35 protein-coding genes (1 of these 35 running past the window's edge) are annotated in these 57671 nt (G+C 62.6%); 11 read left to right on the forward strand and 24 right to left on the reverse strand.

Going from position 1 to position 57671, the window contains the following annotated elements:
- Positions 1–357: 357 nt before the first annotated feature.
- From ACZ6WW_RS14635 to ACZ6WW_RS14735, 21 genes are all read right to left on the reverse strand, one after another.
- Positions 358–3360, reverse strand: a complete 3003-nt coding sequence (locus ACZ6WW_RS14635; RefSeq protein ID WP_465274857.1) for a TonB-dependent receptor plug domain-containing protein — start codon at positions 3358–3360, stop codon at positions 358–360.
- Positions 3361–3503: 143 nt separating this feature from the next.
- Entirely contained in the window at positions 3504–5213 is a 1710-nt protein-coding gene (locus ACZ6WW_RS14640; protein ID WP_465274858.1) for an alpha-L-fucosidase, read from the reverse strand.
- A gap of 556 nt (positions 5214–5769) precedes the next feature.
- Entirely contained in the window at positions 5770–6837 is a 1068-nt protein-coding gene (locus ACZ6WW_RS14645) for a hypothetical protein (protein WP_465274859.1), read from the reverse strand.
- Between the two features lie 153 nt (positions 6838–6990).
- Entirely contained in the window at positions 6991–7590 is a 600-nt protein-coding gene (locus ACZ6WW_RS14650) for a hypothetical protein (RefSeq protein ID WP_465274860.1), read from the reverse strand.
- 18 nt (positions 7591–7608) lie between these two features.
- A complete protein-coding gene (tssA, locus tag ACZ6WW_RS14655) occupies positions 7609–8784 on the reverse strand; it encodes a type VI secretion system protein TssA (protein ID WP_465274861.1) in 1176 nt (391 codons plus the stop codon).
- Positions 8785–8813: 29 nt separating this feature from the next.
- The gene (locus ACZ6WW_RS14660) at positions 8814–12755 is read right to left on the reverse strand and encodes a type VI secretion system protein (RefSeq protein WP_465274862.1); all 3942 of its coding nucleotides are present in this window, start codon (positions 12753–12755) and stop codon (positions 8814–8816) included.
- 52 nt (positions 12756–12807) lie between these two features.
- Complete coding sequence (locus tag ACZ6WW_RS14665; protein WP_281848942.1) at positions 12808–13578, reverse strand: DotU family type IV/VI secretion system protein; 771 nt, start codon at positions 13576–13578, stop codon at positions 12808–12810.
- A 3-nt stretch (positions 13579–13581) separates the two neighbouring features.
- A complete protein-coding gene (gene tssK / locus ACZ6WW_RS14670; RefSeq protein WP_465274863.1) occupies positions 13582–14979 on the reverse strand; it encodes a type VI secretion system baseplate subunit TssK in 1398 nt (465 codons plus the stop codon).
- A gap of 8 nt (positions 14980–14987) precedes the next feature.
- Positions 14988–15458: a hypothetical protein gene (locus ACZ6WW_RS14675; protein ID WP_465274864.1), complete on the reverse strand. Its 471-nt coding sequence runs from the start codon at positions 15456–15458 to the stop codon at positions 14988–14990.
- Complete coding sequence (locus ACZ6WW_RS14680; protein WP_281848945.1) at positions 15458–15856, reverse strand: DUF4150 domain-containing protein; 399 nt, start codon at positions 15854–15856, stop codon at positions 15458–15460. The genes ACZ6WW_RS14675 and ACZ6WW_RS14680 overlap by 1 nt, the downstream gene beginning before the upstream one ends.
- Before the next feature lie 3 nt (positions 15857–15859).
- The gene (locus tag ACZ6WW_RS14685) at positions 15860–16405 is read right to left on the reverse strand and encodes a DUF3540 domain-containing protein (RefSeq protein ID WP_465274865.1); all 546 of its coding nucleotides are present in this window, start codon (positions 16403–16405) and stop codon (positions 15860–15862) included.
- Positions 16405–17472, reverse strand: a complete 1068-nt coding sequence (locus tag ACZ6WW_RS14690) for a pentapeptide repeat-containing protein (protein ID WP_465274866.1) — start codon at positions 17470–17472, stop codon at positions 16405–16407. The genes ACZ6WW_RS14685 and ACZ6WW_RS14690 overlap by 1 nt, the downstream gene beginning before the upstream one ends.
- A complete protein-coding gene (locus ACZ6WW_RS14695; RefSeq protein ID WP_465274867.1) occupies positions 17469–20057 on the reverse strand; it encodes a DUF2169 family type VI secretion system accessory protein in 2589 nt (862 codons plus the stop codon). Before ACZ6WW_RS14695 ends, ACZ6WW_RS14690 begins: the two co-directional genes overlap by 4 nt.
- Positions 20058–20064: 7 nt before the next feature.
- Positions 20065–22650 carry a contractile injection system protein, VgrG/Pvc8 family gene (locus ACZ6WW_RS14700; protein WP_465274868.1) on the reverse strand — a complete coding sequence of 862 codons (2586 nt, stop codon included), beginning with the start codon at positions 22648–22650 and terminating at the stop codon, positions 20065–20067.
- Entirely contained in the window at positions 22647–23774 is a 1128-nt protein-coding gene (tssG, locus tag ACZ6WW_RS14705; protein WP_465274869.1) for a type VI secretion system baseplate subunit TssG, read from the reverse strand. The genes ACZ6WW_RS14700 and tssG overlap by 4 nt, the downstream gene beginning before the upstream one ends.
- Positions 23738–25561, reverse strand: a complete 1824-nt coding sequence (gene tssF / locus ACZ6WW_RS14710; protein WP_465274870.1) for a type VI secretion system baseplate subunit TssF — start codon at positions 25559–25561, stop codon at positions 23738–23740. Before tssF ends, tssG begins: the two co-directional genes overlap by 37 nt.
- Entirely contained in the window at positions 25558–25950 is a 393-nt protein-coding gene (locus tag ACZ6WW_RS14715) for a hypothetical protein (RefSeq protein WP_465274871.1), read from the reverse strand. Before ACZ6WW_RS14715 ends, tssF begins: the two co-directional genes overlap by 4 nt.
- Positions 25951–25990: 40 nt before the next feature.
- The gene (locus tag ACZ6WW_RS14720; RefSeq protein WP_281848953.1) at positions 25991–26557 is read right to left on the reverse strand and encodes an Hcp family type VI secretion system effector; all 567 of its coding nucleotides are present in this window, start codon (positions 26555–26557) and stop codon (positions 25991–25993) included.
- Between the two features lie 42 nt (positions 26558–26599).
- A complete protein-coding gene (gene tssC, locus ACZ6WW_RS14725) occupies positions 26600–28960 on the reverse strand; it encodes a type VI secretion system contractile sheath large subunit (protein ID WP_465274872.1) in 2361 nt (786 codons plus the stop codon).
- A 374-nt stretch (positions 28961–29334) separates the two neighbouring features.
- Entirely contained in the window at positions 29335–29568 is a 234-nt protein-coding gene (locus ACZ6WW_RS14730) for a hypothetical protein (protein ID WP_465274873.1), read from the reverse strand.
- A 22-nt stretch (positions 29569–29590) separates the two neighbouring features.
- The gene (locus tag ACZ6WW_RS14735; protein WP_465274874.1) at positions 29591–30586 is read right to left on the reverse strand and encodes a sigma-54 interaction domain-containing protein; all 996 of its coding nucleotides are present in this window, start codon (positions 30584–30586) and stop codon (positions 29591–29593) included.
- A gap of 245 nt (positions 30587–30831) precedes the next feature.
- Between ACZ6WW_RS14735 and ACZ6WW_RS14740 the strand changes: the two genes are divergently transcribed.
- Entirely contained in the window at positions 30832–31368 is a 537-nt protein-coding gene (locus ACZ6WW_RS14740) for an SPOR domain-containing protein (RefSeq protein WP_465274875.1), read from the forward strand.
- On the opposite strand, the gene ACZ6WW_RS14745 is transcribed toward ACZ6WW_RS14740, so the two are convergent.
- Both ACZ6WW_RS14745 and ACZ6WW_RS14750 read right to left on the reverse strand, forming a co-directional pair.
- A complete protein-coding gene (locus tag ACZ6WW_RS14745) occupies positions 31357–31644 on the reverse strand; it encodes a 7(1) septoil knot domain-containing protein (RefSeq protein ID WP_465274876.1) in 288 nt (95 codons plus the stop codon). The genes ACZ6WW_RS14740 and ACZ6WW_RS14745 overlap by 12 nt on opposite strands.
- Before the next feature lie 285 nt (positions 31645–31929).
- The gene (locus ACZ6WW_RS14750) at positions 31930–33615 is read right to left on the reverse strand and encodes an FAD-dependent oxidoreductase (RefSeq protein ID WP_465274877.1); all 1686 of its coding nucleotides are present in this window, start codon (positions 33613–33615) and stop codon (positions 31930–31932) included.
- A 476-nt stretch (positions 33616–34091) separates the two neighbouring features.
- On the opposite strand from ACZ6WW_RS14750, the gene tviB reads away from it, so the two are divergent.
- From tviB to ACZ6WW_RS14775, 5 genes are all read left to right on the forward strand, one after another.
- Positions 34092–35369, forward strand: coding sequence for a Vi polysaccharide biosynthesis UDP-N-acetylglucosamine C-6 dehydrogenase TviB (tviB, locus tag ACZ6WW_RS14755; protein ID WP_465274878.1), 1278 nt, complete (start codon positions 34092–34094; stop codon positions 35367–35369).
- A gap of 28 nt (positions 35370–35397) precedes the next feature.
- A complete protein-coding gene (locus ACZ6WW_RS14760; protein WP_465274879.1) occupies positions 35398–36429 on the forward strand; it encodes an NAD-dependent epimerase in 1032 nt (343 codons plus the stop codon).
- A gap of 45 nt (positions 36430–36474) precedes the next feature.
- Positions 36475–38154 (forward strand): GMC oxidoreductase, encoded by a 1680-nt coding sequence (locus ACZ6WW_RS14765; RefSeq protein WP_465274880.1) that lies wholly within the window; start codon positions 36475–36477, stop codon positions 38152–38154.
- 7 nt (positions 38155–38161) lie between these two features.
- Positions 38162–38932: a 4'-phosphopantetheinyl transferase family protein gene (locus ACZ6WW_RS14770; protein WP_465274881.1), complete on the forward strand. Its 771-nt coding sequence runs from the start codon at positions 38162–38164 to the stop codon at positions 38930–38932.
- A gap of 334 nt (positions 38933–39266) precedes the next feature.
- Complete coding sequence (locus tag ACZ6WW_RS14775; RefSeq protein WP_465274882.1) at positions 39267–40667, forward strand: TIGR03013 family XrtA/PEP-CTERM system glycosyltransferase; 1401 nt, start codon at positions 39267–39269, stop codon at positions 40665–40667.
- A gap of 138 nt (positions 40668–40805) precedes the next feature.
- Here the strand turns inward: ACZ6WW_RS14775 and ACZ6WW_RS14780 are convergent, their stop codons facing one another.
- Positions 40806–41453: a hypothetical protein gene (locus tag ACZ6WW_RS14780; RefSeq protein ID WP_465274883.1), complete on the reverse strand. Its 648-nt coding sequence runs from the start codon at positions 41451–41453 to the stop codon at positions 40806–40808.
- A gap of 321 nt (positions 41454–41774) precedes the next feature.
- Here ACZ6WW_RS14780 and ACZ6WW_RS14785 point away from each other — a divergent pair, with 321 nt between their 5' ends.
- The 5 genes from ACZ6WW_RS14785 to ACZ6WW_RS14805 form a co-directional block, all read left to right on the forward strand.
- Complete coding sequence (locus ACZ6WW_RS14785; protein WP_465274884.1) at positions 41775–42452, forward strand: hypothetical protein; 678 nt, start codon at positions 41775–41777, stop codon at positions 42450–42452.
- Between the two features lie 35 nt (positions 42453–42487).
- Positions 42488–43414, forward strand: a complete 927-nt coding sequence (locus ACZ6WW_RS14790) for a cupin-like domain-containing protein (RefSeq protein WP_281848967.1) — start codon at positions 42488–42490, stop codon at positions 43412–43414.
- A 242-nt stretch (positions 43415–43656) separates the two neighbouring features.
- The gene (locus ACZ6WW_RS14795; protein ID WP_465274885.1) at positions 43657–44574 is read left to right on the forward strand and encodes a cupin-like domain-containing protein; all 918 of its coding nucleotides are present in this window, start codon (positions 43657–43659) and stop codon (positions 44572–44574) included.
- An 88-nt stretch (positions 44575–44662) separates the two neighbouring features.
- Positions 44663–51922, forward strand: a complete 7260-nt coding sequence (locus ACZ6WW_RS14800) for an amino acid adenylation domain-containing protein (protein ID WP_465274886.1) — start codon at positions 44663–44665, stop codon at positions 51920–51922.
- A gap of 14 nt (positions 51923–51936) precedes the next feature.
- Positions 51937–57671: the 5' portion of an amino acid adenylation domain-containing protein gene (locus tag ACZ6WW_RS14805; protein ID WP_465274887.1), read on the forward strand. Its footprint extends 655 nt past the window's final position; the window shows 5735 of its 6390 coding nt (coding positions 1–5735); the start codon lies at positions 51937–51939; its stop codon lies off the right edge, out of view.

A 57671-nucleotide genomic window follows, 5' to 3' on the forward strand; every position in this document is an offset into this window, starting at 1 on the left:
ATCAGGTTGCCGCTGGCCGTGTTGACGTACGCCCCACCGCCCGCCTGCCCCAGGCTCGCCGCGCCGCCTTGCGACTGGCCCAGCTGCGTCAACGAGGTATTGCCCAGACCCAGCCCGTTACCCGATACCACTGCGACCATGAGACGCTCTCCGCAAACTTATGCGGGGGGCGCCCCTGTGACGCCCCCTATAAGAGACTTATCCCGGGATCGACGAAATAGTTTAGGGGTCGGCAAAAATATTTTTTGCTTGACAGGCGCACCGTACTCTGTCGCCAAAACAGAAAGGGGCTGCACTCAGGCAGCCCCTTTCTCCACGCAGGCAGGCTTCCATCAAGCCTGCTCAGTCAAACCAGCCTCAATCGAGTTTGTAATCGAACGTCAGGAACATCTCGCGACCGTTGTATTCGCTGGCGGTCTGGCCCGTCGTGACGAACTCGAAACCACCGGCGTAGTACGGGATCGTAGAGACCTTGTCGAAGATGTTGGACACGGTGAACTTCAGCGTGGTCTCCTTGTTGATCTGCCAGCCGACCGCGGTATTCCAGGTGATCCACACCGGCGTCCTGCCCTTGTACATGGTGTCGGCAACGTTGACCTGGTTGCCATCCTGAGTCACCTGGCAAATACCGGTACTGACCGATTCGCCGCCATTGGGCACCGTCACCATGCCCGGCTGGATGCCATTGGGTAGCACATCGCAACCGCCGTAGTTCGGAGCGCGCATGCTGCCGTCGCGTACGCCGGAGACGGACACGTTCCAGTCGCCCTTGTTCCAGTCGGCGATCCACGTGACCCTGCTCGCCACGTTGTTATAACGGGTGTTCTGCAACGGATCTGACGCCAGCACGCGCTGCTTGTACGAGAGGTTGTTGGTGTAGTTGATGTTGGCGCGGAAATCACCGGCATTGTCGGTGTGGAACTTGTAGTCCAGCGACGCATCCACACCGCTCACATACAACGATGCCTCGTTGATCGGGCCGGACTGTACCGAAACGATCTGGCCAGACGCATTGCGCTGAACCATCTGGGTCACCATCGCGCAATACGCCGAACCCGGCACGTGTGCCGTGTAAGGCGACAGACCGGAGGTGCCATTCGGCTTCACGCCGGTAAGACAGCCGGCTTCGTCGTTCAGCACGGTGTTCTGGTCGAGGTACTGGATGGCGTTGTCCACGCCCATGTGCCAGTAGTCGGCGGAGAACGACAGACCCTGCACGCCCGGAACCTGCCACACGAAACCGTAGGTCCAGGAGTGACCGGTCTGCGGCAACAGCAGGCGGCTACCGTTGGTGTACAAGGTGTAGTACTGCGAGGGTGGGCGCTGCACCTGGCTGCACCAGGTGTTGTTGTTCTGGCCTTGTTTAATGGCGTTGATACATTGCAGGGGATCGATGAAATCACCGATCGGCGAGGTGGAGCCGGTCAGGTAGATGGCCTGCATGTCCGGCGCCTTGAAGTTGGTGCCGTAACTGCCGCGCAGCAGCAGACCGTCATACGGACGGTATTCGAGGCCGGTACCCCAGGTGCGGGCAATGTCAGCCTTGCTGGCGTCGTTGTACTTGTCCAGGCGACCGGAGATGGTCCAGGTCAGCGAGTCGATCACCGGCACGCGGAACTCGGTGCCCAACGAATAACGCTGGCGAGTGCCGCCACCGGTGAGATTCGCCCCGAACGGGTTCTGGAACGTGTTCGGGTCGGTACCGCGCGAGTCGGGCGAGAGCAGGAACCCGTTGTGGGCAGCTTCTAGTACCGCTGCCCAACCTACCGATTCGTCCACCCACGGGAACTTGAACAGGTCGCCGTTGATGCGGAACTGCGCCTGGTCCAGCCACGACGACGACGTGTTCTCGCCGTTGACGGCGAACTGGCTGTACTGCTGTGGCGTGATCGGGTTCCACCACTGCTGCCAGTTCATGTTGTAAATAGGCAAGCCATCGGCAGTGGTACCCAGCTGCTTGCCGAGGAAAAAGTTCTGCATGCCCTGGCTGTTGTACGCAGTGTAATCCTCGCGCACGATGTACTTCTGAGTGTTGAGATTCAAATCCCAGTTGAACTTGCCGTCGAATATCGTGCCGCGCACGCCCGCCTGCAGATTCCAGTTCAACTCGCGATCGTGGGTATTGGCCGACGTACCCATTTCCTGCGCGGTCAACTGGCGGATCGCCTGGTTGATCACCTGCCCCGTCGCCTGGTCGTAGAACTGGCCGGTACCGAAGACGTTCAACTGGGTATTGGAGATACCCACCGTCTGATACAGGGCCGCCGAACCATAAAGCTGCAAGCCGTTCTTGAGGTCATACTCGCCGGCGATGAAACCGTTGTTGCTGCGGCTACCGGGAGTCAGCACCCAGTTCTGGAACAGCGCGGGCTGCGAACAGTAGAAGCCGTTGTCGGTCACGCTGGCGATCTGCGTGCCGTTGGCGGTAACGCTATGCGACTGGCTCAACTGCGAGTTGGTGAACTTGCCGCAGGTGCCCGTCGGCGGCGTGATGTACTGGCCGTTGCCGTTCATCGCGGAGAGGGCGACGGCGCCGGCCGCGTCATACTGGTAACCGAACATGCGGGAAGCCGGGCCCCAGGAGCCGTAGCCTGCATCGGACACCGAGTCCTGATACGGACGATCCATACCCCACAACGCCGTGCGGTTGGACTTCTCCAGGTTGTAGATGACGTGCCAGTTGTCGCCGGACTTGCCACCGAAGAAGTTGATGTCGCCATAGGCGCGGCCACCGCGCGTAGCACCGCCGCCAGTGACCTGCAGTTCGTCACCCTGATAGTTCTTCTTCAGGATCACGTTGACCACACCCGCCACCGCATCCGAACCGTAAATCGACGAAGCGCCGGAGGCCAGGATTTCGACATGGTCGATCATGCCGGTGGGGATATTGTTGTAGTTCTGGAAGTTGCTCTGCTTGTTCAACGGCTGCGGATAATCCACCACGCGATGACCGTCGATCATCAGCAGGCTGAAGCCTGGGCCCAGGCTACGCAGGTTGACCGAGCGCGCATTGACCGAGCTCGAACCCCAAGCGGCCGGGTCCGATGACTGTTGGCCCACCTGCGGCAGCGAATCGAGGAATTCCCACAGCGTGGTGAAGCCCTGCTGCTTGATCTGCTCGCCGGTGAGGCTGATCACGGGTGCCGGTCCCTCCACTTGCACGCGCGGGATCATCGAACCGGTGACCGTGACCTCCTTCAGCTCGACCGCCTTGTCCGGCTTGCTGGACGACTGCGCGTCCTGCTGTGTGGATGATTGATCGCTACCGGACGACGCCGACTGCGCGAACGCGTGCGGCGTGAAAAGCGCCAGCGCCAGAGAACTGGCCAGTACGCTGTGTCGCAAAAAGATTTTGTTCATGGTTACCTCTCCCCGTGAAACCTTCAATGTTGTGATTGCTTTTAAAATCGCGTTCGTTCACCTGCACCGATCCGTTGTTGCTCTCCCCTGCACGGAACAGACGCTTCAAGCTTTCCTACTCGTGACAAAGCGGCGTAACGGCTTTATCGGTTTTTCTCCATGCCATCCGCTAGCGATGTCATCCCTGTTGTTTTCGCTTCCTTCCCACGCGCATCCAGACCGATGCGATAGGCGTAGGCATGCACACCCGCCGGCTGTGCCGGCAGATCAAGATGAAGGCCATCGGGTTGCTGCTTGTAAGGCACCGGTTTGCCGGTTGCCAGCAAGGTCACCGCCGTCACTTTCAGCGTCGGCCCGATCGAACGAATCAACGCATGTCCGGCCGTTGGCCAGCCCAGCTCGATCGCGTAGAGCTGATCGCCCTTGCGCGTGAAGCGGAAATCTTGTGCGGTATACGGTTTGGTCTTGGTGTCCGCCATGGTGCCGGCGACGACCTGGGTCGGACCTTCGCCGAAACGTTGCCACGGCCGCGTCCCATAGATCGCTTCGCCGTTGGCATGCAGCCATTGGCCGATCGCCTGCAGGATGTTTCGCGCCGGCTCGGGAATGCTGCCGTCGGCCTTGGGCCCGATGTTCAACAGCAGATCGCCGTTCTTGCTGACGACATCGGCAAGCAGTTGCACGATTTCGTCCGGCGTCTTGTAGGTGTCGCCTTCGGCGTAGCCCCACGAGTCCGGACTGATCGACGTTTCGGTCTGCCAGGGTTGTTCACGGATCTCCGCCGCCTGCCCGCGCTCGATATTCAAGGTGCCGGTACCGGGACGCATGTCGTCCAGTTTGTAATCGAGCACCACGCCCTGCTGGCGGGCCGCGGCCTGGTTGTAATAGAACGCGGCGAAATCGGCCAACGCGCCACGGAAGCGCGGCTGCCCGATCCACCAGTCGAAATACATCAGGTCGGGGTGATAGTCCTGCACGATCTCGGCCGAGCGCGCCAGCCAATCGTCGAGGTAGGCATCGGACACGAACGTCCAGTCGACCTCCCGGCCGTCTTCGCCCTTGGTCGATTGCAGCGGGTGCGCCGGACCGTACAGCGCGGCATAGCGCGGATCGTTGACGTCCGAGTCGAAGCGACGACCGTATTCGTAGAACCAGTCGTGTTCGGCACGATGCGACGACAAGCCAAGCTTCATGCCCTGCGCACGAATGGCCTTGGCCAGTTCGCCGATCACGTCGCGCTTGGGTCCCATCTTCACCGCGGTCCAGTCCGACAGTTTCGAGTCGTACATGGCAAACCCATCGTGGTGCTCGGCGACCGGCACCACGAAACGCGCGCCCGCTTCGCGAAACAGGCTGGCCCAGGCTTGCGGATCGAAGTGTTCGGCCTTGAAGCGCGGAATCAGGTCCTTGTAGCCGACCTGCGGCATCGGGCCATACGTGTCCACTTGATGCTGGTGATAGTTGGCGTACTCGCCGTCGCGCTCATACATGTGGCGCGGATACCACTCGCCCTTGTAGGCCGCTACCGAATACACGCCCCAGTGGATGAAGATGCCGAACTTGGCATCCCGATACCATTCGGGCGTGCTGTAGGCGGTCAGACTTTGCCAATCCGGCTGCATCGGCCCTTGCCAGGCCGTCGTCTTTACCTGCGCAAGAATGCTCTTGCGCGCTTCGTCGTACGGGCGGTTCGCGGCGACCCATTGCCGTTCGATCGTGGCCGCATCGGGTGGAATAATCGTCTGTTGAGCAGCGGCCGCAGTCGCCGCGAGTCCGAGCGTGACGCCGACAATCAGTGCAGTCCGGACACAGGCCTTGCCGACTTCGCCCAAGCCACAGTCCGCGTCTTTCATGCGCACAACCGTCGTGCAGGCCACGTTGGCTGCACCGCTGTACCGCTACTTAGCTGTATCGAGCTCATGCTCTGCATACCCCGTCTTTCCCGGCCGCCGTGGTGCGCCCTTAGTTCGCTCGCCCCCGCGAGAGATCATTCATATACGAACTTAAAGTTCATATTTATCTTGAAAGGCACCTTATAGCCCGAATTTAAATCGATGCAAGTCGCATTGCAACAGGAATTCTGGAGAGGCCACGCATAATGTTGCGTTCATTTGTAAACTCATACTTTATATATAAACAATAGGTAGGCTGAGTGCCCGGCTCCAAAGGGTCGGGTATGTCCCCGGCAAAGGTTTCGCTGTAGCAGCCCCATCAGGCCAGCGTGCGCGGTTCGCTACCACATCGATCCAAAAGCTTAGAATTCCGGTTTAGATCGAGGCAAGTCGCGTCGCAGCAGACAGTTTCACGAAGGCTTGCATTCACGAAAGCGCCGGTAGGGCTTCCCTCGGGGCGTGATCGCCGCGCGCCCACACACCCAAAGCATCCTTCTCACATCCGTCGATGCATTGATCAGCCACGGCTATTGCCCGGCGCCACCGGCGGCAACATTCGCGCGTCGCTGAGCGCACGTTGCCGGCGACCGGTTTGCTGGGTCTTGGTCGCCATTTGATGCAGCGATTTGCTGTCGAGGTTTCGCGTATCCGAAGTCACCGACGTATTTACCGGAGGCGCAAACCAGGACCAACCGTGCACGTCCTGGCGAAAGCTTTCCATGGCCTTATGCGGATCATTGCCATGCGTGCCCAGGTAGCTGCGAATCACTGGCGGCACCAGAGGGCTGAGCCGATCGTCACCATGCATGACCGCACCCACTTCCCATTTCTTGCGCTCACGCTCTTCTTGAACATGCGCTACGAGGCTGTCGAAATGCTGCGGCTGGCGCAGATCGCCGGTGCCGGTCAACGCTGAATAGCGCGCGGTCGGCATCGCTGCCATATCGGCCTTGGCCAGATTCAGTTCGGTCGACGGGCTGGCCATATGCTTGATCGTTGCCAGTGAACTCATCACCGCAATATCCCGGAAGCGATTGGGCGACGTTGCATCGGCCACGGTCGTATCGATGGCATGCTCGCGATCGTGATCCCGCGTATTGTGCTCGGACGTGCGCGCGCCCGTCGTACCGCCGACAAGCTGATTCTTGATCGATGGCGTGTGCCCGGTGATGGGCTCCCAGCTACCGGGCGCGGCAGCACCACCGGGATGGGCAGTTCGCCATACGAGGTCGGAGGTACGCGAGCGCGAGCCAAAGATGTCCTCGGCCTGTGGCGCCGTTATACCCACCCAATTGGCACGCTGCTTCAGAAGGCGGGTGGCGACATTTTCATCCAGCCCTATTCCGACGAACGTCGGCGTGGCTCCCGGACGGCTGGTCAGCAGCGGTCTTGCCGTCACCCGAATCGCTGCGTTATAGGTAGCCGTCCCTGGATTTGTTACCCAATTAACCCAGGGCGCCTGAAGCTGCTTGAGTTGTTGCTTGACGATCGGATTCAAGCCCTTGCGGCTGAGACGGGCCATTCGCCGTTGCTGCTTTGGCGGCATTTTCCCCATCACGTAACGCACGCTGTTGCGCGCGCTCATGAAAACGCTTCTGGCCGAAAGTGGGTCCTTCGTTGACTTTGGCATGATGCACCGCTCGCAGGGGATGGGAGATCAAATCCGGTTGAAAGTGAACTGTGATGCGACCGCGTGTTGCCGGCTCGATTCGCGATGCTCTCGAACCCTTTCCAGCGGTTACAAGTGCTTGACGGTGAACTTGTCGAACCGCTCCGCTACGCCGTTACCGGCATCGGTGTGAACGTGGTAGTCGCGCTGTGTGGGTGCGCCAGTAGCCGGGTGGAACGAGTCGACAATCACGATACTGCCGCGGCGCTTCAGCGGGTGTCTGTCGCCCGGCGCCGTTGCAGCAGCAATGAATTTTCCAATTCGATTTTCCACCGGCTTATGCGCGCTGAGATTGACGGTACGGTCCTCGTTGATCAAATTGTGTTGAACGCTCGGCCCACCATAGACATCTGGCAACAAATGCGATTTGTTATTGATCGCCGGCGCATGAAGCGGATTGAGCACATTCACGTTGGTCAACGCATCACGCTTGGCGCCCTTTGTTCGACGGCGCAACGTACCCGAAACAAGCGCTCGCTGGATATTGCCGGCGAGATTTTCCTGCCGATGACCAAAACCACGCGCGCGCACCACGTTCGCCGCTGCCTTGAATGCCTGGTATGCATTGCTGTCGCTGGCCGAGTGCGTTACGCGCGCTTTTTTTACGCCTGTGCGTTTGTCCTTGACCTCGAAACGACTCCAGTCGCTTTTTCGCTTTGGCCTAGGCATGTTCCCCCCCTGGTTGATTCACGATGGATCGGCGTCACCGGCAAGCAGGTCGAAGACATCGATCCGACCGCCGGACTTTTGAAATACTTCCTGATACAGCTCGGCCGCATTGAGTTGCCCCCACGCGACGGCGCGGCGAATCAGATACGGCACCGGGCTATGCGGTTCCACTTGCATGAGGTAGTCGCCTATCTCGGCCAGCACGCGATAGGCGTGCTCGCGATCGCCAAGCAACTGGGCCAGCGAATTCGTGGCCTCGCCGGTGTCGTCGGCGTCATCGATATCATCCTCATGCATCGATTCGTCGTTGCCCTCCGCATGCATGGCCGCTGCTGCAGGCATGCGCTCCATGCCCTCGCCTCGCCTGGCCATTTCGCCACGCAGCGGCGCCTGGACCTTGGCGAGCATGTCGTCCAGCTTGTTCAGCGAAGGTGCGTCGTGACCGAGCCGCTCGCGCAGAAAACGTTCGAACGCAGCGATCGCCTCACGCCCCTGCTGAAGTTCCGCATGCCGTTCGCGCAACGCCTCCGCGTTGCTTGCCGCCAGCAACTCATGCAGATCGTCCAGCGTCGCTGCGTCCCGCGCTTCGTCCGGCAGATCGCCATGCACGGCGCGCAGGCGCTCGTAGTAATGCGCCAGCTCCCAATGCGACCAACTAGCTGCCCGGTCGCCGTCGTCGACCAGCGGCAGCAGCGACAAGGTGGTCAGCAGCTTTTCGTTGAGCCAACGCACGATATTGCAACGCGCGTCGAAGTCGCCGTTGTCGCCCTGCGGATGCAGCTCGTTCCACCATGTCTCGCACAGGCCGCGCAACAAGATGAAGCAGGGAGCGATAGCGGCGAAGCCACGCTGGTTCAACTCGGCCTCGAACAGCCATGAGGCAAATTGCAGGTCCTTGCCAACCCCATCGAGAGCATTGACGATCAGTGACGATGTTTTCGGCCAGTTGGCGCGCTTGAGCTCGACTGCCCAGGAGCCCATCGGCAAGGTGGCGTCGTCGCTATGGCGCGCCTGCTCCACCATGCGGTAACTCATCGTGCCGCGCATCGGCAGGCCGGTCGGAAACGTGCCTTCCAATGGCGCCAACAGACGCGCCAACGGGACGCCGTGGTAACGCTGGAAATACCCGCCGTCGTCCGGCAAGACCGTCGTATCGTCGGGTGCCATCGGCATCGCGAGGGCATGCAGGCTCATGGTTTCGATTCCTTCTCTGGCAGCGAGAGTCACCACAGGACGGGCGCCTCCCGCGGAAATGTGGGCGGTTCGAGCGATACGGGTGCCTTGGTGGCCGGGTCGACACCGGAAAACTTCACCGTGAGGTAGAAGTCGGCATTGCTGGTCGATGCCGCTCCCTTGCCTGTACCCGCTGGCGCGGTGTTGTCCAGTACCGGCACCTGGAATCGCAGCAGGCGCTGATTCGGATCCAAGGGGCTGATCGACGCCGGCGCGGCATGGGTATCGAGCCAACGCAATACGGCCCACGCGCCACCGGCCTGGAACACTGCGTGATAGCCGCTCACGCTCAAGTCGCCTTGCGTACCATCGGGCAACGGCGTGTAGTGCGAGCGGTCGGCCCATTGCAGATCCAGCGTGGCCGGATCACCGAAGCTCCAACTGAGTGTCGTACTCGACCCTGGCCAGGTAACGGTCTGGTTGTCACCGGCTCGTACCGTCCAGCCGATCAGCTGGTTGCTTACCGGCGAATCGCCAGGCAACGCGCGAAAGCCGATATCCAGGTTGATCGGCGCGCTCTGCGGCGTCGCCGAAAGATTGCCAGCGAAAAACGCCTGCACGCCATCGAGCTGGGTGATGAACGCCTTCATCTGTGCGGCCTTGCTGCCTTTGGCGTTCGTCAGCCAGGTTTCGAGTTCCGGTTTTTCCTTGGCGTAATAGGCAAAGAACGCTTTGACGACCGCCGGCGAAACCTCGCGCGAATCGGCAGGCCCGAACGGATATCGCCCCGCGACCTGGCTGTTGAACAGCATGCCAATCCGCATGTAATGCAGATCCGAACCGGATTGGCCGTGCCCGACGCACGCGGCATGCGCGATTTTTTCCATCGCGGTACGGCGCATCGAAAACAGATCGTTTCCGGTCGCGGCCGATGCATAGCCGTTGAGCGTGGCATCGCAATTGGCGTAACTCAGCGCGCCCAGCTGCTTGAGGAAAAAGTCGTTCAAGTGCGCCGTCTGCCCGGCCGGGTCGGCAAACTGCACCGCGCGATTGAGCTCGCTGATCGTATTGCCCCAGTATGTATCCGTCTGGGCGTTGACGCGCTGGCTGTTATTGACGCCCTGGGTCTGCTTGAGCAGGGTGACGAACGGCGCCGCATAACGCGACAGCACCTGCACCCGCTGGAGTTGCCGGTCGAGATACCCTTGCAGTACCGGCGTCGCGCCCAGATCGAACAAGGGAGCCGCGTCGTCCTCTCCGGGCTGTATCGCCGGATCGTAGAGATGGCTGGACGATGCCAGCGCCGACACGTCGAGCAACATGCTCGATCCATAGTTTTGCGCGCACTGCCCCACCTCGTCGGCCACCGTGCCCAGTCCCAGCTGACGCATGCGCTGCTGCGATTGCAGCAGTGGATCGAGCGCGGCAGCCAGGTTGGCGCTTTCGTCGGAAAGTTCGCGATCGAGCTGCGAACTGGCATCCAGGCCGGTATCGATCGGCTCTACTTGCGCACGCTGGTTGCGCGCCAGGCTGTCCTGCAGGGCAAGCTGCAGTTGAATGCGCGCGAGCCGGTCGTACAAGGGCTGCTTGGCCGCCGGGGTCAGCTGGCTGATCTTTTCCTGGCTCGCGAAAACCTGGTACTCGCGAAGCTGTGCCAGCAGCTGATCGAACGTACTGGGATTCCAGCCACCGGCAGCACCGTTGCAACTGTACGACTCGGGCGACTTGAGTTGCATGAAACCCACCTGGGCCAGCGCACGCAGGCCACTGGCCTCGCCACTGAGTCCCGGGCTGATGCCCTCCAACTCATGATTGGTCGGATTGACCAGGAACAGCGCGCCGTACGGCGGCAGCGTTGCGCTGCGCAGTTCGTCGACCGCCGGTTGATAGCACGAGGTGCTGTCGAAGCGTGCCAGTGTGTTGCGCAGACTCGGATCGTAGTGATGATCGCGAATCAAGTCCTCGATACCCGGTGCAATTTCCGCGCCCATGCGGGTGCACGGATTGTCGGTGGGCGTACTGTGCAGCCAGGCAAGGTGGACCCAGTCGAGCCAGCCATTAAAACTGCGCAAGGTATCGAGCAGCGGCGGCTTGCCCTCCTGCAATGAGGAAAGCAGCGGTACGCCCGCACCGGTACGCCCTAACAGATCACCCTGCGCCTGTGCCGCCATGCTGTCGAACTGCTTCACCATGTGCTGGCGTATTTCAGGTGTGACCGCGGGCGCATTGGCATAGGTGGCCTCGAGCAGCGCATCGGCCAGGGGGCTGTCGTGCTTGAGCGTCTCCTCGGGCAACGGCTTGCCATACACGTAATCGGTCAGCGTGCCGAAATCCAGCAGCAGACGGCGCTCATCGATCATGCCCGGCTGCGCGATATTGGAAAAGCGCTGCAGGTTCTCCTCCAATATAGCCAGTTCACTGAGCTGATGCTTCAGCTGCTTCTGGTCGTTGGCGTAAGCCGCATCCGGTGTCGACAAGGATTCGGATATCTGCAGCGATGCCGCCGAAAGCGCGTCGATTTTCTGCTGCAACTTGCAAGCGAGCGACGGCATCACGACTTGCTGCAAGGCGTTGCCCGACAGCACGTCGGTCACGCCGTGATTGATGCGCCGGTCGACCCACGACAGCGGGATGGCGGTGTACCGCGTGCGCTCGTTCAGCGACGAAATCTGCCCGACCAGCTTGTAGATGCGCTCCTGATCCAGGCAGCTGTGCTGGCTCAACGATTTGCTGTTGACGGAAATATTGAGCAACGTATCGCGCAAGGTCTGCGCATGGTGATTGACTTGAGCTGCGCTCCACGGCAAGGCAATCGCCAGTGCGATCGCGATGCCGATCAGGCTCAATTGCAGTCGGCGGATCAGACGGTTGCGCGCAAGCAGGCCTTTCTGCGTACGTTGGGCCAGACGCTGTTCGGCCAGCGCCTTGTCCTCGATCAGCCCGGCAGCGAAAGCGATGTCCTTGCGCGGCAAGGCGCTCTTGGCTCCCACACTCGCACCGATGGCGCCGGTAAAGTAGACGCCACGGCAGAACGAACGGGTTTCGTAGACGTTGGGCTTGAACAATGCCTCGAGAAAACTCAAAAGCGGCTTTTCCAAGCTGCGCATGTGCTGCGGGAACAGGAAAAAGTCGTCGACATCCTTGATCTCGTCCTTGCTGGTCGCCGTCGCCAGCACCAGCGCGCGCATGCTCTCGATCAGCTTGTTAAAGACCTTCGGCACCCACTCGGCCGGCAGGCCGTTATCGTCGATGCTGGGACTGGACCAGCCAACGATTTCATTGCGCAGCCTTGCATCCTGCGCCTGCCAGAACGCATCGAATCCGACCAGGCTGTCGCACTGGCTGACGACCACATACACCGGCAAGGCATAGGCGAATGCATCCTGCAGCTCATGCACACGCGCATAGGCATAGCGCCCCAATGCCTGGCGTTCGGCCTCGGTCGCCGCCTGAAGACGCGCCGCGGAAATCACCCAGACGATGCCGTCGATCGCACGGTCCGGACGCAGGCTGTCGAGATCGGCAATGATCGCCGGCCAGCGCGGATCGGTCGCCGAGGTGGCGGGCGGTTCGCCCATCACGCGATCGGGATCGATCAGGATGCCTTTTTCGAGAAAGCGCCACTGCGTGTTCGGCGCGGCGGCATTGAGATAGGCCTCCTGCCGGGCGTCTCTGCGCTGCGAGGCACGCAGCATGTTGTCGGGCATCGACGCGGCGATGCTGCTCTTGCCGTCACCAGGGAACCCCATCAGCAACAGCCATGAGCTGCTATAACGCCAGTCGCGACGCGCGGTGACATATCGGAATGCGCGATCGATCACGGCATAACGCCGGCGCAGGTTGTCGCGCAGCAGGACCCAGCGACTCTGGCCGGCGCGATTCTGCGGCGGTCGTGCCGCGATCGGTTTCGAACGGGCACGCCACATCAGCCACGCAATCAGCACGAAGGCGATCGCAGCCAGCACTACCGCAGCGGTAAACAGTGACGTCATCGCCACCCCCGCTTTAGCGGCGGCGCATTGGCGCAGAACATCGCAACACCGCTCATTTCGCACCACCGATCGCGTCGAGCAGCGACCAGGTCAGCAGCAGCCAGACGAGCGAGGACAACACCAGGTATCCGATCGCGCCATACGCAGCGCCGCGCAGCCAGGGTGCCAACGCGATGCGCGTGTTGTCGCGATCGGACACGACGGTGTACTCATAAGCTTGTGGAAACGCATGCGCCACCGCCGCGCCAAGTTTCTTGCCGCTCGCCAGCGGATAGAGTCGCGCACGGCATTCGCGCAGCTTCGGGTTCTGGCGCCCTTCGTGGCTGCGATACATGCCCTGAAAACCGAGCTGCAGGGCGAGCAGCAACACGGCGGCCAGATCGGCGTCCAGCGCGGTGCGTTCGCTCACGCCCATCAGGTCCTGGACGTAATCGAAAAAACGACGCCCGGCGATACGGGTCCGCTCGACGGCGTATTCCAGCAGGTATTCGGGCCAATGATCGGCACCCGGCCAGGACAGGTCCAGGATAAAGATCTCGTCGGCAAGCGCGACCATCACGTAGCGCGCGCGCCGATACGCCTGCAGTTCGGCTTCGGTCGCCGCCGCGACGACATCGCGCGATTGACGATCGAGCACCGCCAGCAGGCGACGCGATACGCGTTCGGCCAGCTGGTGCGGCTCGATCTGCTCATGCGGCTCGGCCGGTTGCAGCATCCGCGCGAGCTCTCCTTTTTGCGCGGCAAGCTTGATCCGCGCGACTTCCTCGTAGAAGGCGGAGAAGCGTGCCAGCAGGAAACTCGGGGCGGCATCGTTGGTGCTCATGGGTCAGCGCGTGGCCTCGCGCGGCAGATACAAGGTGATGGCCGCCGGCACGTTCTCGTCGGGTTCGCCCAGAATGACCAGCGTGTGGCCATCGGCAATCAACGGCCGCGTCACGCCGGTATCCACCTCGATGCTGCCGTTGCTTACTTCGTAGACAAAGGCGCCCGGGCGCAGGTTGAGCGCGGCGACCTGGGCCGGCGTCGCCGCACGTACCGTCGCACCGGGATAGCGACGGCGCACCAGCAGATAGATCAGCTCCTCTGTGGCGGTGCGTGCGCTGTCCAGCCATTGCGTGAGGCCTTGCACGTTCTGCCCTGCCCGCGGCCGCAGCTCGATCAGCAAGCTTGTCGTAGCGATGCCTTGCGGCAACACGCAGCGGAAACCCGAGGCGCCGACGCGCTGGAATTCGAGTACGCGATAGTCCGCATTGAGGCGGGCCAACTGGTCGCGCACGTAACCGATCGCCAGCTGGAACTGCGGCAGGCAGTCGCTGTGGTCATAGGCTTTCATGGCCGGCGGCTGCGGTGCGCCCGAGGTCGCCGCCACACACCCCACCAGTTGTGCCAACGCCTGATACATCTGGCTGGGGTGATTTGTGCCCGCCTGCAGCATGACATCGAACGCCGGCAGCGCCATCACCAGATACCGCGCCGCATGCACCTGAGCACCGGTTTCGGCGTCATAGCGCGCCTGCCCCTGGTCGTCCAGGCGCACGCCCAGAAGCTCACGGTATTTTTGCCAGAGCGCCTCCGACAGCGTCGCCAACTGCCGCTGCAGCCCCGCATCGCCCTGGAAGGCCGAGGCGTCGATACGCAACATCGGCGGGTGATAGCTGGTCAGATGCACGCCGCGCGCGTCGCCGAACAACTCCAGCAAGGGAAACGAGCAGTAGCTCTTGGCCACCGAGGCGCCCGCCGCCAGGGTCATCTTAGGGCGCATGCGATCGACGACGATATCGTCCTTGCCGGTGTTTTCGTCCGCCTCCATGCTGCCGCGCTCGATCGTATAGCGCTGCATGTCGCCGATGTCGCTCGCTGCCCCCTTGCCGCGCACGGGAACACGCAGGTGCACCATGACGCGTGGCTGAGTGGTCCAGTCGTTCTTGGACAGATCGATCGACAGATCGAGCGGGGCGAAGTGCCCCGGATACTCGATCAGCAGGCCATCGGGCATGACGCAGCGCAGGCGTTGCAGCACCACCCGCCCCTTCACCAGCTCGGTCGGGTCGAGCGCCATGTCCAGCACGCCCCAGCCAAACGGCTGGAGTATGGCCAGGCGCTGCTGCAGCAATTGATTCCAGTAGATATCGTTCTGCTGAAAGTGCTGCGGCGAAAGCAACATGCCTTCGGACCAGGAGACGGCCTCGGGCAGCGGTGGCAAGGTGTCGACGACGGCGTTCATGGCTTGCCCTATTGCTCGGTCACGGTGATTTGAGTTGCGGCCAGCCACACCACGGCGTGCCGATACGCGGTGATGTCGCTGCGCGCCTGCCCGTCCTTGGCCTGGTAATTGGCGAAGCCGTAGACGGCGATCGCCTTGCCGGCCTTGCTGGGCAAAGCCACCGGGTCGATCACCGTGGCCGGTGGAATCTGCAGCGACACGACATCGATGTTTTTACCCAGGCCGCTCAACAAGGCCGTCTTCTGCGCAAACCAGTCCGGACCGCTCTTGGGCAGCATGGCGACGCTGGTCGTGTCGTAGACAAAGACGATATCGAGCATCGTCGCCGAATTGAGATTGGCGCCCGGTGGCGCCGCCACACGCACGCTGCTAAGACTCGTCGTCTTCTGGTGCCCGGGCAGCAGACTGGCAATCGTGCTGCAGCCAGAAAGCGCGACCAGCGCCAGCACGATGCACGCGATGCGGGCAAGGCCACGCATCAGCTGAGCACCACCACGGTGACCTGCGCCGGCGTCAGCGACACGCCGACCATATTCGGCAACAGGCCGTTCTGCCCCACGACGCCCAGCATGTGGGTGCACGGGATGCAGCCCATGAACACCTTGAAGCTGCCGAGCAACGAACGGAACGGCCCCATGAACAGATGCGACACCACACCGCCTTCCGCACCGGGCTGGTCACCATTGCTGATCGCACCGACGGTGACGAGATTTTCAGCCAGGCCACCGCCGACGATCACCTCGAACTGCGCGGGAATATCGGCAAACGACAAAGCGATATTCGGGAACGGCATCGGCGTGGGAATGCCCAGCACCGGCACGAAGCAGACGTCCGGAAAAGCGAGGTTCAGCACGCCAAGGTTGGTGTTGACGAACATGGCTCAACCCAGGCTGATGCGTTCGGCATCGATCTTGGCATCCTGCCGCGCAGTGATCATCGTCTGCTCGCCATGCAGGCGCAGCAGCTGCTTGGCATTGAGCAGAAACTGCTCGACCTGACCGATGTAGCTGCGCGCGGTCTGTACCAACGACTCCGACGCGTTGGTAAAGATCTGCCGGGCATTGAGCGACAACGGCCCCTGCACCGCAGTCAGCTCGATCTCGTTACTGGCGCGCAAGGCAATGGTCTGGCTGGAGATATCCACGTTGGCCTGACGAATCGATACGCTGTCGGCGCCGGGCACCGCCAGAGTGGCGCGGCCGCCGTCCTCGCGCGATAGCACGTGCAGCACAAAATGCTCGCCGCCAGCGGCACTGATCAGCAGCACGCGATCGCCCGCCTGCGGTGTCACCAGACAGGACACGGCCTGACGAGCCGGCCGGCCGTCGTCCAGACGCCAGGAGTCGCCGCCAAGCGCTTCATGGATGACGGCTTCGAACCAGTACGGTGCATGACGTGAAGGTTTGGCGCGATGGGCAGCGAACATCAGTGCATCTCCAGAGAAAGTGAGCGCGCCTCGGCAACCAGGCGTGCAGGTGACGTGCTGCGCAGGCGCCGACTTTGGGCGCCATGCAGATCGACATCGACAAAACGAGTGTTGTGATGACTGCTATGGGCGAGGTTGGCGTGTTGCAGGCCGATGCCCTCGCCCTGGGCATGGTCGAAGCGCGCGTAGCGCAGGTCGGCACCGCCAAGCTCGACCTGTTGCAGATGACTGTGATCCCAGACACTGCCGCCCGCATGCGCCTTGCGTAGCGAAACACGTTGCATCGATGCGGACTGAAACAGACTGCCCTCGCACAGAGCGGCATCGGCGTCGACATCGATCCATGTCGATTCCAGCAGCAAGGCGTTGCCCAGGTTTGCACCACGCAGGTTGCAGCGCTCGAAGCGGGCCTGGCGGCAGTTGGCTTCGCGCAGGTCGGCGCCGTGCAGGTCGACATCGACAAAGCTTGCCGCTTCGAGCATGCAACGTTGCAAACATAGTCCGCTCAAATCCATGCCATCGAACCGTCCCGCGCGCAGCACCGACGCCTGCGCAACCAGGCCACTAAGCCGAAGACTGCGAAAGTCCACATCGGGCATCACCGTTTGCGACAAGACGGCGTGTTCGAATACCGCACCATCGAGCTGGCTTTGTGCGATCACGGCGCGATGCAGGTTGGCCTTGCTGAAGTCGATCCGGCGCATGTCCACCTGAGTGAATGCGCTCAAGGCGATACCACTCGCACCCCAGGCGCTATCGCATAGCGTTCCCTGGGTGATCGCCGTCTGATTCAGCGTGGCGCCTTCCCAGCGTGATTGGCCGAGTTGGCAACGGGTGAAGCTGCAGCTGTCGAGTGCGGCGCCGCGAAAATCCGCGCCACTCAAGTCGCAATCCACAAAAGCCACGCCGCTCAGGTGGCTCTGGCGCAGGCCGGCGCCGATCCAGGTGACCCGACTGGCAATAAGGTTGTCGATCTGTCGACCGCCACCATCCAACGCGCCCAGATCCACCGCATGCAGCGGCCGCCCCAGGCGTTGCAGATGCGCGATGTCGCTCCACTGGATCATCCGCGCAGACTCCGGCCCGGCTCGATGCGGACACCATCGAGACAGGCATGCTCGAACAAGGCTTCGGTGCATTCGGCTTGCACGAAGTTGGCGTCGCGCAGGTTGGCCAGGCGAAAATCCGCGCGCCGGCACATGGCCTGGAAGAAATCCGCCGATTCGGCGTGACACGAGGTGAGCACGCCACCCATGAACAACGAGCGGTAGAACAGCGTGTGCTCGAGCATGGCGTGATTGAGCCGCGTGCCGCTGAAATCGCATTCGCGGAACTCGCCTTCGCTCAGGTTGGCATCGACCAGCGTCGCGTCGCGCCAGCTGCTATGACCGGCATGCACACGCCGCAGATCGGCACGTGACCAGTCCGCGCCGCCGCCACCTTGGACACGGCTCAACTCGGCACCGGTCCACACGCTGTCGTTCAAACGGCATTCCATCAGCACGCTACGGCTGAGTGCTGCCTCCTGCCAGTCGCTATTGAGGAAACTCGACCCGAGCGCGACCGTGCGCTGCCAGACCGAATGCGCCCAGCGGCTGCCGTCGCCCTTGGCATGCAGCAATACGCAATCGCTCAAGGTCGCGTGCTCCAAGTTGGCGTCGTCGAGCACGATGTTCGGCGCCACCCATTGTTCGAAGCGTGCGCCGGCCAGATCCGCCCCACGCCAATCGGCTTCGGTGGCTTGCGTGCCAGTGAAGCGAGCGCCACGAAAAATCGCGCGGTGCGCCCGTGTGCGCGCCAGATTGGCGCCGTCGAAACACGCGGCCGCACAGTTGGCTTGATCCATGGTGGCGCCGGTCAAGGCGACGTCGCTGAGATCGGCACCGTCCAGCTGCGCACCACTCAGATCGGATGCCTCGAGTAAGGCCCCGCGCAAGTCCGCCCCCGAGAGCATGGCGCCGCGCAGGTTGGCGCCAGCCAGATCGCAGCCATGCAGCGAGCCGCCCTCGCGCAGCCGCAACAAGATCCACTGCCCGATCGCCGCAGCGGCTTCCGGTGTCAGCGGCAAACCCGGCGCGCTGGGCTGTGGTGCAGCCAGCCGGCCTCGTCGTTGCAGGTCCTGGACCTGCTCGATCGATATGCTCGGGACGCCGAACATCGCACCGAATTCGGCCAATGAAAGCCCTGGCTCGCCTTTGCCGTTCGCTCGTGCCAATGCCTGCTCGACCGTGGTGGCAGCCTGCGGTGCTACAGCCGGCAGTTCGGCTAACTGCTCGGCCGCTTCCTTGCGACGCGCCTGCGCTTGTTTGCTGGCTTGTGTACCCACCTGCTCGGCGGCATCGAGCAAGGCACCCAGGTCGAAATCCCCGCGCTTTATTGCCGCGTTGCTGGGCACGGGTAACGGCGGTACCAGGCTTGCGGCGGCCGGCGGTGCGGGCATGCCGCTGCTTGCCTCGAACTCGGCGGCAAGTCCGGCATCGCGCTCGGCCTGCGCAGCTTGCCGATGCGCGACTTCTTCAAGCTCCTCGGCCTGGCGCGTCGCGCGCACACCGGCATCGGGCTCCGGCGTCAGTTGGGCTTCATTGAAGACATGTCGTGCGGCGGTGTCGCGATTGAGGCGCAGGGCCAGCACCTGGCCGTAGTGCAAGAGCGAACGCGGCGGATCGCCGGCGTGCTCGTACGCCACCATCAACGCTTCCACGTCCAGCGCGAGACTGTCTTCGACGTCAATCTCGCCACGATGAATCGCTATCCCGAGCTCCGCATCCGGGAAGAACCACACCGTATCGAATGCAAGCGCCACCTCTTCGACCGCATCGGCGGGATGGCCGGCACGATGCGCGAAGGCGCGCGGACGAAACTCCGGTAGCTGCCCCTCGATGACCGGTAACGTCGGATGCATGCCTTCGAGACGATAGCTTTCGCCCCCTTCGAAAAAGCCGGCGACGCGCTGGTCCAGCGGTGCCGCATTGAAGAACTCGCGATGCGTATCGTCGGCCAGCCCGGGATAAGGTTCGCTCTGCCAGCGTCGCCCATAGGTACCGATCCATTGACGGCGCGGCAGCCAGCCGACGTCGAGCTGACCGAAACCGGCCGGCGCATAGCGGCGTCGATGCCCCCGCACGGGGCGATCGGGGCTCTCGATATTGGGCATGCGCCCCTGATTGCGACCGAACAGCGCGGCAAGCGGATTGGGATCGTAGCCGCAACCCTCGGGATTGGCCGGATGCCGTTGTCCGCCATACGCCCGGCTCCAGCTCAACGGCATCTGGGTGAACGGCGACGGCTCGGTGATCCGGAAAAACGGCAGCATGCCGTACATCCATTCGCGATCGCCCAGCACACGCAATGACTTGTCGATCTTGCCCAGTTTCAATCGCACCAGTTGCTCGGTCGTTGCCAGGCCATGCGCGGCGTATGCGCTCCCAGCAAGCAGCACCTCGCCGCGCGCCTTGGGCATCAACTCATCGAGCGGCCGGCCCGACGGCAGGGCCGCCATGACCTTGCGCCATTGCAGGTTGTCGCGCAGCAGGCTGTCGACACGACCGCCCAGCGTGAAGAAGCTCAAAGTCGCGACCAGTAGCCGGTGCCTGCCCTGCCAGCGGTAGGGGCGGTGCATCAGACCCAGCGTCATTGGTTTGACGATCTTCATGCGCGCCTCATACGTAGATATAGATGGTCGGAATCGAGACACTCAGGCCAACGATTTCCATCGACAGGCGGGCGCCCGCGATCGTCAGCGACGCACCCACGCCGGTAATGTCCACCGCGGTCGATGAGCCATGGATACCCACGCGCGTCTCGCTGCCGGTCACGCTGACATCGGTGGTATCGCCGGTAACCGAAATACTGCTGTTGCTGCCGGTCACGCTCAGCCGGGCGCTGCTGCCGACGACACTCAGGTCGTTGCTGCTGCCGGTAATGTTCATCTGCGACGACACCCCGGTGATCGACATGCCGGTACTCAAGCCCGTGAGATTGGTCTGGATACTGCTGCCGGTCGCCGATGTCATCTCGCTGCTGCCGGTGGCGGAGATCGACTGCGCGATACCGGTGACCGATGTGCTGTCGCTCATGCCGGTGATCGAGGTATCGGTGCGCGCACCGGTCAAGGCGATTTGCGCGGCCAGGCCCGTCGTGGCTGTACCCATGCTCAAGCCGGTCGACGACACCGAGGTCGTCATACCGATCGTATCGATCGAGCTGTTCATGCCGATCGTGTTGACGTTGCTTTGCTGATTGGTGGTCGAATGGCCGACCACGATGTTCTGCGTCGACAGACGCGTGGCCGTACCGGTGACGACGTCTTCGCCATAGGTGTCGCCATTGACCGTGGAATAACTGGTCGTTCCGCCCAGCGTGCTCTTGCTCCACACCTCCTTGGCTTCCTGCGTGCTGTAAGTGCTGCCGAACGAATCGGAGCGGCTGAGCAGGCCGTTGGCACCGTTTTCGGAGGTGGAATAGCTGTAACTGGCGCCTTGCGAGTAACTGGTATCCCGATACTGGCCGCTTTCGTAGGTCGAGTTGACGATACCGACAGCGCGGTCCAGATCGTAGGCGGAGGTACGGCCAAAGCGGATGCTCTGCCCATCGCCGTAGCTGGTCGAGTAATTGCTGCCCACATGCGTATTGGCGGTCCAGCCCGACGGTGTCACCACCAGGCTGCCGTTTGCCTGCACGATGTTCTGCACTTCAGGCAGCTCGGACTCGTCATTGGCGCGCGCCACCAGCACGGTCACGCCGATCTCGGGCACCGTCTGCATGCTCGCCGACAGCTTGATCCAGACCGGCGCGCTGGTGGCACCCGGGCTGGAAAACTGCACATACACGCCCTTGGCCATCAGGTTGGGCGGCGCCGCCTGCGTATCGCGCAGGCGACTCAGCTCCGGATCGAAATTGCTTGGTTCGTAAAAGCGCCAGTCCGTTGGGCCCTGCCCTGCGACGTCGACGACTTTGGCAAGAATCGCGCCCTGCTGGGTATCGGCCACCGAGAATGGCGTAAGCATCGCGGCCGCATCGGTGGACTCGAAACTGTTGGTATAGCCACCGTCGGCGCTGGCCTTGTGCTGCACCTTGTTCAACACAAAGGCCTTGCCTTCGAGCGACGGCCGCACCGGCGAAGGATGCATGCCCTGCGCCACCTCGCCATTGAGCGTGAACTGGTAACCGACGCGAAATCCCGAGCAGGTGCTGCCGCCGGAGAGCTGCCGCGCGGAACCGGCCATGCTCGAAGCAGTCGTGCGCACATACTCGCGCACGGTCGAACTGCTCATGCCGTACTGGTAGCTGCGATATTGATTGAACGGCAGTTCGCCCGTATCGGCGGGGGTATACGAAGCGAAGGTCTGAAAGGTCGGCACCGGATCCTGGTCGGCGGCATTTTCCTGATGCGCGAACCGCCCGTTGACGCCGCTGCTGGTCAATGACTGCTGGTAGCTGTACTGGAACACCACATCGTTCTGCTGCATACCCAACTCGTCGAGCGAGGTGTGCGTGTAGCGCAAGGGCCGGTCGCCGAACGCCTTGGGATAGGCGGGTCGATTGGCGAACACCACGGTATGGCTGTTGCCTGTGTGCTTGAAGTAGTAATAGATGTGCGCCTTGGACATCATGCGGCGCAGGAATTCGAAATCGCTCTCGCCGGCCTGCAGCCAGTCCTGCACGCGCGCAATGGCGATATTGTCTTCGCCGGATACCGCGTCCAGCGAGTAATCCAGATAATGCAGGCGCATCAGTTTGGCGATGACATCGTGCACATTCATCTGCGCATGCACGCAATACCGGTTGGTGAGCGTCATCTTCCACAACGCGGGCTTCATGCCGATGCGATAGACGCCGGGCTCGTCCATCGCGAACGAGGTGACCAGCCCGTTGTAGAAGGTCATGTCGGGTGCCGAACCGTTGCGCAGTGCCTGCACGAACCGCGCCGAGGCATCCGGAGCGCCGCCGTCATTGGGCAGATTCAAGCCCACCGTGACCGGCCGCCCGATGATGGCGTCGAAGTTGAGCGACCGCCCTTGCCGTGGCGAGGTGTTGCCGCGTAGCTGCAACTGGTAGTCGAAAGGTTCGGAGATCGTCTCCTGCCCTTCGAACGACACCAGCCGAAACGTTTCATCGCCCAGCCACTGATTGCCGGCAAGCGCCACGGCGCAGTGCAGGTAGAGCAACGGCGAGTCGGCATTGCCCGCTTGCCCGATCGGCTTGATCGCGGTACGACCAACACTGTCGGTCGGCAAGGCGCTCATGCGACCTCCTGCATGGCGTCGGCGCGGATGGTGAAACGCACATGGCGCGCCTGCGCCTGTTTTCCATCGAGCCAGGCGGTCTGTCCCAGCCGCAGACCATGGCTACCGCCAAAGCCGGCCAGACGACGCGGTCGACCCAGCCATGCCGCAGGAACGTCATCGTCCTGCACCGTGATGTCGACGACGACGTCCACATGCCGGTCGAACAGGTAGTGCACCATCGCCGCGAGGCCACGATAGCCATGACCGAAGCCGTTCTCGCGGGCGCCATCGTCAAGATGCGCGCGGTCGTCCAGCAACACGCACAGGCGGGCATACGATACCGGCCCGATGTGCAGCCCCACCGCGGCATGATTGACCCATACGCGCTGACCAAGCGGCGCGGTGTCCTTGAGGGTACGCTGGCCTAATCGTGTTTGATCCCGCGGCTCGATATCGCGCCACGCGCCCAGCCACTCTTCGACCCGTACCTCTGCCTGCAGATAAATGCCGAGCACGATCTGCGCCTGCACCGCGCTCTTGCGACCATTGCCGACCAGGCCGGCCAATGCCAGCAACGCACGCTTCGGAATCGGTATGCGACGCGCGAGGATCGCCGCGCCTTCCCCTTCGAAGGCGGTCAATCCCATCAGCGCCCCTACCGCATCGGCATAACCCGTGTACTCGGGGCGCGACGCGTCAAAGGCCGGCACACTGGCGGCCTTCAACTCATAACGCAGCGTGCTCAGGCGATGGTTGAAGATATCCAGGAACTCGGCCATCGCCGGATCGCGCTCGGCCAGGCGCTGCCTTATCCATTCGGCAAAGCTGTCCGGTAGCGGTCCCAGCACGCCTGACAACACGAAGTTCGACACGAACAGTTCGGTGCGATGGTCGGTGGCCGCACGGCGTCGCTCCATCCGCAGCCGTCCGCCGGAGATCTCGCTGCCCGGAAATACCGACGACATCTCGCTGCGGAAACGCAGCTGTGCGGATACCTGGCGTGCACCGCGCCGACGCCCGGCCGCATCCGTGAGCGCTGGCCACGATTGCAGGCGCACCCACTGGAAGAAGTCGAAACTGGCCGGACGCGTACGCAGCCGGTTGTCTAGAGGTTCACCTGTGCGCCAGTCAGGGGTTGCCATGACTTGAGCTCTCCTCGGCGGTCGGAAGATTCGAGTATCAGTTCGACGACGGTATTGACCTCCGCATAAAGCGCCAGGAAGTGATGCAGCACGCTGCCGAACAACACCGCGCTGCCACCTTCGAAATGCCCAAGATCCACTTGCGCCCGCACTTGCAGGCAATCGACAAACCCACGCCACACTTCACGTCGCGGCATGCGCTTTTGAATGCGCCGGCTGCTGAGCGCACGCAGCCCGTCGATCTGCCGGTAACCGGTGAGACTGGCCGGCCCCACATGCAGACGCAGCATGTTCTTGAGCACCGGCGGACCACGATGCCCGTCGACCAGCGACAGATGATTCAGGCAAAGCTGCGACGCCAACGCCCAGGGACGTTCGCCGACCATCTGGGGTGGCTGATTGGGTGTGGGCTTGCTGGCGACCTTGAGCGAGGTGACCGGGCCGGCACCCTCCAGGTACAGCACGCTGCCTACCAGGAGTTGCGACGGCAGGCGGCGATTGGTGCACAACGCGGTGCCGCCGATCATTTCCTCGGCCGGCTGTTGCACGTTGAATTCCGGATCGAGGAAGGACACATAGGTTTCCGTGCCGTGCACCGCACCGGTCTGATTGACCTCGCGCCGGGTGGCATAGAAGTAATCCAGCTTGTCCATCTGCTGCAGATCGTCCAGCGAAAAATACGGCGCGATCGGACGGGGGCTGCGATCCGGTCGAATCGACACCAGCTGTTCGAGGCTGTAGATCTCGCAATAACGATGGTTCTGCTCGTCGCCGATCAGGCGATACTCGTAGTGGCGCTGATCCAGCGCGAACGGCTCGATGCGCTGCGGGAACAGATTGATCAAGGGCAGACAGTTGAGCCGCAGCAAGTGATGATCGTAGGCATTTTCCTTGGACGGCGGCACATCCAGCAGGAACAGCAGTTCGAACTGCGTGTCCAGGCCGGTCAGGTCGAGCCCGGCCACCTCGAAGAACAGAAACTTCTGCGGAAACGCAAAATACTCCTGCAGCAAACGATAGCCAGGGTGCGTCAAGGGATTGGTGCCCAGCACCGCCTCGTCCTGGCCGAAGCCGCACCATTGCAGCTGATCCGCGTCCAGATAACGCAGCTCGCCCGTATCGGGGATGCGCACCGCCATGCGCACCAGGTGCAGCGCGAGCGCGTCGTAGAGCGAATAGGCCTGCTTGTTCTCCGCGTTGATGCAGAACCGCAGCATCGGCATCTTCATCGCATGGATCGGCTCCTTGCCCAGCCGGGTCACGGTGGCGCGCACGATCGATGCGGTACGGGTGTCGGACGGATCCAGCGGATAGGCGTTCGCCGCCATCACATCGAGATGCGTCACTTTCAGCGGCCACAGAGGGGTGGCATAGCAGGTACGGAACCTGCACCGCACCTGCTGGCCCAGGTCGTTGCTGGCGAGCGCGTACACGTAACGACCGCGTTCCAAGGTCGCCCCATGCGCGAAGTTGGCGCCATCCGGGCGCACCTCGACTTCACCGATCATCATCGACGGCAACGGTGCTTCAAGATGCGGATACAGCAAACCCAGCAGCGCATTGGGCAGCACCGCCTGATCGGTCTCCAGCTGATAGCGCAAACGCCCGGCCAACCAGGCGAACGACTGCATCAGCATTTCCACGTGCGGATCGCTGCTGCGCCCGCCGCTGAGTTCCAGCGCCTTGGCGATCGCCGGATACGACCCGCCAAAGTCGACGGCCTCGTTTCGCAGCGATGTCAGCTCCTGTTCGAACCAGATTTTCAGGCGCGGCGAGTCGGCGTTCATGCCAGGTCGTCCGGACAAGGCAGCTCGAAGCGGAACACGATCGGCTCCTCGTCTTGCACCAGACCGCCATGAACAACCAGCGCATAGGGGCGCAATGCCTTGCCGGTCGACAGCCATTCCAATCGCGGCGTGTGCAGGCGCGGTTCGTAGCGTGCGATGGCGTCGAGCAGGCGTGCGCCGTAGCGCTCGTGATCGGACATGCCGATGCTGGTGTCGACAATGGGCGGCATGCCGAAATCGCAGATACGCGCACCACGTGGGCCGACATAGGGCCGGCACTCCACGATGCGCTGTATCTGCGCTGCCACTGCCGAGGCGAGATCGAACGGCGGCGCCAGTCCCATGCTGGTTTCCGTTCGATTGACCAGCCGCTCCATCAAGAACTGCACGTCACGCCCTCCCCATCGGAGCCGCCTTGGCTTGTTGCGATCAGCTGGTGAACTGTCCGATCGGACGATTGCGCGCAATACTCCAGCCGGACGCGAGGTTGCCGGAGGTGTTCATATCGGCTTCCTGCACGGTGTAGGTCCACAGCACTTCAGTGAAGTTGAGCTTGAACTGCTCGGTGGGCATATCGTCCGGATTGGACTGGAACTGGATTTCGCTGATGATCGCGTCGCGCAATTCGATGGTGAGAATATTGGCGGTCTTTTCGCCGGAGTTGCGTGCGATATAGATCTTGGTCGGATTCTTGTCGCCCTTGCCCAGCGGCTGCGCGCGCAGGCAGTACTCGTAGAACTTCACCGAGGTCTTGTCCACGTACTTTACGCAGGTGAATTCGGTGATGATCGGGCGGCCGGACGTACGCGCCGAGTTGCTGACATCGGTCGTAATCTGCTGCTTCATGCCCTGATGCACGGAGACCAGCTCAAGGCACTGGCCGAGCTTGAGCACTTCGTCGCGCCATACGTCGTCGATCAGGCTGCCGCCGCCTTTCCAGCCGTTGGGTCCGCCGAAAATCGATGAATCGCCGGGTTGCAAGAGAATCAGGTCCATGTTCGCTCCTGGGTGTGATCTATGGGCTGCGCGTCGAGCGCATCAGCCCGCAGGCAGATCCGCCACCAGGCGAATCGAAGTGGTCAGTTCTTCCAACTGGAAGTGCGGCTTGATGAACACGGTCGCTTTATACGAACCGGGCGATCCGGGTACGTCGGTCACATTGATCTGCGCGGCGCGCAACGGATAGCTGGCCTTCACCTCTTGCGAGGCGTTGTCATCCAGCAGGACGTATTGTGCGATCCAGGTATTGAGGTAGGCCTCGATATTGCCGCGGGTGAGGAAGGCGCCGATCTTCTTGCGCATGATCACCTTGATGTAATGCGCAAAGCGCGAGGCGGCCAGGATGTACGGCAGCATCGCCGACAACTTGGCGTTCGCATTGGCCTCGTCGCTGATGTACTGGCGCGGCAAGTTGGTGGTCTGGCCGCCGAAGAACGCCGCCTGACCGGTGCCCTTGCAATTGCACAGCGCGATAAAGCCGAGATCGTTCAGTTCTTTTTCGCGGCGATCGGTGATCGACACTTCGGTCGGGCAGATCATGTTCACCAGATCGGCATCGTCGCGGTACGTGAATACCGGCAGGCCATCGACCAAGCCACCGCCTTCCACGCCGCGAATCGCCGCTGTCCAGTGATACAGGGCAAACGAATGCGTGATGCGCTCGGCCAGCGCATACGCCGCATTGCCCCACAGGAACGCATTGTGATCGGGCCCCTGCTCGCCGTTGACGGTTTCTTCGTAACGCAGGCCTTCGGCCGGTCGCGAGTCCTTGCCGTACGGCAGGCGCAGCAGGATATGCGGCAACGCCAGCGCGACATAGCGCGAATCCTCGCTATTGCGAAACTCCACCCACTGCGCCATTTCGGGCGACTCGAACAACTGCCCCAGATCGCGCGGCTTGGCCAGCTTGTCGAAACTGTCCAGACCGAACAGGCCCGGCGCCGCCGCCGCGATAAACGGTGCATGCGCGGATGCGGCCACCTTGGTCAGGTTGTTGAGCAAGGACATATGGTTGGGCGAGTGATCGAATTCATAACCACCCAGCAGCAGGCTGTACGGCGAGCCGCCGTAGGTGCCGAATTCGGCCTCGTAGATCATCTTGAAGATGCAGCTCTGATCGAAATCCGCCGCCTTCTCCAGTTCCTTGCGCAGCTCGTCCATGCCGGCATTGAACACACGCAGTTTCAACAGCCGGCCGCTTTCGGTGCGCGACACCACATAGAACAGGCCGCGCCAGGTCGCCTCGAGCTCCTGGAACGCGCGGGCATGCAGGATGGCATCGAGCTGAAAGCCGATCTGGGTATCGATCGCGAGTGCGCGTTCGTCGATCAGGCCACTGGAGCCCAATGCCACCTGGGTCAGTTCCTTGTTGCCCATCGGCACGATGATCTCGTTGGCAAAGCGGCCGCTCAGCCGGCGCGCCTTGGACAGCGGATCGATCGACAGGAAAGCCTGCTGGCGATCGGTGGCAAGCTGCGCCTGACGGGTATTGAGCTCGTCGGCCGCCGAAGCCTGTGCCTGCGTGGTGAGCGCGGCGGCATCGGCATCGTCCTTGGTTTTTTGCGCCGCAACCAGGGCGGTATTGGCCGCGGCAATATCCTGGTCGGTTTTCGCCTTGGCGGCAGCGTCCTTGGCTTTGGCCAGCGCCGCTGCGGCATCCGTCGCGGCTTTCTGCGCGTTGTCCCTGGCCGTGGCGGCTGTTGCCGCGGCTGTCTTGGCGTTATCTGCCGCGGTAGCCGCAGCATCCGCCGCCTGCTTGGCCGCAGTGGCGGCCTGTGCGTTGCCTGCCATCTGTGCCGCGAGCAGGCTTACCAGGATGGTGGGCACATCGGCGCCCGTGGGCGATGCCGGCAGCGGATCGACCGGGCTGATGGCGACATTGACCCAGTCGCCAGGTGCTGTCGTCGAAAACTTGGTTTTCAGTGCACCCATCGCATCCGCGTCGAGCGTGGAGCGATCCAGCGCTGCGGCCAATGCGTCATTGCATTCGGCCATCGACTGCAGGGCGCGCAAGTCTGCCCGCGCGTCGTAGCGCTGCTTCAAGCTGGGCACGGCATTGACTACCGCCAGGGGCTCGAAGTCGGCCAGGCAGGAGAAACCCAACGTCCCGGTAAGGTTTCTGCCGCCGGTAATCGTATCGGGGATACCGTTCAAGTTGATCATCGGCGTACTGTCCGCCAGGATCTTGTCGAACGATTCTGCATCGATATCGCGCATGCGCCGATCTTTTAGGGCGGGCAACTCGCTCGCACTGAGCTCGCCGGACAGGTTGGCGAACATGCCGACGATAAATGCCAGCTCTACCTTTTCGCTCGAACCGCCGGTCTCGACGTCGTAGGTAATGCGTACGCGCGGCGGCCGCACACGCAATAGCTTTTGTTGAATGCTCTCGACAGTCATGAACGGGCCTCGTTAAGTAGGCGGCTGCAAGATTCTGCAATTCGAACGCTGCCGCTCGCGTTACGAAGCAGCAGAATCAAGAGTCGTGCCAACCGGCAAAAACGCGGCAGCTGCAACGATTTCCCTGTTTTTCATCGCATCGGCGCATGGCGCACCGTGTATTTTTTCTCACGGCGACAACCGTGGCATGGCATCGAGATGCATCGCATAAATGATTGACGATGCATCGGATGATCGCGACACCGCCTGCTTCAATCGCACTGTGTGGATTTTTTCACGCTGTGTAGAAAACAACGCAGCACACGCAAAAGACGCACGCATGCTTCCAGCCATGCCGGAACGATGATTGAAAAAAAAGCAGGCCGGACTATCGGCTAAGGGTTGCGCCGCAGGCGCCAGATTTCGCGCGTACCTATCCGGCGGCGTTCGATGTGCTGCTCCATTTCCAGCAGCTCGAGCGCACTGGCAATGACATCGCGAGGCGCGTCGATACCCGATGGCCGCAGCCACCATTGCTGTATGCCTTCGATCGTATCGGCACAGGCGGGTTGCGCAGCCAGGAAGCGCGCAATGGCGTCGGCGACGTCACGCACGGAGTAGCCGTTCACGGCAATGGCTCGCTTCGATGCTTCATTCCGCCGAATCTTGCTCCTGCTCGGCGGTAGAAGCGACCCTGTATTTACTTACCAGTTTGCTGAAAGCGCTGCGATCCTGTCCCGCGATGCGGGCGGCATGGGAAATATTGCCCCGCGCACGGGCCATGGCCGAGGTGACATAGCTGCGCTCGAAATCGGCGATCACCCGGGCTTTTGCCTGTTTGAAGGCTGCGTTGTATCGATCGATCGAGGCGTTGGGCATCTGACCGTCCTGCGGCAGTGCCGCATGAATCACCTCGCCTTCGCACATCAGGTATTCGCGCTGGATGAAATGCTCCAGCTCGCGGATATTACCGGGCCAGCTATAGCGCGTAAGGGCCGCGGACAGCTCGGGATGGAAGCGCTTGGGCGCGGTCTGGCCCTGATACTCGCGGTTGAGGCGATCGAGAAATATCCTGGCCAGTTCGACTACATCGCTGCCACGCTCGCGCAACGGCGGCATGATCAGCGGCATCACCTTGAGCCGGTACAGCAGGTCGCGACGAAACTGCCGCGCCTTGACCAGTTCGTCCAGGTTGGCATTGCTTGCCGCAATCAGCCGCACATTGGTCTGCCGGGTCTGGGTGCCACCGACGCGGCGATAGGTGCGGTCCTGCAAAAAGCGTAAAAGTGCCGCCTGGGCCTTGGCCGACAAGGTGTCGATTTCATCCAGGAATAGCGTTCCGCCTTCGGCTTCGCTGATTAAACCCGGCGCCGCCTGGCGCGCATCGGTAAATGCCCCGCGCTCATGCCCGAATAACTCGCTTTCCACCAGCGATTCGGCCAGGGCGCCGCAATTGACCGGAATAAACGGTTGTGCCGCCCGAGCGCTGAGATAATGCACTGCTCTTGCGCCCAGCTCTTTGCCGGTACCGGTTTCTCCGCCGATAAGCACCGTGACGTCGAATTTTGCAATTCGGCGAATCTGCGCTACTACATGAGCAAATTGTGGGGAGGAGCCAAGCAAGTTGGACTCCAACATATCGACCATGACGACCCCCTGAAAATGGGGGTGTTCGCCTCGACCGGACAACGGCATCCATTTGCCGCATATCCGAATCTATGGCATTGGCTTCCCCCAGGGGGGCGAATGTAGCGTTCACCGCATCGTTATCGCAATATGCCAGGACCAAGTAAATTCATACGAAGCAGATAAGCATTTGAAAATGTGCGCAAGAGCTATTCGGTGTCATGATTATGACGCCGACACTCGTTTTCTTTGCGGGACGTCAAATTATGTTCGCCAAGTTCGGATTTACCCTGCTGGTTTTGCTGTTCGGGGCGCTGGCATTTACCGGCGGCATGATGGCGCCCGATAATTGGCGAGCACCGGTAACGGCCTTCGGCAACAAGCTGTTATCGATTAAGCCCACAACTGCCCCACCCGGTCCCGCCGCCAAGGCGCCACCGGCAAGCCATGCCTCCATTGCTGCAACTGCAGCAGCGCCACTGAAGATCGATTCCCTGCTGGTGACTACCGAGGTGGGCGCTGCAGCACCGGCCGCCGGACAACCGGCCTACGCGCTGCAATTGGGGCAATTCGTCACCGACGATGAAGCCACCGAAGCCGAACAACATGCGCAGGCCATCGGCTTGCCACTGACCCACTTGCAGGTCGTCGACGCCGACAAGGCGCCCTGGACGGTACTGGCCGCCGGGCGGTTTGCCACCCAAGTGGAAGCAGAGAATGCCGCCGTACGCGTACAGGCCATGCTCAAGCTACCGAGCACCCCGGTGATCCGCCTGCCGCCACCCGCCAAGTCAGCGACCTGAAAACAGCCCCTTGCGTGCGAGCGCCGGATCGCGCCAGCCGGCTTCGCCGCGCGTCTCGACAAAGCACACCTTGATCTGGGCGAAACCGATGCTAGTGAAAAACACCGTAGCGGTCGCATCGCCACGATCGGGCACCATGAACCAGAGTGCGTCACCCGATGCCAGGCCCCAACTGCTTACACGGTTCACCCACAGATCGGCCTGTCCGCGATCAGTGACGATGGCCACCTTGACTCGCGCTTCGCCCATGGTCTGCGTTTGATAGATCCTTGCCATCGTGTCACCAGGGTTCAATGAATGCTTCGAAAAGCTTGCCAGTTTTTTGTAGGAGTGACTTCAGGGCACCTCTAAAAACCCTTCCTACTCGTCATCCCGGCGCAGGCCGGGATCCAGTGGCGTCGGTTTTCGGCCTTCGCGATAGAGCAAATGCTTGAACGTTCTGGCGACAACCGATCGCAAAGTCACTGGATCCCGGCCTGCGCCGGGATGACGATATGGAAAACTGCAGTTATTTTGAGTTGCCCTGAAGTCGCTCCTACAAAAACCAGGGCGTTATTCGTGTCAAAGCGACTCAGGATCAAGCGATTTGTGCACCGCCTGAATCACCGCAGCGCCTTCACCCACGCCAGCCGCAACACGCTTGACCGAACCGGCACGTACATCACCGACTGCGAAAATACCTGCCTTGGATGTCGCGTACAGCGATGTAGCAGTCGGACCATTGGCATCGACGCCGGTGCAAATGAAACCCTTGGCATCCAATTGCAGGCATCCGCCGAGCCAGTCTGTGTTCGGCTCCGCACCAACCATCACAAAAACATTCGCGACGGGCCGAGTGACCAGCTTCCCGCTGGGGCGATGTTTCCAGCTGACGCCACGCAGCCGGTCGTTGCCGTCGAAGGCGACGATGTCCGTTTCGGTGTGCAGGCTGATTCGTGTGGATTGACGGATGCGCTGTACGAGATAGTCGGACATGGTTGCGGCCAGCCCGGTACTGCGCACGAGGATATGCACATGGGCTGCGATGCGGGAGAGAAACATCGCAGCCTGGCCGGCCGAGTTGCCGCCGCCGACCACGATGACTTCCTCGTCGGTGCACAGCTGCCCTTCCATGGGTGTGGCGGCGTAATGAATGCCCTGCCCTTCGTATCGATCGTAATCGGGCACGTCGAGCTTGCGATAACGCGCACCGGTGGCGACGATGATGGCGCGCGCCTGAATCGCCTGGCCGTCTTCCAGGTGCAGCCGATAAGGCCGCGCCGAGCAATCGATACCGACGACATGACGCGATATGGCCAGACGGGCACCAAATTTCTGCGCTTGTACTTGCGCTCGACCGGCTAATGCCTGGCCTGAAATGCCGGTGGGAAAACCCAGATAGTTTTCGATCTTCGAAGAGGTGCCGGCCTGGCCGCCGGGTGCCATGCCTTCGATCACGATCGTATTGAGACCTTCCGAGGCCGCGTAGACCGCGGCTGCCAGACCCGATGGGCCGGCACCGACGACGGCGACGTCATGCACATGATCGGGTTCGATGGTTTCGGTCAGACCCAGGTTGTCCGCCAGTTCCGCAGTCGATGGATTCTTCAGCAGTTTGTGATCCGGCGTAATGACCACCGGAAGCACGTCCGGCGTCAACTCGAAGCTGCGCATCCATTCGGTCGCACCGCTCTCGGACTCGGTATCGAGCAGGCGGTGCGGATAACCGTTTCGAATCAGGAACCGCTGCAGCCGCAGCGTATCGGCACCATGCACCGGCCCGACGACAACCACGCCGCCGCTGCCCATGCGGATCAAACCAACGCGCCGCAGGATAAACGCGCGCATGATGATTTCGCCGATATCCGTCTCGGCGGCGATCAGGCGCGCGAAGTTTTGCCGCTTGATACGAATAAGCCGTGTCGGGACCACCGCCAGGCCGGAGACCAGAATGCGCCGCTGGTTGAGGTGATCCAGCTCGCCGCTGAACTGGTGCGCCGAATGCATCGCCACTGTGCGTGGCTGGCCATCGCTGCCCAGGTCGAAGATCTGGATGCTGCCTTCGAGCACGAAGAAAAAATCGACGACGCGCTGGCCTTGCTCGAACAGCAGCGTGCCGGCAGGCACGTTTTCCTCGCTGCCATACGTTGCGATGCGCTGCGCCATGTCGTCGTTGAGCCGGGGAAACCGCTGAGCGTCGCGTTCGTGCAGATCGCTGCCGTCTATCTCGGGTAACTCAGGCATGGGATAGGCGATCGGATCCGGCATGGAGAAACCCTGGAAATCGCGTCGGTGTTGACGCTGGTCTGGATAGCATATGTCAGTGCAACGCTCCAAGCACAATCCTCGTACCAACCGGCATCCAGTCGATAGCTGGGGACTTCGAATACCTCGGTTTTGTCGTCATCCCGGCGAAGGCCGGGATCCATTCCTCAACGTGGCCGCTTACCAAAAGTTGTCTGACGAGCGAGGACTGAGGAGTGGATCCCGGCCTTCGCCGGGATGACGAATAGGAGGGGCTTTTGAAGGTTGCCCAGTCGATCGGCCGTTCGACCTACAGTCGTCCGTGATAGGGGAAACGCGAGCGCACCCTGTTAACGTCGCCCTGGCCGAACACGGGGGAAATACGATGGCCTGCTTGCTTGCCCCGCCCTCAGGTGCCACGGGCGACCGATGCTTTGCGTTTGCCGCCGCGGCGCCTGCGTTGTGCCTTGTATCCGAAACCCAACGACAAGGATGATCGTATGCGGCGACTGGAAGACACCAAGCTTGCCATTGTCGGCCTCGGCTACGTCGGCCTGCCGCTCGCGGTGGAATTCGGCAAGCGTTACCAAACGGTCGGTTTCGATATCAACAAGAAGCGTATCGAGCAATTGCGCGCCGGCCATGACAGCACGCTGGAAGTCGATGCCGAGGAGCTCGCCGATATCCCCCATTTGCGCTTCAGCGCCGAGCTGGACGATATCCGCGACTGCACTGTCTACATCGTCACCGTGCCCACCCCGATCGACCTGGCCAAGCGCCCCGATCTGACGCCGTTGGTCAGGGCCAGCGAAACGCTGGGCAAGGTGCTCAAGCCAGGCGACATCGTGGTGTACGAATCCACGGTCTATCCGGGTTGCACCGAAGAGGTCTGCGTGCCGATCCTCGAACGGGTATCGGGACTGGTGTACAACCGCGACTTCTTTGCCGGCTATAGCCCCGAACGTATCAATCCCGGCGACAAACAACACCGGGTGACAACCATTCTCAAGGTCACGTCGGGCTCGACGCCGGAGACGGCCGATTTTGTCGACCGCCTCTATGGCTCGGTCATTGTTGCCGGAACGCACAAGGCCAGTTGCCTGAAAGTAGCCGAGGCGGCCAAGGTGATCGAAAACACCCAGCGCGATCTCAATATCGCCCTGGTCAACGACCTGGCCATCCTGTTCAACAAGCTCGGCATCGACACGCTCGACGTATTGCAGGCGGCGGGAACGAAATGGAATTTCCTGCCGTTCCGACCCGGGCTGGTCGGCGGCCATTGCATCGGCGTGGACCCGTACTACCTCACGCACAAGGCGCAGGAGGTCGGGCACCACCCGGATGTAATCCTGGCCGGCCGTCGCACCAATGACGGCATGGGCCCGTACATCGCCAGCGAAGTGATACGCCTGATGGTACGCAAGGGCATCAACCCGGTGCAGGCACGCATCCTGATCCTGGGCCTGGCGTTCAAGGAGAACTGCCCGGACCTGCGCAATACCCGCGTGGTCGATATCGTGCATGCACTGCGCGCCTATAACGCCGCGGTCGATATCCACGATCCCTGGGTGAGTGCCGCCGAGGCCGAACACGAATATGCCATCACGCCGGTCGCCGAACCGGCCTCGGGCGGCTATGACGCCGTCATCGTCGCGGTCGGTCACCGGCAATTCGTCGCGATGGGTGCCGAGGGTGTGCGCCGCTTCGGCAAACCGTCGTCGATCGTCTACGACGTGAAATACGTACTGCCGCGCGACGCTGTCGACGGTCGTCTATGAACCGGCTCACCTTACGAGATCGTATGCCATGAAAGTGCTGGTTACCGGAACCGCGGGCTTTATCGGTTCGCACGTCGCCTTGCAATTGCTCAAGCGAGGCGACGAAGTGATCGGCCTGGACAATCTCAACGACTATTACGACGTCCGACTGAAAAAAGCCCGCCTGAGCCGCCTGATGCGACACGGCGGCTATACGCATGTGCATGCCGACCTGTCCAACCGGGCCGCAATGGAGCAGGCCTTTTCCCGGCACCGGCCGCAGCGCGTGGTTCATCTGGCCGCTCAGGCTGGCGTGCGTTATGCGGCGGAGAATCCACATGTCTATGTATCCAGCAACGTCACCGGCTTTCTGCATGTATTGGAAGGCTGCCGCCGCCATGGCGTAGAGCATCTGGTCTTTGCCTCGACCAGCTCGGTCTATGGCGCCAACGGTACGCTGCCGTTTTCCGAACACCAGTCCACCGAGCATCCGCTGACACTGTACGCCGCCTCGAAAAAAGCCAACGAACAGATGGCGCACAGCTATGCCCATCTCTACGACATCCCATGCACGGGACTGCGCTTCTTCACGGTCTACGGCCCCTGGGGCCGCCCGGATATGGCGCTGTTTCTTTTCACCAAGGCGATTCTTGCCGGCGAACCCATCCGGGTTTTCAACTACGGCAAGCACCAGCGCAGCTTCACCTATGTCGACGATATCGCCGAAGGCGTGATTCGCGTACTCGATACCGTGCCGGTCAAGGACGCCGCGTGGAACGCCTATTTGCCCGACCCGCAAAGCAGCAGCGTGGCGCCCTATCGCATCTACAACATCGGCAACGAGCAGCCGGTGGCGTTGTTGCGTTACATCGAGGTGCTGGAGACGTGCCTGGGACGCAAGGCGGAGATGGAGTTGTTGCCGATGCAGGCCGGCGATGTGCCCGACACCGCCGCGAACATGACCTTGCTCAGGGATGCGGTCGGCTATGTCCCCAAGGTGCCGGTCGAAACCGGTGTGGCTCAATTCGTCCGCTGGTATCGGACCTACTACGAGACTCTGCAAGATGAACGCGTTGCATAACGTTCGTAGCGGCTGGAATGGCCAGCGTCATGGTTTGGAGGCGACATGATCATCGACTACCTGGATGGATCGTCGCCCGCCGACGTCGAAGCGGATCTTTGCATCATCGGCGCGGGGGCGGCTGGCATCGCGATTGCCCGCTCGTTTATCGGCACGTCGCTATCGGTCTGCCTGATCGAAGGCGGCGGGCTCGCGGGCGAGGAAAAAAGCCAGGCGCTGTATGAAGGAACGTCGATCGGCAACCCGCCGTTTGATCCGAGCGTGTCGCGCATGCGCGTGTTTGGCGGCAGCTGCAATCTGTGGGGCGGCGGCTGCATCACACTGAGCAAGCACGATCTGGGCGAGCGCAACTGGGTGCCGCACAGCGGCTGGCCGCTCTCTTACGACGAACTCGAGCCTTACTATGCGCGCGCACGAACGTATTGCCAGATCGATGCGCATGACTTCGCTGATGGGTCCTTTGTCGGCCCCTTGCCGCGCCAACCCATTCCGTTCAGCGCAGACAAACTGGTCAACCAGATCTTCGCGCGCAGCCCGATTTTATTTGGCGCCGCCTATCGCGCCGAACTCGAGCAGGCAGAGAACATCAAGGTGTTGTTGCATGCCAACCTGATGGAGCTGGAAGCCGCGCCCGACGGTACGTCCGTGCGTCGCGCACGCATTGCCGCCCTGAGCGGGCGCACCGGCTTTGTCACGGCACGACACTATGTACTTGCCTCCGGCGGCATCGAGAACGCACGCCTGCTCCTGTTGTCGGACTCGGTGGTTCCCCAGGGGCTGGGCAACACGCGCGATCTGGTGGGCCGTTATTTTATGGATCATCCCAGCGGTAGCATCGGCCGGGTGGTGACCGATACGCCGGACCATCTCACGCGTCCGTACGATCGCAACCTGGGCAAGGGCCCCGCACCGGTGTTTCCCGAAATCGGCCTGTCCGATCAGGCACAACGAGCCCATCGCCTGCTTAGCGGACGCGTGCATCCCTTCCCTGTCGAAGCGGACGTACCCAAGGGTATTCGTGCGTTGCGGGAGTTCAGGGCAGCCCTGCGGCCCTCGTCGCGCGATGAGAGCGCCGAGCTGGAGGCGCGGCTATGCGCGGCGATGAAAAATGGTCCTTCGCCAGGTGACGATGTCATCCCGGCCAAAGAGGGCGTCGGCAAGCTCGCATTGCGAGTCGGCCTGGGCGCCGGCGATATCGCCAAGGCGTTCGTGCGGAAGCTGGCCGACAAATCGGCGGTGAAAAGCAATCATGTGGAGCTGATCGGTTATTTCGAACAGGCGCCGAACCCGGACAGCCGGATTACCCTCAGCTCCGACGTCGATGCGCTCGGGCTGCGCAAGATCTGCGTCGACTGGCAGCTGACGCCGCTGGACAAGCACACGTACCGGACCGCGGCGGTCCTGTTCGGCAACGAACTGGCACAGGCATGCGGCGGACGTTATGAACCGGCGGCATGGGTAGGCGGTACCGGGGACGACATGCCCCAGGTTCACGGCACCGCGCATCACCTCGGCACGACACGAATGTCCGCCGATCCGAACCAAGGCGTGGTCGATCGCCATTGCCGTGTGCACGGCGTCGACAATCTTCATATCGCCGGCAGCTCGGTGTTTCCTACCGGCGGCTGGGCTTTCCCGACCTTCACCATCATTGCCCTGAGCCTGCGGCTGGCCGAAGACCTGCGTGACCTGCTGCTGGCCTATGGCACCTCCGGGATGCTTTGAGATACCCATGCCGAACGGACGCGCCAACTTCATCGCAGACGACTTCCTTCATACGGTGAAATGCGCTCTGGCGCGCGCGCAATTTTCCATGTTATCGCCCGGCGCGGCGAGCGTGCTGCTGTTCGACAGCGCGCTGTGGGGGTTGCATACCGAATCGGCCGAAAGCCTGCTCGATGCGGGCGAACGTGCCAGGGCCGCACGGTTTCGATTCGAGCGCGATCGTGAGCCCTATGTCGTCGCCCATGCCCTATGGCGTGCCGCGCTTGGCATCTGCCTGGGCGTCGACGCATGCGACGTTCCCCTCGGCAACACATCGGGCGGACAGCCATACGTCTCGGGAACGCAGCTTGCCACCAGTCTCAGTCATAGCGGCAGCTGGGTAGCGATCGCCGTATGCGCGGCCGAAACCGTCGGTGTCGACATCGAGCGCTCGCCCTCGCACATGACGTTGACCGAGTTGATGCCGCGCTTCTGCACGACCGAGGAAATAGCCGAAGTATTGCCACTGCATCCGCTCTTACGCGAATCGGCGCTGCTGTCGTTGTGGACACGCAAGGAGGCCTTGCTCAAGGCGTTCGGTACCGGGCTGAGCGAGGAGCCATCGCGCATGAAGGCCACCACCACGGCGCTGGTCGCGCCGCCCGCGTCGGCTACCACCCGCATACCTTGCCGCGTACGCGATATCGGCCTGCCCGCCGGGCTTATCGGGGCACTGGCTGCGCCGTCGACCATTACTGCCTGCCGGCTGCATTGGCTTGATGAGATGCGGCTTCACTAAACAGCAGGAGCGGTGGTCGGTAACCTCTGAAAACATCTCCTATCCGTCATCCCGGCGCAGGCCGGGACCCAGTGGCTTTGTGGTCGGTCGTCGCGAGCGTGATCACGCATTTTGCTCTGACGCGAAAACCGAAAACCGAAGCCACTGGGTCCCGGCCTGCGCCGGGATGACGAGTAGGAGGTGATTCGAGTTGATTTGAAGACACCCCTGTTACATCCCTGTAACGCCCATTCGGACTACGCAAAACCCACCGTCCGTCGTATCGCGGGCTGCGATACACCAGCGTAGCCTCAAGCTCTGCCCACGGAGTGGCAGTCAACTTGGGGGAATCCGAATGCTTCGTTTTCTACGAAGGCAGGCCGTACGCTGGCTCCTGCTGCTCGGATTTTGCGAGTCGCTCTTGCTGGCCGGCTCGTTGAGCCTGGCGATGTACCTGCGCTACTTCAATACACCGGACGAGCTGGCCGAGTTCTCGCGCCATTTGCTGGAAAGGTCGCTGCTGTTTGCACTGGTCATCATGCTGGGCATGGCGGCGCTGGGGCAGTATCAAACGCATATGCGCAGCAGCTGGTTTGGCCTCCTCGCCAGGCAAGTGGTGGCGTTTGCGCTCGGTGGCGTGGGCCTGATCGTGGCGTACTACGTCGTGCCGCAAGCTTATGTCGGCCGTGGCGTGATGGGTATTGCGTTGTTGCTGGGCCTGGTCCTGATCATGGCCTTCCGTTCGGTATTCATGCGGTTGGTGGAGATCGAGGCGCTCAAACGGCAGGTGCTGATCCTGGGCGCGGGGCAACGTGCCGCGCAGATCCACAATCGCATGCGTCGCCGTTCCGATCGACGCGGCTTTCGCATCGTCGGTTATGTGCCGTGCCCGAACGAAATAACCGTCGTACCCTCCGATCAGCTCCTGAACTTGAACGTTCCGTTGCCATCGCTGGTACTGCGCCGACAGGTCGACGAGATCGTTGTCGGTGTCGACGATCGCCGCGGCAGCTTGCCGATGGACGACCTGCTCGAATGCCGGCAACTGGGCGTGACCATTACCGAGCTCACCACGTTCTGCGAACGCGAATCGGGCCGCGTCCAGCTATCGCTGCTCGACCCTTCCTGGCTGGTCTTTTCCGGTGGCTTCAATGCCACGCCGCTGCGTCGGTTGAGCAAGCGTTGCTTCGATCTGGCAGCCGCCTTGGTGCTGATGGTGCTGACCTGGCCGCTGATGCTGGGGATGGTGCTTGCCATCCGTATGGAGTCGGGTGCCGGCCAACCCATTCTCTATCGCCAGGAGCGCGTCGGTGAGCGCGGCAAGACGTTCTGGCTGCTCAAGTTTCGCAGCATGCGCACGGACGCCGAGCTTGATGGCGTAGCACGCTGGGCCAGCAAGCATGACGACCGCGTCACGCGTGTGGGCCGCATCGCACGCAAACTGCGTTTCGATGAGCTGCCGCAATTGTGGAACGTACTCAAGGGCGAGATGAGCATCGTCGGGCCGCGTCCCGAGCGCCCGCAGTTTGTCGCCGATCTCGAGCCAAAGATTCGCTATTACAGCTTGCGCCACTGCCTGAAGCCGGGGCTGGCCGGCTGGGCGCAACTGAGTTACCCGTATGGCGCCTCCGAAGAAGACGCCGCCGAGAAACTCAAGTACGACCTGTTCTACGTCAAGAATCACAACCTGATGCTCGATCTGCTGATTCTCGTGCAGACGGTAGAAGTGGTGCTGTTTGGCCGCGGTGCGCGCTGAAACGTCGCCCTGGCCCGCTATGGCCGCCGGGTGGCGGCGCAAGGCCCGGTGCTCGGTGGAATACACACCGGGTCGAGGTCAAACGCGCCGCCTGGCGACCATAGCGGGCCCCGATGTCCGCCAAACACATGTAAGGCTTCAATGGTGGCTGGGGCGACCCGCAGGCGTCTTGAGCGATTGCAACGGCGAGCTATACCAGTCCACCACTTCGCCATTCTCGAAGCGGATCCAGGACGGACCGTATTCCCAGCGATCGTCCCGAATCAGGGTCGGCTCGCCCTCGATGGCACGTACGTTTTCCAATGACATGCCCAATGCAAGCGTCGGGACAACCGGCTTTTCCGGGATCTCCGCGGTGCTTGGGGCGATGTACGGCGCGTGGCTCACTTCCGGCAGGAACGGCAGCGGGTCGGTGCACCAGAACAATGCCGCGGTCACGGACAGGGCGAACAAGATGGTGACCTTGGACGGCCCGCGTCTCGGTTCGCGCGTCGGCGTAAGCGTGGGAAGCGTCGATCGGAAGGTGGGCTCGGGCGTATTGGTCCGGATGTCCTCCGCCTGGGCACCAGGCAGGCGTCCATGACGGCGCTGAAACTCCATCGCGGCACTGTATTGGGCGGTCAGCTGTTGCAGCTGATCGCCAACACGTGGCTGCCCATCACCCGGACGGTCGGGATGCAGCCGCGCCACATGGCGCCGGTACGCCCGCTTGAAATCCAGCAGGCAGCAACCCGGGCTCACGCCCAGCTCCCGATAGAGCTCAAGGAAATCGGTCTCGTTAGCCAAGCCATCCCCCTTGGTGCGCCATGCCATCGCCAGTCACGGCCCCGCCGGCTGCTGGTTGCGGCCACCCCCTGTGGGTGGTCGGTTCGGTCTTGCGGGAGGTCAAGATTGGCGCAACGCGAGACGGTTCGCAAGCATATTTTTCGCTTGACTGGGTGTGACGCAGTTCTCACTATCAGACCATCAAAGGGGAACGCTTCCATGGCCTGCTGTCGACGCCTTCGGGCTGACCGCCGCCTCGTCGAGATGGCGCTGGCGCTGCTTTTTGCGCCTCTGCTCCTGCTAGCCCGATCCCTATCGGCACAGCCGACGGAGTCTCCATCCATGGGTTCGCCGATCATGGTCACCCCGGCCCTTGGCGGGCATACATTGCTGGCCCAGTCCGAGGGCCTTGGGGTCTCTCCCGCCACCACCGAACCGGTCGATACCCAGCGCAGCGGCAGCACGCTGATCGTCTTCAACGGCGGGTATTCGTCCAATGATGCCCGCCCGGTAGATAGCTATGCGAACCGCTGGAAGCAGCTGGGCTCTACGGTTCCCTACGGCAATGGCTACGGCGACCGCTTCGACGTCAAGGCCTATATCGCGCTTGCGGCCAAAGGCGGCGCCAACCACACCGTCAGCTTCGCCAAGCCGGGCAATGCCGTCGGTGAAATATCGGTTCCGTTTATCGAGATCAAGCAGGCTGGCGTTCTGAAAGATGTTGCCCAGAACTACGCACCTGCTGGCCTGACATTGCGTAGCGGCACCGTCAGAACCACCGGCCCGGCCACGCTTATAGCCATATGGTGGGGCGACGGCGGTGTCAAACGCATGACAGCCGTACCGAACAACGGCTTTACCGTGATCGACAGCTTTCTCAAGCTCCCCGACAACAGTGGCGTGCAGTGCGCCGTGGCATTCAAGCAGGTGGATGCCGCCGGCACCTATGACGTGAGCTGGATAGGCGCGCCTATTCAGGGCGCCATCCTGTGGTTGTTCGCATTTCAGTCCGTGGATTGATTCGACGCAAGGCCTGCATTTGAAGGAGAACGACCATGCTAGGCACTTTTCTCTCGACAAAACGCTATGCCGATATCCTGGCGCGAGGGCGCTCGGAAACCGAGCCCTTGCTCACCCTGGAGCCGTCGATCCTGCGTGCCTATTACAACCGCCAACCGTTTCTGGTCGGCCACCGGCTGGTCGCGCACCCGTCCTTCTCGCTGCCTTCGCTGTTTGCGCTATGCCGCCGCATGCCCACGGAAAAGATTCTTTACCGGATCGGCAAGATTCCCGGCGACGCCGAACTCGACTCGTCCTATGACCGCTACAAGCGCGACCTGACGCTCGATGACGTGTTGAATCATTTCGAAGAGCGGCAGGCCTATATCTGCATCAACAACCCCGAACTCGACGCCTGGTACAGGCCGGTCATCGAAGGCCTGCTTGGCGAAATCGCAGCAAAGACCGACCCGATCGATTCGGAAATCAGCTGGTATTCGACCTACGTCTTTATTTCTTCGCGCGATTCGGTGACGCCGTATCACATGGATCGCGAGATGAATTTCCTGTTGCAGATCCAGGGCACGAAAACCGTACACCTCTGGGACCCGGCCGACCGCGAAATCATGTCGGACGAAGAGAAAGACCTGCTGCTGTCGCGAACCGGCGATCGTCCGACGTACAAGCCGTCGTTCGAGGCAAAAGCCATGACCTATCAGCTCAAGCCGGGGCTGGGCGTGCACCATCCGTTTATCGCGCCGCATCGCGTGCATACCGGCTCGGAATTGTCGATCTCGCTGGCGGTGACGTTTCGCACACGCCACTCGGATATCTGGACCGACGCCCATCGCTTCAACGCACGCATGCGTCGGCTCGGGATGGAACCCGGCGCGGTGGGCCACAACTTTTTCGTGGACCGTGCTAAATCTGAGCTGGCGCGCATCGGCCAACGCGTGCGGCGCAAACCGATAAAAACAGACTGAGCGAAAGCCAGCCAGCGGCCACTGTTTCGCCGGCTTTGCCAAGTATGGCGACGGGGATAGGCCAAATGCCCTAGTCGACTATCGGCAAAACACGCCGATGGCTTCGACCTGTGCGAAATACCTGAGAAACAGCGGTCAAGTCATGCATTCGTCGCAAAGGTCTCGACCATAGAGTCTATGGAAGCGAGGTGGCATCGCACCCGACACTACACGTGTCCGCGTGATGCCAGAGAACCGAAGTCATGAATGCCAATGCGCGCCCACTTATCGATATCGATTGGGAAAATTTCGATCCGTGGCGCATCCAGTCGGTGACGCATGAGCTGTCCGATCACCCGCTGCTGCAGCCCGACCAGCTGGTTGCGCTGGGCAAGCGTCTGCAGGGCAGCACGCGCGTGTTTACGTTCAACAGCGATGCCAGTGCAGGCACCAACTTCGATGCGGTAAGCCGGCTTTATCCCAACCGCAAGCCGGTCGCCGAGACCCTGCAGCGCATCAGCGACGCCAAGGCATGGATGCTGCTGCGCCACGTGCAGGCCGACGAGACCTACCGCGAACTGATCGATCTGGCCTTCGACCCTATCCAGCCGTATATCGAGCGCAAGGATCCGGGCGTGTATTACCGCGCGGGATGGATCTTCGTCGCCTCGCCGCACACGATCACGCCGTTTCACATCGACAGAAACCACGGAATCCTTCTGCAAGTCCGCGGGCACAAGAAAGTGTATGTATGGGACGCGGCCGATACCGACGTGGTCAGCGACCGTGCACGCGATTGCTTCCACGCGCGCCATGAGCTGGACCTGGTGCAATGGAGCGAGGCATTTCGCGCTCGCGCGAAGGTGTTCGACCTGGGGCCGGGCATGGGCGTCTACATGCCGCTGACCAGCCCGCATATGGTCGAAACCGACGACGAACCGTCGATCACCATCAGCCTGACCTACAGCACCCGGGCCACGCGCAAGAACGCGATGCAACACGTGGTTAACGACCTGCTGCATCGCATTGGCCTGCAGACGCCGCCGGTAGGGAAGCGGCGCCTGTTCGATCGCTTCACCTATACCGCGGCTTCGGCCCTGGTGGCGGCACACGGCACGGGAAGCCGTCCACCGGCATGCCCGTCGCTTGCTCGTCACAGCGCTTACGCGATAGCGGATTGATAACCGAATACCTCGAAAGAAAACCGAACAAGACAAACATCGCTGCCATCGTCTGTGGGGAGACTGCGAAAGCCTGATGAACGCGTGCATGGATACCAGCAAGGACGATGCCGGCCTGAGCCTGCGCTTGTTCGACGTGTTGCCGTCGCGAACCGGCACAACGACCGAATGCATGCATCGCCAATACGTGCTCGGCACGACGGACTTTTCGGGGCGAACGAATATCTCGACGTTGCTGTGTGCCGTATTGGCCGTGACCGAATCGCAGTTGACCGGCGCCGATACCGTTTTGGCCAGCCGTGTCGTAGCCGACCAGTTGCAACAGGTTGCTGTCGATGTGCCGCGAACGGGCGATCGCGCCGCTTGGCTACAAGGATTCGGGCAGCAGATCAATGATGCAACGGATATCCCGCAGCCTGCCGCATGGGGCGCCGCGGATCATGGCGACGGCGACTTCTGTGCCTCGATCGCCAGCCGCTGGTATCTGGATATATCCGGACCGGCCCGGCTGTGCGTCGATTTTCGAGCGCCGTTCAACGAGGTCTCGATCGAGCTCTTCGCCAGGAGCGTGCTGCGCCTGCTGGACGCAGCGTGCGCATCAGGCGAGGCAAGCATGGGCTCGCTGGACGTCATCGATCCCATCGAACGCGAACGCATGTTGCAATGGAACGCTACTGCCAGGCCGCGGCGCGATAGCGATACCGTGCATGGCCTGTTCGCCGAATGCGCTAGGCAATACCCGACTCGCACTGCCATCGAGGCCGGCGATGTCGTGCTGACGTATGCCGAACTCGATGCACGTGCCGAGCGCGTTGCTGCGGGGTTGCTTGCCGCGGGCGTAACGCACGGATCGCCGGTGGCGCTGCTGCTGGAGCGCTCGGCAGAGGCCATCGTCGCCCTGCTCGGCATTCTGAAGGCCGGCGGCGCCTATCTGCCGCTCGACCCCACCTACCCGGCCGAGCGACTCGCCTTCGTGATCGGCGATGCAGGCGCCACGCTGGTCATCGCCGGTACGGATACCCACGCGCTTTCGGGTATCACCGTTCCGATCATGCCGCTCGAACAGCTCGAGCGGCATGCTGCGCCGTCGGCGCAACCGACCCTGGGTAGCGATGCACTGGCCTATGTCATGTACACCTCGGGGTCCACCGGCACCCCCAAGGGTGCACAAATCCTGCATCGGGCGATCATCCGATTGGTACGCGACGTGGACTATGTGGACTTCGGCACACAGCCGCGCCTGTTGCACGCCGCGCCATTGGGATTCGATGCATCGACGCTGGAAATCTGGGGCGCCCTGCTCAATGGCGGATGCTGCGTCGTTCACGGCGAACGCATTCCCACCGGCTGCGGCCTGGCAAAAACCATCGACCGTCACCACGCTCAGATCGCCTGGCTGACCGCAGCCTTGTTCAACGCCATTGTTGATGACGACGCCAGCAAGCTGCGCGGGCTTTCCCAGTTGTTGATCGGTGGCGAAGCGCTTTCGCCTGCGCATGTGCGCAAGGCCTATGCGGCGCTGCCGGACACCCGCATCATCAACGGCTACGGTCCGACCGAATGCACCACGTTCGCCACGACCTATCCCATCCCACGCGACCTGGATGCCGATACGCGTTCGATCCCGATCGGCCGACCGATCGCCGATACCACGCTGCACGTGCTCAATGCCCGCGGCGAACCGGTACCGGTCGGTGTCATCGGTGAATTGCACATCGGCGGGGCTGGCCTTGCACGCGGTTATCTGGCGCGCCCGGAGCTGACCGCCGAGCGCTTTATCACCCATCCCTCCGACGCAAGCGGCGAGCGGCTTTATCGCACCGGCGACCTGGTTCGCTGGCTCTCCGAAGGCGTGATCGAATTCATCGGCCGTGCCGATGGCCAGGTGAAAATCCGCGGCTACCGGATCGAGATCGGCGAAATCGAAGCCGCCTTGCAACGCATCGATGGTGTACGCGCTGGCGCGGTGATGGTGCGTGAAGATAAGCCCGGGCAGAAGCGCCTGGTCGCCTATTACGTGCTGGACGATACGACGCTCACCGCGAGGAGCCTGCGCGAGCAACTGTCGAAGGCGCTGCCCGAGTTCATGGTGCCGGCCATCTATATGGGGCTCGCATCGCTGCCGATTACCACCAACGGCAAGCTCGATCGCCGCGCCCTGCCCGCGCCGGACAATCGCCGCCCCGAGCTGGTCGGGGTCTACGTGCCACCCCAGGGCGTCGTGGAACAACGCCTGTGCGCCCTGTTCGCCGATATGCTTGGCCTGGACCAGGTGGGACGTAACGACCATTTCTTCGATCTCGGCGGCAACTCGCTGCTGGCCGTCAAAACCGTCGCTCGCATCCACGAAGAACTGTCGACGCGGCCGACCATCGTCGACTTTTTTGGCACACCGACACCGGCGGACCTGGCGGCATTGATCGAAAGCGGCACCAACCGCAGCGCTCTAGCCGGGCGACTCGCTCGTGCCCAAACGCGCGAAGCGGCCGAACCCATCGCCATCATCGCCATGGCCGGGCGTTTCCCCGGCGCTTCGAGTGTCGAAACCTTCTGGGACAACCTCTGTGCCGGCCGCGATTCGATCACGTTCTTTGCTGCCGACGAGCTCGATCCCGGGATCGCCGCCGAAGAACGTGCCGATCCGTCCTATGTGGCCGCACGTGGCGTGATCGATGGCGTGGAAGATTTCGACGCGGCGTTTTTTGGTATTTCGCCACGCGAAGCCGAGCTCACCGATCCGCAGCAACGCATTTTTCTCGAACTGTGCTGGGAATGCCTGGAGCGTGGCGGTTATGTGCCGGATGCGCACGACGTGCCTGTCGGCGTATTCGGCGGCATGCACAACGCGACCTATTTCCAGCGGCACATCAGCACGCGCCCCGACCTGGTCGAAAAGCTCGGCGCGTTTCCGGTGATGCTGGCCAACGAAAAAGATTATCTCGCCACGCGCGTCGCGCATCGGCTCAATCTGACCGGTCCGGCGATCAGCATGAATACGGCATGCTCGACCTCGCTGGTGGCGATCAGCCAGGCCTTCGACGCCTTGCGTGCCGGCCGGTGCGATATGGCGCTGGCCGGCGGCGTGGCCATTACCTGCCCGCCACGCAGCGGCTATCTGTATCAGGAAGGCTCGATGCTGTCGCCCGATGGCCATACGCGCAGTTTCGACGCGGATGCACAAGGCACGGTGTTCAGCGACGGCGCGGCGGTGCTTCTGTTGAAACGATTGTCTGACGCGCAGCGCGATGGGGATCCGATCTATGCGGTCATTCGCGGCGTGGCCGTCAACAACGACGGTGGACTCAAGGCGAGTTTCACCGCACCGAGCAGCGCCGGCCAGGCGGCAGTCGTCACCATGGCGCTCGACAACGCCGGTGTCGATGCGCGCTCGATCTCCTATATCGAGACGCACGGTACCGCCACACCGCTGGGCGATCCCATCGAAATCGAGGGCCTCACCCAGGCGTTCCGCCAAAGCACCGACGAGCTCGGCTTCTGCGCGCTCGGCTCGGTCAAGAGCAATGTCGGCCATCTGGTCATGGCGGCCGGCGCGGCCGGCGTGATCAAGACCGCGCTGTCGCTGCACGAGCGCACGCTGCCACCGTCGCTGCATCTGCGCGCGACCAATCCGAAGATCGACTTTGCGCATTCGCCCTTTACGGTGAATACGAGCCTGCAACCCTGGCATGCCGACACCGGTCCGCTTCGCGCCGGCGTCAGTTCGTTCGGCGTCGGCGGCACCAATGCCCATGTGGTGCTCGAAGAAGCACCCGCCGCCGAGCCCTCCGATCCAGCCAACGGCGCACAGCTGCTGGTGCTTTCCGCGCGCTCCGCATCCGCGCTGGCAAACGCGGGGAAACAGCTTGCCGAACATCTGACGGCCCATCCCGAGATCAATCTCGCCGATGTCTCCTGGACCTTGAGCAAGGGACGCAAGGCCTTTACCCATCGCACCTGCGTGGTGGCCCAAAGCGTCGAGGATGCTGCCAACGGGCTTCGCGACGGGGCACTGGCCACCTGGACGGCGCAACAGCCCGCGCCTGCCATCGTCTTCATGTTTCCCGGCCAGGGTTCGCAATATGCCGGCATGGGCCGCGAGCTGTACGCCGCCGAACCGGCATTCCGCGATGCGTTCGACGCATGCGCGGCGATTCTGCGCGATGAACTCGGCTTCGACCTGCGCGAAAAGATGTTCGACGACGATGCCGACGCCTTGCGCGCGACCGCGCTGACGCAGCCGGCGACCTTTACGATCGAGTACGCGCTGGCCCGGCTATGGATGAGCGCCGGTATCCAGCCCGTTGCGATGATCGGCCATAGCATCGGCGAATTCGTCGCGGCCGTGCTCGCCGGCGTGATGAGCCTGGCCGATGGCGCCCGGCTGGTGGCACGGCGCGGGCGGATGATGCAGGCGTTGCCGAGTGGCTCGATGCTGTCGGTGCGACTGGACGGGGCGCAGCTTGCCGCGCGACTGCCGGCATCGCTGTCGCTGGCCGCGGAAAACTCGCCCAATGCCTGCGTGGTGTCTGGCGAGATCGATGCCGTCGATGCTTTCCGTGTCGAGCTGGAGCAGGCCGGCATCGCCTGCCGGCTGCTACAGACCTCGCACGCATTCCATTCGGCCATGATGGACCCGGTATTGAGTTCGTTCCGCCGGGAGGTCGAACAGATCGCCTTGTCGCCGGCTGACATTCCCATCGTTTCGACCTTGACCGGCGAAGCTTTGAGCGATGCCGATGCGATATCGCCGGACTATTGGACCCGCCATCTGCGCGGCACCGTGCGTTTCTCCACGGCGTTGCGCGCGCTGCTTGCCGATCCACAGCATGCCTTTGTCGAAGTGGGGCCGCGCGCGACGTTGAGCCTGCTCGCGCGGCAGCATCCGGAAGGCCGGGGCCGCATCGTGCTTACCTCGCTGACCGATACGCCCGCCAACGAGCGCACCGCGTGGCTGGGCGCCCTGGGCCAGCTCTGGTGCAACGGTGCAGCGGTCGCCGTCGACGCGCTGGACCAACGCTCACGCAAGCATCGCGTTCGTCTGCCGACGTATCCGTTCGAGCGTAAACGCCACTGGATCGAAGCTCGCCCGCTCGCCGTCGCGGCACCCGCGGCAGCCGTATCCAACATCACCGTGCTGCCCTTGCCTGTCCACAGCGCACCGATCGAATCGTCACTTGCCCCCATGCCGGAGCCTGTATCCATGCCCGTACAAACCGCCGCTGCGAATACCGCATCCGCACGATCCGCGCGCCTGGTCGCGCAACTGACGGCATTGTTCGAGGACGTCGCCGGCAACGAGTTCGATGACGCGGATACCGATGCGAACTTTGTCGAGCTGGGTCTGGATTCGCTGGCGCTGACCCAGGTCGCGCTGCAGCTGCAGAAAACTTTCGCGCTGAAGATCACCTTCCGCGAGCTGATGGAATCGTGTTCATCCTTTGAGCGTCTCGCCATGCACATCGACCGCCTCTTGCCGCCCGACAGCCAGCCTGCCGCAGCCACACCAGCCGTACCGGCCCCCACAGCGACCGCGCCTACGAGCACACAGCCGAGCATGATGCCTGCTACAAGCGGCGGCCTGGTCCAGGATGTCATCCAGCAGCAGATGCTGATCATGCAGCAGCAACTGGCCTTGCTCGCCGCCGCTGGTGGCGCTGGTGTTCCTCCTGCGGCACCGGTTGCGGCAGCGCCTGTTGTTGCGCCCGCACCCCAGGCGGCTCCTTCGGTCACACCGACCATCGCGAAAGCGGCCACCGCCGAGCCGACCGGTTCCGACGAAGAGGCCGCGCTGGCACACACGACGTATGACGTCAAAAAGGCCTTCGGCGCGATCGCCCGCATTCACTCGACCTCGACCGAGCTGAGCACCCGCCAGCGCGCACGGCTGGACGTCTTCATGCGCCGCTATATCGAGCGTACCCGTCGGTCGAAGGAATATACCCAGCAACACCGCGATCACCTTGCCGACCCGCGCGTCGTCAACGGCTTCCGGCCGCTGCTGAAAGAAATGATCTACCAGATCGTGGTCGACCGGTCGAAGGGTTCCAAGGTATGGGATCTGGACGGCAACGAGTATGTCGATGCGCTCAACGGCTTCGGCATGAACCTGTTCGGCTGGCAGCCGGATTTTATCGTCGACGCCATTCGCCAGCAGATCGACGCCGGTTACGAAATCGGCCCGCAACACCCGCTGGCTGGTCACGTCGCCAAGCAGATCTGCGAGCTCACCGGGTTCGATCGTGCTGCACTGTGCAACACGGGTTCGGAGGCGGTGATGGGTACCGTGCGCATCGCGCGCACCATCACCGGCCGCGACACCCTGGTGATCTTCACCGGCTCCTATCACGGCATTTTCGACGAAGTGATCGTGCGCGGCACCAAGAAGCTGCGCTCGGTACCTGCCGCACCGGGGATCCTGCGCAATACCTCCGAGAACGTGCTGGTACTGGATTACGGCACGCCCGAATCCCTGGCGATCATCCGTGAGCGCGCCTCGTCGATTGCCGCCGTGCTGGTCGAACCGGTGCAGAGTCGCCGGCCCGACTTCCAGCCGCGCGAATTCCTGCAGGAGCTGCGCGCCATCACCAGCGACGCAGGTGCCTTGCTGATCTTCGACGAAGTGGTTACCGGTTTTCGTTCGCACCCTCGCGGCGCGCAAGCCGTGCTCGGCATCGATGCGGACCTCGCATCGTATGGCAAGGTCGTTGGCGGCGGTTTCCCCATCGGGGTGATCGCCGGCAAGCGCAAATACATGGATGCGCTGGACGGCGGCGGCTGGCAGTTCGGCGACGCCTCGATCCCCACCGTCGGCGTGACCTATTTTGCCGGCACCTTCGTTCGTCACCCGCTGGCATTGGCGGCAGCACATGCCGTGCTCAAGCATCTCAAGGCATCCGGCAGCGCATTGCAGGAACGGCTGAATGCGCGCACCTCGCTGCATGCCGACGATCTGAACGCGTTCTGCGCCGAGCTGGGCGCACCGATCAAGATCACCCACTTCGCGTCCGTATGGAAGATCAACTTCCTCGAAGAACACCCGCTGCAGGACCTGCTGTTCGCGATGATGCGCAGCCGCGGCATCCACATCCTCGACAACTTCCCCTGTTTCTTCACTACGGCGCATAGCGAAGCGGACTTCGTTGCGATCGGCAAGGCATTCAAGGACTCGGTGCTCGAGCTGCAGGAGGCGGAATTCCTGCCGCGGCGACGCCAGGCCGAGGTACGCACGCTGGATGCCGACAAGCCGCCGGTAACTGGTGCACGCCTGGGCAAGGATGCGGAGGGCAACCCGGCCTGGTTCGTACCCAATCCGGATGCGCCCGGCAAGTTCATGAGGGTCAGCGCATGAATTCGGATCAGCTCATGGGGATCTCCACGGCTGTCGATTACGACCCGTTCGCCGATGCGCCTCTGGCCCGCGTGGTCGCTACCACCGAGCCGCAGCGTGAAATCTGGCTGGCCGCAAAACTGGAGCGCGAAGCATCACTCGCCTATAACGAATCGGTGTCGCTGCATTTGTCCGGCGCGCTCGATGTTGCCGCCTTGCAGACCAGCCTGCAGGCGCTGGTCGATCGTCATGAAATACTGCGGGCGACGCTGAGCAAGGATGGCGAAGAGCTGCATATCGCCACCCAGCTCGAACTGCCCTGCCCGCTGCGCGACTTGTCCGCACTCAGCGAGGCGGCACGCGAAGCCGATATCGACGCGGCGCTCAGCGAGGCCGTAACCCAGCCGTTCGATCTCGAGCATGGTCCGCTGGTACGCGCTCAACTGCTTCGCCTGGCGCCGGATCGGCACCTGCTGATCTTCACCGCACACCACATCGTCTGCGATGGCTGGTCGTTCGGCGTCATCGTGCAGGACCTGGCCGCGCTGTACACCGAACAGTTGGGCCAGGGTCCCGGTCCGGCGGCAGCGGATTCCTATGTCGATTTCGCCCAGGAGCAGGTCTTGCTTGCCCAGACCGATACCGGCCGCGAAGCCGAGCACTACTGGCTGTCCCGTTTCACCACTATTCCATCGGCGCTCGACCTGCCGACCGATCATCCGCGCCAGCGCCGCCGCACGTTCGCGTCGCAGCGTGAAGATCGCACGCTCGACGCCACCCTGGTCGCCGACATCAAGAAAATGGGCGCGCGGCGCGGGGCGAGTTTCTACGCCACGTTGCTTGCCGCCTTCGGCGTGCTGCTGCAGCGACTGAGCGGTCAGGACGATGTCGTCATCGGTATCCCTTCCGCGGGACAGGCGGCCGGCGGTCATGATGCCCTGGTGGGCCATTGCGTGAACGTACTGCCGTTGCATGCATCCATCGATACGCAGGCCAGCTTCGCCGCTGTATTGAACGGCGTTCGCGGCGATCTGCTCGACGCGTTCGAACACCAGCAATACACGCTCGGCAGTCTGCTGGCACGCCTGGCACTGCCGCGCGATCCCAGTCGCCTGCCCCTGGTCAGTGTGCTGTTCAATCTCGATCAGGCGCTGGACGAGCAAAGCGTGACGTTCCCCGGCCTGCAATTCCAGTTTGCGGCCAACGCACGCGTCTTCGAAAACTTCGAGCTGTTCGTCAATGCAGTGCAGGTCGACGGCGGCCTGCGTCTGGAATGCCAGTACAACAGCGATCTGTTTCGCGGCGAAACGGTACAAGGCTGGCTCGATGCATACGAAACGCTGCTGCGCAGTGCGATTGCCGACCCCGATAAAGCCACGCAGGCGCTGGAGCTCTTGTCCGACACCGCACGGCAAGGACTGGAGGCGTTGCAGCCGCCGGTCACGCCCTATCCGGAGCAGCAGCTCGCCCACGAATATTTCGAGCATCAGGTTGACAGGTCGCCGGCGCGCGCGGCTGTACGACATGGCGCCGTACAGCTGAGCTACGTCGATCTCGAGGCACGCGCGAATCGGCTCGCGCGTTGCCTGCGCGCGCGCGGCGTGGGTCATGGCGACCTGGTAGGCCTGTCACTCGCACGCGGCACGGATATGGTCGCCGCGGTCCTGGCCGTGCTCAAGGCCGGTGCAGGCTACGTGCCGCTGGATCCGTGCTTCCCCTCCGACCGCCTTGCCTTCATGGCCGAGGATGCGTCGCTGGCCGCGCTGGTCGTCGACGATGCGGTTCCGTCAGCGTTTGCGTTCGATCCGTCGCACGTGCTTTCGCTCACCCGCGATGCCGATGCCATCCAGGCCGCGGACGCAAGCCGGCTGTCGCGTAGCGAGACGGCAGCGATGCCCGATTCGCCCGCCTATGTGATCTTCACCTCGGGCTCGACCGGTCGTCCCAAGGGTGTGCGGGTTCCGCATCGCACGACGTCGAACTTCCTCACCAGCATGCAGCGGGTGCCCGGGATTGGCGCGGATGACCGCTTGCTCGCCGTGACCACGCTGTCCTTCGATATCGCCTTCATGGAGCTGATGCTGCCCTTGAGCGTCGGCGCCGAGGTGGTCATCGCCGATCGCGACGACGTTCGCGATGGCGCGGCGCTGCGCAAACTCGTGGAAAGCAGCCAGGCGACGATGATGCAGGCAACCCCTGCCGGCTGGCGCATCCTGGTGGAATCGGGCTGGAACGGTCACTCAACGTTCCGTGCCGTCTCCGGCGGCGAACCGTTGCCGGTGGATCTGGCCGAAGCCCTGCTGCAACGCTGCGGCGAAGTCTGGAACGGCTACGGGCCGACCGAGACGACGGTGTATTCGACGTATTGGCGCGTAGCCGACCCGCGCGCCGGCATCTGCATCGGGACGCCGATCGCCAACACGCGCGTATACATCCTCAATGAGCAGCAGATGCCCTGCCCTCTGGGCGTACCCGGCGAAATCTATATCGGCGGCGCCGGTGTCACGCTGGGTTATCTCCATCGTCCCGAGCTGACCGCGGAACGTTTCCTGCCCGATGCATTCGCTACGGCAGGCGATGCGCGCATGTACCGCACTGGCGACCGCGGCCGCTGGCTCTATAACGGCATGCTGGAGCATCTTGGCCGTCTGGATTTTCAGGTCAAGGTGCGCGGCTACCGTATCGAGCTGGGCGAAATCGAATCCGTGCTTGCCGATGCGCCGACCGTGGCTCGCGCCGTCGTCATGGCGCGCGAGGATCGTCCCGGCGACGTACGGCTGGTGGCCTATGTCGTACCGCGCGAAGGCGCCCACTACGACGAGCAGGGCTTGCGCGCCCTATTGCAGCAACGACTGCCCGACTACATGCTGCCGCAGCACCTGATCGAACTGGCGGCGATTCCGCTGCTGCCCAACGGGAAAATCAATCGCAAGGCCTTGCCCGCGCCGTCGATCCAGTCCGTCGCCAGCCACGAGACGCGGTTGGCTCCGCGCAACGACGATGAGCGACGGGTCGCGGCGGCGATGGAAACCGTGCTCGCCCTGCCCGACCTGGACGTGCGCGATAACTTCTTTGCCCTCGGTGGCCATTCGCTGTTGGCGGCCCAACTTACCGCGCGTCTCAATCGGGAATTCGGCATCACCTTGTCGTTCCGCACGCTGTTCGACGCACCGACCATCGCCGACCTGGCGGCGGCCATCGCGCAGCAGGTAGCCAGCGGCACGGCACCGGCGACGCAACCGATCGAACGGCGCGCCCAGCAGGATCGGGCGCCGCTGTCGTTGATGCAACAACGTCTGTGGGCATTGGAAGAACTGCAACCGGGCCGGGTGACCTATAACGCGCCCTCGGCCCATCGCCTGCGCGGACATCTGGACGAAGCTGCGTTCCAGCTCGCCATGCAAGCACTGATGCAGCGCCAGGCGATCATGCGCACGGCCTTTCGCCGCAACGGTGAACAGGTCGAGCAGATTGTGGAGCCGCACATCGAACTGCCGCTGTTCCCGGCCGAAGATCTTTCCGCGCTGCCCGACACCGAGCGCGAGGCGGCCTTGATGCAACGGCTGCAAGCCTTGACCGACACGCCATTCGACCTGACTCGCGCCCCGCTGTTTCGTGCGCATATGTTCAAGCTCGCCGACGACGATCATGCGTTCTTTTTCATGCCGCACCACATCATCTGGGACGGCTGGTCGTTCGACATTCTTTATGCCGAGCTGTCGCAGTTGTATCGCGCGTTCACCGAGGGTGCGGCCTCGCCGTTATCACCGTTGCCCGTCAGCTACGGCGACTTCGCCGCCTGGCATACCCAGTGGCTCGAAGGCCCGCAGTTCCAGACCCAGCTGGCGTTCTGGCGCGAGCGGCTGGCGCAGATGGGCGATATCAAGGCCTTGCCGACCGACCAGCCGCGGCGACCGGGCATGTCGGGCGTGGGCCGTACCGAATGGATCCGCGTTTCCAAGGACGCTACCGAGGCGATGCACGACGTTGCCCGCCGCGCCGATGCCACGCTCAATATGACCCTGCTCTCGCTGTACTACGTACTGTTGAGCGGCATGGCCAGCCAGCGCGACCTGGTCGTCGGCACGCCGGTGCGTGGCCGCAACCAGACCGAAGTCGAATCCGTGATGGGTTATTTCAATAACCTGCTGCCACTGCATATCAACGTGGACCCGGCACTGTCGTTCATCGATTTCGTGCAGCACGTCAAGCGCACCGCGATCGAGAGCTTCGGCCATCCAGACGTCCCGCTGGAATATCTCCAGCGCGAACTGCGCATCGGCCATGGCAATGGCGCGGTGCTTTATCAGGCCTTGTTCTCGTTCCAGGATGCGCGCCAGCGCATCGTGAACTGGGGCGGCCTGGCGCACGAGCAGATCCTGCTGTTCCAGAGCGGCGCTACCGAAGACCTTGGGCTATGGTTCCTGGAAAGCACCAAGGGCATGGTCGGAGGCGTGACCTACAACGCCGATATTCTGCAAGGCGATACGGCAAGGCTGCTGCGCGATCGCTATATCGCGATGATGGCGCGCGTCAGCGGCGATCCAACGCTGCCCATTACCGCGCTCCATGCGATCGGCGACGCGGAGCTGGAACAACTGCGCACATGGAATGCCGGCACGGCCGAACTGCGCCTCCCCGCGTCGATTTCCGCCATGTTCGAACGGCAGGTCGACAGTGCACCGAACAGGACCGCGCTGACCTTCGGTAGCTGGGGCACGAGTTACGCCGAGATCGAACATCGCGCCAATCGCATCGCTGCCTGCCTGCGCCGACGGAATGTCGTTGCGGGGAGCGTCGTCGGGCTGGGCGTCGAACCGGGAATCAACGGTCTCGCCAGCATGCTGGGTGTCTGGAAAGCCGGCGGCGCCTGCGTCCTGCTGGATCCGTCCGATCCTCCCGCGCGCTTGAAAGACATCGCCCAGGACGCCGGTATCGAGACACTGGTCGGCGAGTCCACGCTGGCCACCAGCATGAGCTGGTCGATGGTGCGGGGCCTCTGGCTGGACACCGACAACAACGAGATCATCGCCGCATCGGCCGAGCGACAGGCGGCTCCCGCTGACCTTACGGCAGACAGTGCCGCCTGGATTGTCTATGCGCTCGACGCAAAGGGTTTGCTGCGCGGTAGCGCGGTGACTCACCGAGCCGTCGCGAACACCTTGCAAGGGATGCAGGACGTACTCGGCCTGACTGCCGCCGATCGCATGTTCACTACCGCCTCGCCAGCCAGCGGCATCGCGGCAATGGCATGCCTCTTGCCGCTTGCAGCAGGTGCCGAACTCGTCCTGGCCAGCGAACGCGAAGCCAAGGACGGTGCAGCACTTGCTCAGCTCGCGCAGGCAACGCAACCGGCCGCGATACTGCTATCGCCGGAGCGTTGGCAAAGCATGTTGGCCGCGCAGTGGCCTGGGCAGACCCATACGAAGGCCGTATGCATCGGCGGCGCGCCGTCACCGCAACTGGCGGTGCAATTGGCCGCTTGCTGCGCCGGCTTCTGGAATACCTTCGGCTCGGCCGATAGTGCCATCCTGGCCACCTGCGGTCGCGTCGAGCAACCGGCCGAAAGCCTGCATGGCGGTCGACCGCTTGCCAATACCGGCGCATGGATCATGGACGAGCAGCAACAGGCCTGTCCCATCGGCGCCATCGGCGAGATCGCATTGCGCGGCGAAGGACTGAGCCGCCCGTTTGGCACAAGAGCCACGTCGTCGGCCGAACCCTCCGCCTCTACGTGGCTGCGGACCGGGTATCGCGGTCGCTGGCTGGT

This window comes from Dyella sp. NPDC103356 (assembly GCF_055584465.1).

Coding starts and splice junctions, on each gene's coding strand:
- ACZ6WW_RS14635 (WP_465274857.1), bottom strand. CDS start 3,360: ATGAACAAAATCTTTTTGCGACACAGCGTACTGGCCAGTTCTCTGGCG.
- ACZ6WW_RS14640 (WP_465274858.1), bottom strand. CDS start 5,213: ATGAAAGACGCGGACTGTGGCTTGGGCGAAGTCGGCAAGGCCTGTGTC.
- ACZ6WW_RS14645 (WP_465274859.1), bottom strand. CDS start 6,837: ATGAGCGCGCGCAACAGCGTGCGTTACGTGATGGGGAAAATGCCGCCA.
- ACZ6WW_RS14650 (WP_465274860.1), bottom strand. CDS start 7,590: ATGCCTAGGCCAAAGCGAAAAAGCGACTGGAGTCGTTTCGAGGTCAAG.
- tssA (WP_465274861.1), bottom strand. CDS start 8,784: ATGAGCCTGCATGCCCTCGCGATGCCGATGGCACCCGACGATACGACG.
- ACZ6WW_RS14660 (WP_465274862.1), bottom strand. CDS start 12,755: ATGACGTCACTGTTTACCGCTGCGGTAGTGCTGGCTGCGATCGCCTTC.
- ACZ6WW_RS14665 (WP_281848942.1), bottom strand. CDS start 13,578: ATGAGCACCAACGATGCCGCCCCGAGTTTCCTGCTGGCACGCTTCTCC.
- tssK (WP_465274863.1), bottom strand. CDS start 14,979: ATGAACGCCGTCGTCGACACCTTGCCACCGCTGCCCGAGGCCGTCTCC.
- ACZ6WW_RS14675 (WP_465274864.1), bottom strand. CDS start 15,458: ATGCGTGGCCTTGCCCGCATCGCGTGCATCGTGCTGGCGCTGGTCGCG.
- ACZ6WW_RS14680 (WP_281848945.1), bottom strand. CDS start 15,856: ATGTTCGTCAACACCAACCTTGGCGTGCTGAACCTCGCTTTTCCGGAC.
- ACZ6WW_RS14685 (WP_465274865.1), bottom strand. CDS start 16,405: ATGTTCGCTGCCCATCGCGCCAAACCTTCACGTCATGCACCGTACTGG.
- ACZ6WW_RS14690 (WP_465274866.1), bottom strand. CDS start 17,472: ATGATCCAGTGGAGCGACATCGCGCATCTGCAACGCCTGGGGCGGCCG.
- ACZ6WW_RS14695 (WP_465274867.1), bottom strand. CDS start 20,057: ATGAAGATCGTCAAACCAATGACGCTGGGTCTGATGCACCGCCCCTAC.
- ACZ6WW_RS14700 (WP_465274868.1), bottom strand. CDS start 22,650: ATGAGCGCCTTGCCGACCGACAGTGTTGGTCGTACCGCGATCAAGCCG.
- tssG (WP_465274869.1), bottom strand. CDS start 23,774: ATGGCAACCCCTGACTGGCGCACAGGTGAACCTCTAGACAACCGGCTG.
- tssF (WP_465274870.1), bottom strand. CDS start 25,561: ATGAACGCCGACTCGCCGCGCCTGAAAATCTGGTTCGAACAGGAGCTG.
- ACZ6WW_RS14720 (WP_281848953.1), bottom strand. CDS start 26,557: ATGGACCTGATTCTCTTGCAACCCGGCGATTCATCGATTTTCGGCGGA.
- tssC (WP_465274872.1), bottom strand. CDS start 28,960: ATGACTGTCGAGAGCATTCAACAAAAGCTATTGCGTGTGCGGCCGCCG.
- ACZ6WW_RS14735 (WP_465274874.1), bottom strand. CDS start 30,586: ATGGTCGATATGTTGGAGTCCAACTTGCTTGGCTCCTCCCCACAATTT.
- ACZ6WW_RS14740 (WP_465274875.1), top strand. CDS start 30,832: ATGTTCGCCAAGTTCGGATTTACCCTGCTGGTTTTGCTGTTCGGGGCG.
- ACZ6WW_RS14745 (WP_465274876.1), bottom strand. CDS start 31,644: ATGGCAAGGATCTATCAAACGCAGACCATGGGCGAAGCGCGAGTCAAG.
- ACZ6WW_RS14750 (WP_465274877.1), bottom strand. CDS start 33,615: ATGCCGGATCCGATCGCCTATCCCATGCCTGAGTTACCCGAGATAGAC.
- tviB (WP_465274878.1), top strand. CDS start 34,092: ATGCGGCGACTGGAAGACACCAAGCTTGCCATTGTCGGCCTCGGCTAC.
- ACZ6WW_RS14760 (WP_465274879.1), top strand. CDS start 35,398: ATGAAAGTGCTGGTTACCGGAACCGCGGGCTTTATCGGTTCGCACGTC.
- ACZ6WW_RS14765 (WP_465274880.1), top strand. CDS start 36,475: ATGATCATCGACTACCTGGATGGATCGTCGCCCGCCGACGTCGAAGCG.
- ACZ6WW_RS14770 (WP_465274881.1), top strand. CDS start 38,162: ATGCCGAACGGACGCGCCAACTTCATCGCAGACGACTTCCTTCATACG.
- ACZ6WW_RS14775 (WP_465274882.1), top strand. CDS start 39,267: ATGCTTCGTTTTCTACGAAGGCAGGCCGTACGCTGGCTCCTGCTGCTC.
- ACZ6WW_RS14785 (WP_465274884.1), top strand. CDS start 41,775: ATGGGTTCGCCGATCATGGTCACCCCGGCCCTTGGCGGGCATACATTG.
- ACZ6WW_RS14790 (WP_281848967.1), top strand. CDS start 42,488: ATGCTAGGCACTTTTCTCTCGACAAAACGCTATGCCGATATCCTGGCG.
- ACZ6WW_RS14795 (WP_465274885.1), top strand. CDS start 43,657: ATGAATGCCAATGCGCGCCCACTTATCGATATCGATTGGGAAAATTTC.
- ACZ6WW_RS14800 (WP_465274886.1), top strand. CDS start 44,663: ATGGATACCAGCAAGGACGATGCCGGCCTGAGCCTGCGCTTGTTCGAC.